This window comes from Paraburkholderia guartelaensis, from assembly GCF_004353905.1.
Lineage (GTDB): Bacteria > Pseudomonadota > Gammaproteobacteria > Burkholderiales > Burkholderiaceae > Paraburkholderia > Paraburkholderia guartelaensis.
The window spans coordinates 57124-102383 of sequence record NZ_SMOD01000030.1; the positions used below are offsets into that span (position 1 = coordinate 57124).

39 protein-coding genes and 1 pseudogene (1 of these 40 running past the window's edge) are annotated in these 45260 nt (G+C 63.1%); 30 read left to right on the forward strand and 10 right to left on the reverse strand.

The features are described 5' to 3' along the window. The 13 genes from E1N52_RS30730 to E1N52_RS30790 all read left to right on the forward strand — a co-directional run. A protein-coding gene (locus E1N52_RS30730) for a lipid-transfer protein (RefSeq protein ID WP_133186950.1) crosses the window boundary here: on the forward strand, positions 1–971 show its 3' portion. The gene continues 214 nt to the left of window position 1, outside the view; 971 of the gene's 1185 nt are visible here — the last part of the coding sequence; the start codon falls outside the window, past its left edge; the stop codon is at positions 969–971. Between the two features lie 14 nt (positions 972–985). After that, positions 986–1432, forward strand: coding sequence for a MaoC family dehydratase N-terminal domain-containing protein (locus tag E1N52_RS30735; protein WP_133186952.1), 447 nt, complete (start codon positions 986–988; stop codon positions 1430–1432). A gap of 25 nt (positions 1433–1457) precedes the next feature. Further along, positions 1458–1874 carry a MaoC family dehydratase gene (locus tag E1N52_RS30740; protein ID WP_133186954.1) on the forward strand — a complete coding sequence of 139 codons (417 nt, stop codon included), beginning with the start codon at positions 1458–1460 and terminating at the stop codon, positions 1872–1874. A gap of 32 nt (positions 1875–1906) precedes the next feature. After that, positions 1907–2737 carry an SDR family NAD(P)-dependent oxidoreductase gene (locus E1N52_RS30745; protein ID WP_133186956.1) on the forward strand — a complete coding sequence of 277 codons (831 nt, stop codon included), beginning with the start codon at positions 1907–1909 and terminating at the stop codon, positions 2735–2737. Between the two features lie 28 nt (positions 2738–2765). Beyond that, entirely contained in the window at positions 2766–3914 is a 1149-nt protein-coding gene (locus E1N52_RS30750) for an acyl-CoA dehydrogenase family protein (RefSeq protein ID WP_133186958.1), read from the forward strand. A 21-nt stretch (positions 3915–3935) separates the two neighbouring features. Then, positions 3936–5132, forward strand: coding sequence for an acyl-CoA dehydrogenase family protein (locus tag E1N52_RS30755; protein ID WP_133186960.1), 1197 nt, complete (start codon positions 3936–3938; stop codon positions 5130–5132). Between the two features lie 9 nt (positions 5133–5141). Beyond that, positions 5142–6275 carry an acyl-CoA dehydrogenase family protein gene (locus E1N52_RS30760; protein ID WP_133186962.1) on the forward strand — a complete coding sequence of 378 codons (1134 nt, stop codon included), beginning with the start codon at positions 5142–5144 and terminating at the stop codon, positions 6273–6275. Between the two features lie 63 nt (positions 6276–6338). Further along, positions 6339–7127, forward strand: coding sequence for an enoyl-CoA hydratase/isomerase family protein (locus E1N52_RS30765; protein ID WP_133186964.1), 789 nt, complete (start codon positions 6339–6341; stop codon positions 7125–7127). 183 nt (positions 7128–7310) lie between these two features. After that, positions 7311–8207: a TauD/TfdA dioxygenase family protein gene (locus E1N52_RS30770; protein ID WP_133186966.1), complete on the forward strand. Its 897-nt coding sequence runs from the start codon at positions 7311–7313 to the stop codon at positions 8205–8207. A 48-nt stretch (positions 8208–8255) separates the two neighbouring features. Continuing rightward, on the forward strand, positions 8256–9686 hold the full coding sequence (locus tag E1N52_RS30775) for an aldehyde dehydrogenase family protein (protein WP_133186968.1): 1431 nt from the start codon (positions 8256–8258) through the stop codon (positions 9684–9686). Positions 9687–9865: 179 nt separating this feature from the next. After that, entirely contained in the window at positions 9866–11149 is a 1284-nt protein-coding gene (locus tag E1N52_RS30780) for an MFS transporter (protein ID WP_133186970.1), read from the forward strand. A gap of 118 nt (positions 11150–11267) precedes the next feature. After that, positions 11268–12383, forward strand: coding sequence for a porin (locus E1N52_RS30785; protein ID WP_133187026.1), 1116 nt, complete (start codon positions 11268–11270; stop codon positions 12381–12383). A 183-nt stretch (positions 12384–12566) separates the two neighbouring features. Then, positions 12567–13184, forward strand: a complete 618-nt coding sequence (locus E1N52_RS30790; protein ID WP_133186972.1) for a histidine phosphatase family protein — start codon at positions 12567–12569, stop codon at positions 13182–13184. Between the two features lie 19 nt (positions 13185–13203). Here E1N52_RS30790 and E1N52_RS30795 read toward each other — a convergent pair whose 3' ends face one another. After that, complete coding sequence (locus E1N52_RS30795) at positions 13204–14148, reverse strand: serine hydrolase (protein WP_342777907.1); 945 nt, start codon at positions 14146–14148, stop codon at positions 13204–13206. Positions 14149–14490: 342 nt separating this feature from the next. Between E1N52_RS30795 and E1N52_RS30800 the strand changes: the two genes are divergently transcribed. The 10 genes from E1N52_RS30800 to E1N52_RS30845 all read left to right on the forward strand — a co-directional run bounded on the left by E1N52_RS30800 (position 14491) and on the right by E1N52_RS30845 (position 24753). Then, positions 14491–15171, forward strand: a complete 681-nt coding sequence (locus E1N52_RS30800; protein ID WP_133186976.1) for a MarC family protein — start codon at positions 14491–14493, stop codon at positions 15169–15171. A 127-nt stretch (positions 15172–15298) separates the two neighbouring features. Continuing rightward, positions 15299–16042 (forward strand): GntR family transcriptional regulator, encoded by a 744-nt coding sequence (locus E1N52_RS30805; RefSeq protein ID WP_246089279.1) that lies wholly within the window; start codon positions 15299–15301, stop codon positions 16040–16042. A 36-nt stretch (positions 16043–16078) separates the two neighbouring features. After that, positions 16079–17338 carry an S-methyl-5-thioribose kinase gene (gene mtnK / locus E1N52_RS30810; protein ID WP_133186978.1) on the forward strand — a complete coding sequence of 420 codons (1260 nt, stop codon included), beginning with the start codon at positions 16079–16081 and terminating at the stop codon, positions 17336–17338. A 60-nt stretch (positions 17339–17398) separates the two neighbouring features. After that, positions 17399–18475, forward strand: coding sequence for an S-methyl-5-thioribose-1-phosphate isomerase (gene mtnA, locus E1N52_RS30815; RefSeq protein ID WP_133186980.1), 1077 nt, complete (start codon positions 17399–17401; stop codon positions 18473–18475). Positions 18476–18546: 71 nt separating this feature from the next. After that, positions 18547–19182, forward strand: a complete 636-nt coding sequence (locus tag E1N52_RS30820; protein WP_133187030.1) for a class II aldolase/adducin family protein — start codon at positions 18547–18549, stop codon at positions 19180–19182. A gap of 126 nt (positions 19183–19308) precedes the next feature. Continuing rightward, on the forward strand, positions 19309–20424 hold the full coding sequence (locus E1N52_RS30825) for a sugar ABC transporter substrate-binding protein (protein WP_133186982.1): 1116 nt from the start codon (positions 19309–19311) through the stop codon (positions 20422–20424). Positions 20425–20506: 82 nt separating this feature from the next. Beyond that, positions 20507–22045: a sugar ABC transporter ATP-binding protein gene (locus E1N52_RS30830; protein ID WP_133187032.1), complete on the forward strand. Its 1539-nt coding sequence runs from the start codon at positions 20507–20509 to the stop codon at positions 22043–22045. Further along, a complete protein-coding gene (locus E1N52_RS30835; protein WP_133186984.1) occupies positions 22042–23046 on the forward strand; it encodes an ABC transporter permease in 1005 nt (334 codons plus the stop codon). Before E1N52_RS30830 ends, E1N52_RS30835 begins: the two co-directional genes overlap by 4 nt. Before the next feature lie 58 nt (positions 23047–23104). Next, positions 23105–24133 (forward strand): dihydroxyacetone kinase subunit DhaK, encoded by a 1029-nt coding sequence (locus tag E1N52_RS30840; RefSeq protein WP_133186986.1) that lies wholly within the window; start codon positions 23105–23107, stop codon positions 24131–24133. Continuing rightward, positions 24130–24753 carry a DAK2 domain-containing protein gene (locus E1N52_RS30845; protein WP_133186988.1) on the forward strand — a complete coding sequence of 208 codons (624 nt, stop codon included), beginning with the start codon at positions 24130–24132 and terminating at the stop codon, positions 24751–24753. The genes E1N52_RS30840 and E1N52_RS30845 overlap by 4 nt, the downstream gene beginning before the upstream one ends. A gap of 10 nt (positions 24754–24763) precedes the next feature. Here E1N52_RS30845 and chrA read toward each other — a convergent pair whose 3' ends face one another. Then, positions 24764–25999 (reverse strand): chromate efflux transporter, encoded by a 1236-nt coding sequence (gene chrA / locus E1N52_RS30850; RefSeq protein ID WP_133186990.1) that lies wholly within the window; start codon positions 25997–25999, stop codon positions 24764–24766. Between the two features lie 264 nt (positions 26000–26263). On the opposite strand from chrA, the gene bfr reads away from it, so the two are divergent. Beyond that, positions 26264–26740, forward strand: coding sequence for a bacterioferritin (gene bfr / locus E1N52_RS30855; protein ID WP_133186992.1), 477 nt, complete (start codon positions 26264–26266; stop codon positions 26738–26740). Positions 26741–26901: 161 nt separating this feature from the next. Here bfr and E1N52_RS30860 read toward each other — a convergent pair whose 3' ends face one another. After that, entirely contained in the window at positions 26902–28923 is a 2022-nt protein-coding gene (locus E1N52_RS30860; RefSeq protein WP_133186994.1) for a hypothetical protein, read from the reverse strand. A gap of 704 nt (positions 28924–29627) precedes the next feature. On the opposite strand from E1N52_RS30860, the gene E1N52_RS30865 reads away from it, so the two are divergent. Both E1N52_RS30865 and E1N52_RS30870 read left to right on the forward strand, forming a co-directional pair. Then, the gene (locus E1N52_RS30865) at positions 29628–31373 is read left to right on the forward strand and encodes a methyl-accepting chemotaxis protein (protein WP_133186996.1); all 1746 of its coding nucleotides are present in this window, start codon (positions 29628–29630) and stop codon (positions 31371–31373) included. 353 nt (positions 31374–31726) lie between these two features. Further along, positions 31727–33478 (forward strand): thiamine pyrophosphate-binding protein, encoded by a 1752-nt coding sequence (locus E1N52_RS30870; RefSeq protein ID WP_133186998.1) that lies wholly within the window; start codon positions 31727–31729, stop codon positions 33476–33478. A 57-nt stretch (positions 33479–33535) separates the two neighbouring features. Here the strand turns inward: E1N52_RS30870 and E1N52_RS30875 are convergent, their stop codons facing one another. Beyond that, the gene (locus E1N52_RS30875; RefSeq protein ID WP_133187000.1) at positions 33536–35242 is read right to left on the reverse strand and encodes a site-specific integrase; all 1707 of its coding nucleotides are present in this window, start codon (positions 35240–35242) and stop codon (positions 33536–33538) included. Between the two features lie 336 nt (positions 35243–35578). Between E1N52_RS30875 and E1N52_RS30880 the strand changes: the two genes are divergently transcribed. Then, complete coding sequence (locus tag E1N52_RS30880) at positions 35579–36325, forward strand: carbonic anhydrase family protein (RefSeq protein ID WP_133187002.1); 747 nt, start codon at positions 35579–35581, stop codon at positions 36323–36325. A 243-nt stretch (positions 36326–36568) separates the two neighbouring features. Here E1N52_RS30880 and E1N52_RS30885 read toward each other — a convergent pair whose 3' ends face one another. The 4 genes from E1N52_RS30885 to E1N52_RS30900 form a co-directional block, all read right to left on the reverse strand. Continuing rightward, positions 36569–36829 (reverse strand): DUF4148 domain-containing protein, encoded by a 261-nt coding sequence (locus tag E1N52_RS30885; RefSeq protein WP_133187004.1) that lies wholly within the window; start codon positions 36827–36829, stop codon positions 36569–36571. 223 nt (positions 36830–37052) lie between these two features. Continuing rightward, positions 37053–38345, reverse strand: a complete 1293-nt coding sequence (gene oxlT / locus E1N52_RS30890) for an oxalate/formate MFS antiporter (RefSeq protein ID WP_133187006.1) — start codon at positions 38343–38345, stop codon at positions 37053–37055. A gap of 147 nt (positions 38346–38492) precedes the next feature. Then, positions 38493–39485, reverse strand: a complete 993-nt coding sequence (locus E1N52_RS30895; protein WP_133187008.1) for a YncE family protein — start codon at positions 39483–39485, stop codon at positions 38493–38495. A gap of 64 nt (positions 39486–39549) precedes the next feature. Then, on the reverse strand, positions 39550–40698 hold the full coding sequence (locus E1N52_RS30900) for a porin (RefSeq protein ID WP_246089283.1): 1149 nt from the start codon (positions 40696–40698) through the stop codon (positions 39550–39552). 628 nt (positions 40699–41326) lie between these two features. On the opposite strand from E1N52_RS30900, the gene E1N52_RS30905 reads away from it, so the two are divergent. Both E1N52_RS30905 and E1N52_RS30910 read left to right on the forward strand, forming a co-directional pair. Continuing rightward, positions 41327–41989, forward strand: coding sequence for a response regulator (locus E1N52_RS30905; protein ID WP_133187012.1), 663 nt, complete (start codon positions 41327–41329; stop codon positions 41987–41989). Continuing rightward, entirely contained in the window at positions 41949–42725 is a 777-nt protein-coding gene (locus E1N52_RS30910; RefSeq protein WP_133187014.1) for a response regulator transcription factor, read from the forward strand. Before E1N52_RS30905 ends, E1N52_RS30910 begins: the two co-directional genes overlap by 41 nt. Positions 42726–42747: 22 nt before the next feature. Here E1N52_RS30910 and E1N52_RS30915 read toward each other — a convergent pair whose 3' ends face one another. Then, positions 42748–43350, reverse strand: a complete 603-nt coding sequence (locus E1N52_RS30915; protein ID WP_133187016.1) for a phosphatase PAP2 family protein — start codon at positions 43348–43350, stop codon at positions 42748–42750. A 316-nt stretch (positions 43351–43666) separates the two neighbouring features. Here E1N52_RS30915 and bktB point away from each other — a divergent pair, with 316 nt between their 5' ends. Next, a complete protein-coding gene (gene bktB, locus E1N52_RS30920) occupies positions 43667–44854 on the forward strand; it encodes a beta-ketothiolase BktB (RefSeq protein WP_133187018.1) in 1188 nt (395 codons plus the stop codon). Between the two features lie 192 nt (positions 44855–45046). Here the strand turns inward: bktB and E1N52_RS44615 are convergent. Beyond that, positions 45047–45260, reverse strand: a pseudogene (locus E1N52_RS44615) (ISNCY family transposase); the annotation flags it as partial.

A 45260-nucleotide genomic window follows, 5' to 3' on the forward strand; every position in this document is an offset into this window, starting at 1 on the left:
GCATCCCGGTCGTGAACGTCAACAACAACTGCGCGACTGGGTCTACCGCGCTCTTCCTCGCGCGCCAGGCCGTGGAAAGCGGGGCCGTGGAATGCGCTATTGCGCTAGGCTTCGAGCAGATGGTGCCCGGCGCGCTCAAGGGCGCGTACACCGACCGGCCCACGCCGATGGAGCGCTTCGTCAAGACCATGCTCGACGTGCAGGGCTTCGACGAAACCGCGCCACGCGCGGCGCAATTCTTCGGCGGCGGCGGCCGCGCCTACATGAAGGAATACGACATCAAGCCGGAGACGTTCGGGCGCATTTCCGTGAAAGCGCGCCAGCATGCCGCGCGCAACCCCTTCGCCGTGTTTCGCAACACCGTGACGCTCGAAGAGGTGATGGCTTCGCCCGTCGTCTTCGATCCGCTCACGCGCTTGCAGTGCTGCCCGCCCACCTGCGGCGCGGCGGCGGCGATCGTGTGCTCGGAAGCGTTCGCGAAGAAGCACGGACTCGACACGCGCGTGGTCATCAAGGCCCAGGCGATGACGACGGACCGCAACAGCACGTTCGACGAAGGCGACATGCGCAAGGTGGTGGGTTACGACATGACGCGCGCCGCCGCACACCAGGTGTATGAAAAGGCGGCCGTCGGCCCCGAAGATATTCAGGTCGTCGAACTGCACGACTGCTTCACGGCGAACGAATTGATCACCTACGAAGGGCTCGGCCTCACGCCCGAGGGCACGGCGGAAAAGTTCATTCTCGACGGCGACAACACCTATGGCGGCCGTGTCGTCACGAACCCCTCGGGCGGCCTGCTTTCGAAGGGCCATCCGCTTGGCGCAACAGGTCTTGCGCAATGCACCGAACTCGTGTGGCAACTGCGTGGGCAAGCGCAGGACCGCCAGGTCGCCGGCGCGCGCTTCGGCCTTCAGCACAACCTCGGACTCGGCGGCGCGTGCGTGGTCACGCTCTACGAGCGCCAGTAACGCGAGGCTCGACGATGATCGACAAAAGCCATATCGGCGCACTGATCTCGCGCCACACGGCGCTCGTCGAGGCGGGTCGCCTGCGCTTCTTCGCGAAGGCGACCGGCCAGACGGACAGCCGTTACGTCGACGACGAAGCCGCGAGAGAAGCCGGCTATCCCGCGCTGCCCGTGCCGCCCACGTTCCTGTTCTGCCTCGAAATGGAATCGCCCAATCCGCGCGCGACCGTCGAGCGCCTGAATATCGACATTGGCCGCGTGCTGCACGGCGAGCAAAGCTTCCGCTATCACCGCATGGCGTTTGCGGGCGAGCGCCTCGCGTTCGAAACCCGGATTGCGGATATCTATGACAAGAAGGGCGGCGCGCTCGAATTCGTCGTGCGCGAAACGCGCGTGACAAATGCACAGGACGACGCGCCTGTTGCAGACCTGCGCAGCGTGATCGTCGTGCGCAACGGTTGATAGAAAAGCAGGAGCAGGAGCCAACATGCAATCGATTCGTTTGAACGACATGGCCGTGGGCAGCGCGTTGCCGCCGTTCGTCGCGCCGCCGCTCACACGCCTCACGCTCGCGCTTTACGCGGGCGCTTCCGGCGACCACAACCCGATTCACGTCGATCTGGACTTCGCGCGCCGTGCCGGCATGCCCGATGTGTTCGCGCACGGCATGCTTTCCATGGCGTATCTCGCGCGGCTGCTCACGAACTGGGTGCCGCAGCAGGCCATCCGCGAGTTCTCGGTGCGCTTCGCGGCGATTACGCAGGTGGGCGACGCCATTACCTGCAGCGGCGTCGTTACCGAGCGCGACGAAGCCGCGCGCACCGTCAAAGTCGCGCTCACCACGCGCGACGCACAAGGCGAAATCAAGCTCTCAGGCGAGGCGCTCGTCGCGCTCGACGCCTGAACGATCCATCACACACACGGAGTAGACAGAAGATGAGCAAGCTGGTTGGCAAGGTCGCCATCGTATCGGGTTCGGGCCGCGGCATCGGCCGTGAAATCGCACTGAAGCTCGCGGGCGAGGGCGCGGCAGTCGTAGTGAACGACCTGGACGCCGAACCCGCGCAGAGCGTGGTGGCCGAGATCGTCGCGGCGGGCGGCAAGGCCGTGGCGTGCACGGGCAGCGTGACGGAGGCGGACTTCGGCACGCGCTTCGTCGGCACGGCCCTCAAGGAATTCGGGCGTCTCGACATCATCGTCAACAACGCGGGCTATACATGGGACAACGTGATCCAGAAGATGAGCGATGAGCAGTGGAACGCCATCATGGACGTGCACGTGAGCGCGCCGTTCCGCATCCTGCGCGCAGCCGCCGACTACTTCCGCGAAAGCGCAAAGGCCGAAGCCGATGCGGGCCAGGAAGTGTTCCGCAAAGTCGTGAACATCTCCTCTGTTTCGGGCGTGATGGGCAACGCGGGCCAGGCGAACTATTCGGCGGCGAAAGCTGCGATCAACGGCCTCACGAAGGCGCTCGCGAAAGAGTGGGGCCGCTACAAGGTCAACGTGAACAGCGTAGCGTTCGGCCTCATCAAGACGCGCCTTACCGAGGCGGTGGCGGGCGAGGGCAATAGCTCGACCATCGACATCGCGGGCCAGGAAATCAAGGTGGGCGTCAACGCACAGCTCATGAAGAACATCGAGGCGATGATTCCCATCGGCCGCGGCGGCACGCCGGAAGAAGCGGCGGGCGCGGTGTATCTCATGTGCATTCCCGAATCGAACTACGTGACGGGGCAGGTGCTGGTGGTCGGCGGCGGCCGTCCGTAATACGTCGCTCGCAAAGAAGGAGTCGAACATGGCTGATTACCGCAGTCCGTGGATCACGGACGATCTCGTGCTGTTCCAGGACTCGATCCGCAAGTTCATCGAACGCGAACTCGTGCCGCACGAGGAGCGCTGGTGGAAGCAGCAGCACGTGGACCGCGAGGTGTGGCGCAAGGCCGGCGAGTTCGGCATGCTCTGCGCGAGCATTCCCGAAGAGTACGGCGGCGGTGGCGGCACCTTCGCGCATGAGGCCATCATCGCGCTCGAACAGTCGCGTGCGATGGTGTCGAGCCTCGGTACGAACGTGCATAGCGGCATCGTCGCGCATTACATCCTGCGCTACGGCACCGAGGAGCAAAAGCACAAGTGGCTGCCGAAGATGGCGAGCGGCGAACGCGTGGCGGCGATCGCGATGTCCGAGCCGGGCGCGGGATCGGACCTCAAGAGCATCAAGACGCGTGCGGTGCGTGACGGCGATCACTATGTCATCAACGGCTCGAAGACCTTTATTTCGAACGGCCTGCTCGCCGACCTGATCTGCGTGGTCGTCAAGACGGACCCCGCGCAGGGCGCGAAAGGCGTGTCGATCGTCGTCGTGGAAACGGACGATCTGCCGGGCTTCCGGCGCGGACGCGTACTCGAAAAGATGGGGCAGAAAGGCCAGGACACGGCCGAATTGTTCTTCGACGACGTGCGCGTGCCGTGCGCCAACCTGCTCGGCACGGAAGAGGGTAAAGGCTTTTATCAGCTGATGCAGCAGTTGCCGCAGGAACGCATGATCATCGCGCTCGGTGCGCTGAGCGCGATGGAAAAGGCGCTCGATGTCACCACGGCCTACGTGCGCGAGCGCAAGGTGTTCGGCATGAGCCTTCTCGACATGCAGAACACGCGCTTCAAGCTCGCCGAATGCAAGACTCACGCGACCATTGCGCGAACCTTCATCGACGATTGCATGGCGAAAGTGCTGCGCGGCGAGCTCGACGCCGAAACGGCCGCGATGGCGAAGTGGTGGTGCACGCAGCGCAGCTGCGAAATCATCGACGAATGCCTGCAACTGCACGGTGGCTACGGCTACATGATGGAGTATCCGATCGCGCGGCTCTACGTGAATGCGCGCGTGAGCAAGATATTCGGCGGCTCCAACGAGATCATGAAGGAACTGATCGCCCGCACGCTGTAACGTCCCCCTTGGGAGCACCAGATGGATTTGCGTTATACCGGCGCGGAACAGGCGTTCCGCGAAGAAGTGCGCGCGTTCGTGCGGGAGCATCTCCCCGCCGATATCCGCGAGAAAGTGCTCGCGCACCAGCGGGTGGAGAAGGACGATTACGTGCGCTGGCATCGCATCCTCAACGCGCATGGCTGGGGCGCGCCCACGTGGCCCAAGGCATTCGGCGGCACGGGCTGGAACGCGCTGCAGCGTCTGATCTTCGAGATCGAGACACTCGGCGCGGGCGCGCCGCGCCTGTTGCCGTTCGGCCTGACGATGATCGGCCCGGTGCTCATGAAGTACGCGAGCCCACAGATGCAGGCGCGATTTTTGCCGCGCATTCCGAATGTCGACGACTTCTGGTGCCAGGGCTATTCCGAGCCCGGTTCGGGCTCCGATCTCGCCTCGCTGAAAACGCGCGCGGTACGCAAGGGCGACAAGTACATCGTGAACGGCCAGAAGACGTGGACCACGATGGCGCATTTCGCGGACTGGATTTTCTGCCTGGTGAGAACGGACTCCGAATCGAAGCCGCAGGAAGGCATTTCGATGCTGCTGATCGACATGAAGTCGCCGGGCGTCACCGTCCGGCCGATCGTCACGCTCGACGGCGGCCACGACGTGAACGAGACATGGTTCGAGGATGTGGAAGTACCTGTGGAAAATCTCGTTGGCGAGGAGAACCGCGGCTGGACGTACGCGAAGTATCTGCTCGGGCACGAGCGCACGGCGATTGCCGGCATTGGCCATTGTTACCGTGAGTTGCGGCAGCTGAAGCATTACGCGGCTCAGGCCGCGGACGGCAAAGGCGGCCGCATGCTCGATGACGTGCGCATGCGCGACAAGATCGCCCGCCTCGAAATGAACCTCATGGCGCTGGAAATGCTGCTGCTGCGCGTGGCGACGGCAGATGGCGGGCGCGGCCCCGGCCCCGAAGCATCGATCGTGAAGATTCGCGGCTCGGAACTGCAGCAGGACATCGCCATGCTTCAGCAGGAAGTGGCCGGGCCGCACGGCTGGCCCTACGCGCCGCAATGGCTCGAACCCGGCGCCCATGCCCCCGTGAGCGGGCCGCGATGGGCCGCGCCTGCTGCATCCACCTATTTCGACATGCGCAAGACCTCGATCTACGGCGGCGCGACCGAGGTGCAGAAGAACATCATCGCGAAGATGATCATCGGCTTTTAGGACACGCACATGGACTTCACGTATAGCGAAGAGCAGCAAATGCTCGCGGATAGCCTGCGTCGTTTCGTCGAAAGCGAATACACGTTCGCGCACCGGCGCCGGCGGGCGCGCGAGGGCGCGAGCTTCGATCGCGCGATATGGACCCGGCTTGCGGAAATGGGCGTGCTCGGCCTCACGGCGCCCGCCGAATACGGCGGGTTCGGCGAAGGCGCGGCGAGTCGGCTCGTGGTGCAGCGCGAGCTGGGCCGTGCGCTGGTGCTCGAACCGGTTGTTCCGTGCAGTGTCATGGCAACCGCGATACTCGCGGCATATGCCAGTGCAGCGCAGCAGGATTGCTGGCTAGGCGCGATCGCCACGGGGCAGCAGGTCGTCGTGCCGGCGTTCGCGGAAACCGCGTCGCGCTACCGATTCGATACGGTCGCCACGCTCGCGACGCCGGTTGGACGCGGCTACGTGCTCGATGGCGCGAAAGCGCTGGTCTGGCATGGCGAGGCGGCGGATGCGTTCATCGTCAGTGCACGCGTGGGTGACGCTGCCACGGGCGAAATCGCGCTCTTCCTCGTCCCGCGCGAGAGCCGGGGCGTGAGTGTGGCCGGCTATCCGACCATGGATGGACAGCGCGCCGCCGACGTAACGTTCGAGGCAGTCGCATTGGGCGCGGAAGCCCTGATCGGCGCGCCCGGCGCAGGCGTGGCCGCGCTCGGGCACGGCGTGGACTGCGGGATCGCGGCGCTGTGCGCGGAAGCGGCGGGCGCGATGGAGCGCCTGATCGAGATCACCGCCGAGTATTTGCGCACGCGCCGCCAGTTCGGCCAGCCGCTCGCCGCGTTCCAGGCGCTTCAGCATCGCATGGCGGACATGCTCGTGCACAAGGAACTGGCGCTCTCCATGGCCTACGTTGCCGCGCAGGCGCTGGACGAGCCCGATGCGCGCAAGCGCAGCCGTATGCTCGCCGCCGCGAAAGTGACCGTCGCCGAGGCGGGGCGCTTCGTTGGTCAGCAGGCGGTGCAGCTGCACGGTGGTATGGGCATGACCGACGAGCTGGAAGTGGGCGACTATTTCAAGCGCCTGACGATGTTCGATCCGCTCCTCGGCGACATCGACCATCATCTCGCGAGCTATGTCGAGGCGATGGACGACTGAGCCTCACACGCCGCCCCACATCGCGCGGGGCGGTTCTTCTTCGATTGTTGGACTCCCCCATAAATGATCAGGACTACCATTAAAAATGGCGTCGCCACGCTGACGCTCGACAACGCCGAGCGCAAGAACGCCCTGAGCGCTGCGGCGCTCGCCGCGTTCGCGGATGCCGTCGAGGCATTGCGCCGCGACACGACGGTGCGCGCGGTGATCCTGACTGGCGCAGGCAGCGACTTTTGCTCTGGCGGCGACGTGAGCGCGATGCAAGGGCCCGCCGATACGGCCGCAGTGCGCCGCCGCATGATCGAGAGCCAGCGGCCATGCGCGGCGCTGGCGACGTTCGACAAGCCGGTGATCGCGGCGGTAGATGGCGTGGCGTACGGCGCGGGCTTCAGTATTGCGTTGATGGCCGACTTCATCGTCGCGAGCGAACGGGCGCGCTTTTGTCTCGCCTTCGCGCGCATGGGCCTCGTGCCCGACCTGGCTGCGTTGCATACGCTGCCGCGCATCATCGGCGCGCAACGCACGCGCGAACTCGTCTACTCGGCCCGCGAGCTGCCGGCGCAGGAAGCGCAAGCATTGGGCATCGTGCTGGAGGTGGTGCCAGCCGATGCGCTGTGCGAGCGAGCGCACGAACTGGCGCTCGCCATGAGCGCGCAATCGCCGGATGCGTTCGCGATGACCAAGCGCTTGCTCGCGCAGACGTTCGAACGCGACTTCGGTGCGCTGCTCGACGCGGAAGCGGGCGCACAGGCCATTGCATTGACGTCGCCGTATCTGCGCGAGGCCGCGGCACGCTTCGCGCGCAAGGAAGCGCCGTTGTTCCGCTGGCTACGCAACGACCGCGAAGGCTGAGCGCACGATCGAATGGAGGAGCCTGCGGGCAAACCCTTGCTCCGTTCGAAGCACCGCGGCACACACCTGCGCTGCCTGCCACTTCCTGCTTTAGGACCACGACAGCGATTTGTGTCGGCCCTAAGTTAACACCTATCGGAAAGAGCCGGCCCCGACGCCGGCACCCAACAACGGAGACAAGACATGACGAACGCGATCGCCACGCCCGAGGCGAGCCCGACCCCTGCGCACGCCCACTTTACGCTGGACCCTGTTTCACCCGCCATCGGCGCGGAAGTCAGCGGTATCGACCTGCGCGAGACACTGGACGACGCGACCGTCGCCGCACTGCGCGCCGCGCTCGTGCAGCACAAGGTGCTGTTCTTTCGCGATCAGGACATTACGCCCGCGCAGCACGTGGCGCTTGCCCGCTGGTTTGGCCAGCTCGAAGTGCATCCCGTGTTCCCGCATCACGCCGATCATCCCGAACTTGTCCTGCTCGGCGGCACGCAGGCCGCGAAGGCGCGCGAGAACATCTATCACTCGGACGTGTCCTGGCGCGAGATTCCTTCGATGGCGTCGATGCTGCGTTGCGTGGAATGCCCGCGCAGCGGCGGCGACACGATCTGGGTGAACATGGCGAAGGCCTATGCGGATCTGCCGCAGGCCGTGAAGGAGCAAATCGCCGACCTCGAAGCCGTGCACGACATCATGCCGTCGTTCGGCTCGCGCATGTCGGCTGAAGAACGCGCGGCGAATCGCGTGAAATTTCCCGCCGTGACGCACCCCGTGGTCCGCACGCATCCCGAAAGCGGCGAAAAGATCCTGTACGTGAACGAAGGCTTCACGACCCATCTCGCGAACTTCCTGAGCAAGGGTACGTTCCGTGTGGGTTTCGACTACCGCTACGGCGAATTCGATTTGCTCCAGTATCTGTTTCGCCAGGCCGCCGTTCCCGAGTACCAGGTGCGGCTGCGCTGGGCGCCCAACACCATCGCGTTTTGGGACAACCGCTCGACCCAGCACTACGCGATTCAGGACTATTTCCCGGCCGTGCGACGCATGATGCGCGCGACGATCATCGGCGACAAGCCGTTCTGACGCCTCGCGCTTTTCACTGCGCACCCCAATCGACAGGAACCGTTAGCCGTGCACAAGATCGACCAGTACTACATTGGCGGCCAGTGGGTCGCGCCCGCGCCAGGCGCGAGTATTCATGAGATGGTTTGCCCTGTCACAGAAGCGGTGACGGGAACCGTGCTCCTCGGCACGCACGCCGATGTCGAGCGCGCCGTTGCCGCGGCGCGCGACGCGTGGCCCGCGTGGTCGGCCACGAGCGTTGCGAGCCGCGTGGCGCTGCTCACGCGCATCATCGAGCGCTATACCGCGCGTTATGACGAACTCGCGCGTGCAGTGAGCACGGAAATTGGCGCCCCGATCAAGCTGAGCCACGAACTGCAGGCGCGTGTGGGCCTCGCGCAGCTGCAGAGCGTGCGCGCCGCACTGGAATCGTTCGAATTCAGCGAGCGGCGCGGCACGACCGAGATCGTGCGCGAAGCCGTGGGCGTTGTCGCGCTCATTACGCCATGGAACTGGCCGCTCAACCAGATTGCGGCCAAGGTCGCGCCGGCGCTCGCGGCGGGCTGCACGGTCGTGCTCAAGCCTTCCGAGATTGCGCCGCTAGATGCGCGTCTCTTCGCGGAGATACTCGACGAGGCAGGTGTGCCGCCTGGCGTATTCAACCTGGTCTACGGCGACGGCGCGACGGTGGGCGCGGCACTGGCCAGCCATCCCGACATCGACATGGTGTCGATCACGGGCTCGACGCGAGCGGGGGCGCAAGTTGCTTCGAGCGCCGCGGCCACGGTCAAGCGTGTGGCGCAGGAGTTGGGTGGCAAATCGCCGAGCCTCGTCTTCGAAGATGCCGATCTGCCAACCGCGATAAAAGCGAGCGTGCTGTCCTGCATGCTGAATTCTGGGCAAACCTGTATCGCGCCTACGCGCCTGCTCGTGCAGCGCAGCCAGTACGATGCGGCCGTCGAGATTGCGTGCGCGACGGTCAACGCGTTGAAGGTCGGTGATCCCACCGCGGCGGACACGATCCTCGGCCCGATTTCCAATCGTGCCCAGTACGAAAAAGTCCAGCGGATGATCGCGATCGGCATTGAAGAGGGGGCGCGTCTCGTGGCGGGCGGCGAGGGTAGGCCTGCGCATCTGTCACGCGGTTTCTTCGCGCGCCCAACCGTGTTCGCCGACGTGCGCAATGACATGACGATCGCACGTGAAGAAATCTTCGGGCCGGTGCTCGCGATACTTCCGTTCGACACGGAAGAAGAGGCCATCGCCATCGCAAACGACACGCCGTATGGCCTCGCCGCCTACTTGTGGTCGGGCGACGCAGCGCGCGTTCGGCGCGTGGCGGCACAACTGCGCGCGGGCAGCGTGCAGATCAACGGCGCGAAGATGGACCTTTCGGCGCCGTTCGGTGGCATGAAAGCATCCGGCAATGGCCGGGAGCACGGCGCGTATGGTCTCGCGGAGTTCCTCGAATACAAGCAGATTACGGGTTGCGCGGCATGAATCGAACCGCACAGGCGCGTTTCAGACACCAACGCCGCCGCGATCATGATCGCGGAAAAGGCGGCAGACCTGATGCGCGCCGGCGTATAGATGACGCCAGTCACTATGTATTGCCGTTCTCCATTTAATCTGGATAACGAATCAAGTTACACCGCGTTAGAACTCCGAGGTCAAGAATCATGCTTCAGATCGAACAACCCGTGGCCGCCACGCATGCTGTGCGTGTGCGCAACGGCTGGGCCACGGTCGCCGCGCTGTTTCTGTTCATGGCGCTCAATTTCGCGGATAAAGCCGTGGTCGGGCTGGTCGCGGTGCCGATGATGCGGGACATGGGATTGAGCCCGGCGCAGTTCGGCATCGTCGGCAGCGCGTTCTTCGTGCTGTTCGCCGTGTCGGCCATCGGCGTGGGCTGGATCGCTGACCGCATCGATACCACGTGGCTGCTCGCCGGGCTTGCGCTCGTCTGGGTAGCCGCGCAGTTGCCGATGATCTGGCCAGCCAGCTTCGCGACGCTCGTGCTGTGCCGCATCGTGCTGGGCGCGGGCGAGGGGCCCGCGTTGCCGCTCGCGATGCACGTGACCTACGAGGCCTTCGACGACCGGCGGCGCAGCCTGCCCACGTTGATCGTTCAGCTCGGCGCGACGGCGGGGCTCGTGCTGGCCGGGCCCGCGCTGACGTTCGTCGAGCAGCGCTGGCACTGGCGCGCCACGTTCCTCGCACTCGGCGTGGCCGGTGTGGCCTGGGTAGCGCTATGGCTCGCGGTGCGTCTCGTAGGGGCGCCGCGCGGGCGCGTTCGGGCTCGGGCAGCTACGCGCGCCGTCACGCCCAGCTGGCGTGTGCTGCGCTCGCACTTCGGCAGGGCAACGGTGCTGACCGTCTTGCTCCAGTCCTTCGCGGGCTATGCGGTCGTCGCCTGCGGTATCACGTGGATGCCCGTGTATTTCCGCCTCGGGCTGGGCTTGCCGCCCGCACGCGCAGGCTGGCTGTTCGGTCTGCAAGTGCTTTTGCAGGTGCCGGTCGGGTTCGCGCTGGCCACGCTCTCGCACGCGCTGCTCAGGCGCAATGTCTCGACGCGCATCGCGCGAGGCGTGCTCGTGAGCGCGTGCTGCACGGTCGGCGGCATCTTGCTGTGCGCCTCGTTTGCACCGTGGCCGCCGCTCGCGAAGGTGGTGCTGGTGGGCGTGGCATGCGCATTCGCCACGCAGGCGTTCACGTTCGGGCCGCAACTCGTGGCCGAAGTCGTGCCGGGCGCGAACCGGGCCGCGATGTTATCGAGCGTTCATGCGCTCGCCACGACGGCCGGTTTGTTCGCGCCTGCGCTCATGGGACGTCTCGTCGATTCGACGGCGGGCCCACGCGGCTACGAAGCGGGTTTCGGCGCAATGGGCGCGCTACTCGCCGTCGCGGGCGTGGCGGGCTTTCTGTGGCTGCAGCCCACAAAGGAGGGCCACGGGGCGAGCTGACATCCGCGTACCCGATTCGACCGAAAGATTTTCTCGGCCGGGTTCTTTGGTAATTCGCAGTGCAATCCATTCCGCCAACGAGCGGATACCGACAACAGAAGAGGAGACATGCATGCGTTTGAAGCTGATTAGCCAGGGTGTGATGGGCGCAACGTTCGCAATGGCCGCGAGCGCCGCGTGCGCCCAGACGAGCGTGACGCTATACGGCGTGGCCGACACGTTCTTCCAGTACCTGAACAACGGCGGCGCCGCTTCGGTTTCCCAGCGCAGCGGCGGTTCGACGGGCTCGATGTTCGGCCTGAAGGGTTCCGAAGACCTGGGCAACGGGTACAAGGCCAATTTCGTGCTCGAAAACGGCTACAACATCAACAACGGCGCGGGTTTTGCGGACACGACCGCCTTGTTCTATCGCCAGGCGTGGGTAGGCGTGGCGCACGGCGACTACGGCGCGCTCACGTTCGGCAGGCAGTACCAGCCGAGCTTCCGCGCCGTCTACCCAACCGATCCGTTTCGCGCCAACGAAGTTCTTTCGCCGCTTTCGGCCGCAGTGCTCGCAACCGATCGCAATACGCTTTCCGCGCAGTATGCCGCGGGCCGCACGAGCAATTCGATCCTGTATGTCTCGCCGAAAATGGCCGGGTTCCAGCTCAACGCCATGTATGGTTTCGCTGCGACCGTCACGCAGCCGGTGCCGGCGACCACGGGCAATATTCTCGACATTTCCGCGACCTATACCGGGTACGGCCTCTTCGTCGGCCTCGCCTATATGAACGAACATTCGGGCACGGAAACCGTGCCGGGCCTGCCGTCCGCCCTCACGCTCGTGGGCACGCAGCACTACACGGCGGCGCTCGCCTACCGTGTCGGCATTGTCAACCTGCAGGCGAATTATTCATACGCGAGCCCGAAAACGCCGCCGGCGCATTCGCTCGCGGCCGCACTCGGCACCGCGCATGCGTACAACGTGACGGAGGTAGGCGCGACGATCCAGGCCACTTCGTTCGACGCCATCCAGATCGCCGGTATTCAGCGCAACATTCACGGCCTCGACGACGAAACGCTGGGCGTGGAGCTTGGCTACGATCACCAGATATCGAAGCGCACGAGCTTTTACGCGCGCGCCGGCTATCTGAAGAACCACGGCCAGGCGAAGATGAGCTGGCCCGGCATTTCTGTCACGGCATCGAATTCTTCGCAAACACTTGCCGTGCTCGGCATCTCGCATCTTTTCTGAAGCGAATTACTACGGAGTACAAATAGATGGCGACGCGGCGCGGCATGCCTGCGTCGCCGCTTTCGATATGCCTTCATTTTGCCATGTGCAACAAGAGGGTAGCGGCACGGCGAAAGGCCCTCAAAACAGGTATGCTGCAGGCATCCCGTGTGTCCCGCGCGGGGCACGAACGTGGAGTCCCCGATGTCTGCCAATCCTGCCAGTGTGTCCTCCGGACTGCGCGAAGTCTGGTTGATCCGTCATGGTGAAACGGAATGGAGCCTCTCCGGGCAGCACACCGGTCGCACCGATATCGCACTCACCGGGCACGGGCGCGAGCAGGCGCGCTCGCTGGCCCCTTCACTCGCCGCACAGCACTTCGATGCGGTGCTTTGCAGCCCGATGGCGCGGGCCATCGAAACCTGCCAGCTCGCGGGCCTCGGCGACCAGATGACGATTTCGGCCGACTTGCACGAATGGGACTACGGGATTTACGAAGGCCTCAAGACGGCGGATATCCGCAAGACCGAACCCGACTGGAGCGTGTGGCATTCGCCCATCGCGCATGGCGAGGATCTCGCGCGCGTTCAGGCGCGCGCCGCGTCGGTAATCGAGGGCCTGCTGGCCATGCGGGGCCGCGTGGCGCTCTTTTCGCACGCGCATTTCCTGCGCGCGTTGGGGGGCTGCTGGGCTTCCGGTTCGGCGGCGCTCGGCGAGCATCTGTATCTCGACACGGCTTCGGTGAGCATTCTCGGCTTCGATCACGAAAGCCGCGCCATCCGCCGCTGGAATGCGCTCGGCGAGCGTAGGGCGTTGATGTGAAGAAGCCCGGCGCGCGCGCTTAGCGCAAGGAGCACGACAGCCAATGCGCGATGCGCACGCCGTCCAGACGAGAGCCCTCGGGCGTTGCACTCCCCAGCAGGGTGACGATCACGGGCCGTCGGCCATGCACCATCACGCGCATCACCATATTGTGGCCGGACTCGTTGATGAAGCCGGTTTTCTGCACGCTCGCGCGCACCTGCCCGTAGCGCACCAGCCGATTGCTGTTCACATACTGCAACTGCCCCTGGCCAGTGGCCACGCGTTCCTGATGATCGATCGAATAGCGGCGAATGAGCGGGTAGCCATTGGCCGCACGTACGAGGCTCGCCAGTTCGCGCGCGGTTGAAACGTTCTGCGGCGAGAGCCCCGTCGCGTTGACGAAATGCGTGTGCGTCATGCCAAGACGCTGCGCTTTCGCGTTCATTGCCGCGATGAACGCAGGCTGCCCGCCCGGATAGTCGCGGCTGAGCGCCGAAGCCGCACGGTTTTCCGAGGACATCAGCGCCACGTGCAGCATGTTCGCGCGCGTGAGCGACGCTCCCACGCCGAGGCGCGAATGCGTGAATTTGAGCGTGTCGAGATCGGCGGTTGTGACTGAGAGCCGCTGCTGCAGGGGCGCGTGTGCACTATCGAGCCAGACGATGGCCGTCATGAGCTTCGACACCGACGCAATGGGTGCCACTGTGTCCGCATGGCGCGCGTAGAGCGGCGTGTGGGTGTTTTCGTCGACGACGTACACCGCATGCGAGAAGAGCTGCTTGCGTGACGCCGGCGTGAAGCCGCAGCGGGCGAGCAGGCGAGGGGCGTGCGCGTTTTTGGCGCTCGCGTGCACGGCGTGTTGCGGCGCCGGCGGCGGCCCATGTCTGGGCTTCGCGCGTTTGGTGCGGCGCTTCGTGCCGGAGAGCTTGGCGGAGGGCGCATCGGCGGGCATCGAGCGATGCGCGGGCTTCGTCTTGTGCACGGCTCTCTTTTTCTTTTTGGCCGTTGCATGGTGGGTTCTTTCGGCCGCGGTGTGATGAGCGGCTGCATGGGCGCTGGCTGGAACGGCGCCGGCTGCAAGGCCCACGACGATCAGAGTGAGCAGGCTGGGCAGCAATCGAAGTCGGGAAGCGAAGGGCATCGACAGATGGGCTTGAACGTTGGGTCTGCGCGGCGCGCGTCGACATTTTGGCGGCATTGTTCGAGCCGCATCGACCGATGAAGTTCCATTCCGCTTCCATAATCGTCATTCAGTGGGACCATCGTCGTATTGAATGCGCGGCGAGCAGGACCGTATACTCTGTGATGCCAAGGGGGAACAGGGATGCTCAATCAACTCTCCGACACCTTCCTGCTCGTCTTCGCGGGACTCTTTCCCGTGATTAATCCGCCCGCGGCGGGGTTCATCGTCCTGAGCATGCTGCCGCATGCGACGGCCAGCGAACGCGCATTTCTCGCGCGGATCATTGCCATCAACAGCCTGTTCATTCTGCTCGGGGCGCTGCTCATGGGCGCCTATGTGCTGTCGTTCTTTGGCATCTCGATACCCGTGTTGCGGGTGGCGGGCGGGTTGGTCATCGCGTTCGCCGGCTGGAACCTGCTTCACAAATCGACCGATGGCGCGGAGGCGGCACAATCGCAGGCGCCCCCGGATTCGGCGCGCCAGGCGACGCTGCGCGCCATGGCGTTTTATCCGCTCACGCTGCCGGTCACCGTTGGGCCGGGGTCGATTGCGATCGCGATTGCGCTTGGCACAGGCCGGCCGCGCGGTCACGTGCAACTTGTCAATGTCGTCGGCGTGTTGCTTGCCTTGGTCGTTCTTTGCGGCTGCATCTATCTGTGTGTGCGCTTCGCGGGGCATGTCGGCAAGCGGCTCGGACCAGTCGGCACGGAAGTGTTCATGCGCCTGCTCGCATTTGTGCTGCTGTGCATCGGCCTGCAGATTTTGTGGCTCGGGCTCGAAGATCTGCTCGAGACGGTGCCGTTTTCGGTGAGCATCAAATAGCGCAGCGCGTTGACGTACGGGGACGCGCGCGATTGCGCGCCGCCTCCACGCTCTCCATGTTGCGGCGCATGAAAGGGAAAACCACGAGCCCATAACATCAGACGTCTGATGTAGATTGGAGCCCAATGTGGCCAACCCACGCAATCTTGCGGAAGACATGCGCCTGAGCGTCGATCAGTCGATGTGCGAGCGAATCCAGGATTCGCTGCTGGAAATGATCCGCGAGCGCTCGCTCAAGCCGGGCGATCAAATCCCCCCGGAGCCGGAGCTTTGCGAGCTGTTGGGCGTGGGCCGCTCCAGTCTGCGGGAGGCGGTAGCGCAGATGATTTCCCATGGTCTTCTCACGCGCGTGCACGGCAAGGGGACCTTCGTCAGACAAATCACGCTCAAGCTGCAAGGCGGTCTGGATGATCTGATGTCTGTGACGGACATGATACGCAGTGTCGGCGCGGTGCCTTCCACGAGTCGTTTGCAGGTGAGGACGATCGCGGCTTCCGGCAGCCTCGCGCAAAAGCTCGGCCTCGCCGAAGGCGATCCCTGCGTGCGGTTCGAACGCGTGCGGCGCGCCGATGATGCGATCGCCGCTTACTGCATCGACATCGTGCCGAAGGCGTTGCTCGAAGGGCACGAACTGGGCGAGTCGCTATTTGGCACGCTGGAGCGCGCGGGCGTTCGACTCTCCCACACGCATAGTTCGATCCAGCCGACCGTTCTCACCCCGCGGGATTTGCCGGAATTGCAGGAGAGCATCGGCATGTTTTTGCTGATCGACGAAGTCGATTTCGACGAGACCGGCCGCGCGGTCTGCTACAGCAACGACTACTACAACGCCAGCATTTTCAAGTTCGATCTCGTGCGTAAGCGACGTTAGGCGGGCCAGCGGCCCATTTCCGGACAGGAAAAACGTATGCACTTCGAAGCTTTCAGCTCTGCGGAATTGACCGCCTATCTGCGGGGTATTCCGGCCGTTTGTGCAAGGCTTGGCGACGACAGCGAATTGCAGGTCGTCGAAGTGGGCGATGGCAATCTGAACTACGTCTACTTCGTGAGCAGCACACGCGACCCGCGCTTGAGCGTCGTCGTAAAGCAGGCGCCGCCGTACCTGAGGCTGGTTGGCGAAGCGTGGCCCTTGCCGCGCGAGCGCATGGAGCGCGAAGTGGCGGCGTTGCGCCGCTTCGGCGCGCTATGCCCCGAGCACGTGCCGAGCGTTTTTCACGCGGATAGCGAGAAGTTCCTCATGGTGATGCAGCGGCTCGATTCGCATCGCGTGCTGCGCGGAGGGCTGATAGACGGCATCGTGTACCCGCGACTCGCTGATCACATTTCCACGTTTCTCGCCCGCACGCTCTTTCATGGCTCCGATCTCTATCTGGCGCCGGATGCCAAGAAAGCGGCCGTCGGCGGCGACATCAACACGGAACTGTGCAGAATTACCGAGGAACTCGTCTTCACGTTTCCGTTCGAAGATCATCCGTCGAATGTCTATAGCCCCGCGCTCCCCGCGGCTGCGATCGAACGGCTGCGTACGCACGAGCCGCTAAGGCTCGCGGCAGGCGAGATGAAGTGGGCCTTCATGAACCATGCGGAAACGCTCGTGCACGGCGACCTGCATACGGGCTCGATCATGGCGAACGAACACGAGACGTATGTGATCGATCCCGAGTTCGCGTTCTATGGACCGATGGGCTTCGACACGGGCGCGTTCATTGCGAACCTGCTGCTCGCGTATTACGCGCGCGACTGGCACGACCGTGCGGCGGGACGCGACCCGGCAGCCTACCAGGGCTGGCTGCTCGATCAGGTCGAGGCCGTGTGGAACGCCTTCGCGCAAAAGTTCGGGCAGATCTGGCGGCTGCACGAGCGCGAGACCGGCCACGCGTATATTGGCGGTCCGGCGGGTACGCGTGCGGCGGAGGCCTTCCGCGACGACTTCATCCGGCGGCGCTTCGCCGATACGCTCGGCTTTGCGGGCTGCAAGATGATTCGCCGCATCGTCGGCATGGCAAAGGTGGCGGAGATTACGAGTATCAAGGACGACGCGGTGCGCGCGCGGGTGGAAGTGCGCTGCCTGAAGCTCGCCGAAGCGCTGCTGGTCGGGCGGCGCGAGTTGGCTTCAATCGAGGCGGTCACCGCGTTGGCCGCTCAGGTGCTCACCGAATCGGCGTAAGTGAATACAGGCTGCCGCATGAGCGGCAGAGCCCGGACAACCGGCATCGACGGAGAACGTATGACGTTGCAGGCGCAGCAATCGAGTCTTCCGCCCACCATCGAGTGGCGCGACGGCACCCTTTATCTGCTCGACCAGACGCGTTTGCCGCGCGAATGCGTGGTCGAAGCCGTGGACAGTGTCGAGGCAGTCTGGCGCGCGATACACGAACTGCGCGTTCGCGGCGCGCCTGCGATTGGCGTCGCGGCCGCCTATGGCCTGTGTGTGGCGATGCGGCATGAGCCAACGGATTCGCGCGATACGTTCCTCGCGCGCCTCGAAGCGCATGCCGCGTATCTGGACAGCGCGCGGCCCACTGCGGTGAACTTGCGCTGGGCGCTCGAGCGGATGCTCGCACACGCACGCTCGGAGTCCGGCGCGACGGGAGCCGCGCTTTACGAAGCGCTCGTTGCCGAGGCTAAGCGCATTCATCAAGAAGATATCGAATTGTGCGCGCGGATCGGCGAAGCCGGACGCGCGCTCATCGCGCCCGGCAGCGGCGTCCTCACGCACTGCAATGCCGGTGCACTGGCCACGGCGGGCATCGGCACGGCGACGGCGCCGCTCTATTGCGCGCACCGCGACGGTGTGGCGTTTCGCGTCTACGCAGACGAGACGCGGCCGCTCCTGCAAGGCGCGCGTCTCACCGCTTACGAACTGCAGCAGGCGGGGCTCGACGTCACGCTCATCACCGACAGCATGGCGCCGACCCTGATGGCCCAGGGGCTCATCGATCTCGTGATCGTCGGCACGGATCGCGTGGCCGCGAACGGCGACATCGCGAACAAGATCGGCACGCTCGGCGTAGCGATTGCGGCGAAGCATTTCGGCATTCCCTTCTATGTGGCGTGTCCGTCGTCCACGCTGGATCTGCGCACCGCCAGCGGCGCGGACATCGTGATCGAGGAGCGCGGCGCGGCGGAAGTGACGCATCTCGCGGGACAGCGCACCGCGCCTGAAGGCATTCAGGTGCGCAACCCCGCGTTCGATGTCACGCCCCATACACTGGTTACCGGCATCGTGACGGAGCGCGGCATCGTGCGCGCGCCGTTCGAGGCAAGTCTTGCAGCGCTTTTCGCTAACGGAGCGGCAGCGTGAGCGGCGCGAACGAAGGCCGCCGTGCGGGCGAGGCGGGGGAACGTGCGCGCGATGCGCGAGCAGAAACCGAAATGCGCCAGCAGATCGTCGATACCACGCGTGAAATGGAGCGCCTCGGCATCAATCAGGGCACCTCGGGAAACGTGAGCGCGCGCTGGCATGACGGACTCCTGATTACCCCGAGTGGCGTGCCGAGCGCCGCGCTCACGCGAGAGCGCGTCGTCTGGATACCGCTCGACGTGCGCGACGACGATCCGCTATTCGAAGCGAAACGTCCTTCGTCGGAGTGGCGCTTTCATCGCGACATCCTGCGCGCACGCGCCGACGTGAACGCCGTGGTCCATACGCATTCACAAGCCGCGACGGCGCTCGCAATTCACAGTCGCGGCATACCCGCGCATCACTACATGGTGGCCGCGGCGGGCGGCAATTCGATTCGCTGCGCGCCGTATGCGACCTTCGGCAGCCAGGCGCTCTCCGATCACGCGCTCGAAGCGCTGCACGAGCGGCTCGCGTGCCTGCTTGCGCATCACGGCGTCATCGCGCTCGGGCGCGACCTCGCGCGGGCATTATGGCTGGCGAATGAAGTAGAGGTGCTCGCAAAGCAGTATCTGCTGGCTTGCCAGCTCGGCGAGCCGCCGCTGCTTTCCGATGCGCAAATGGAGGAAGTCATCGAGAAGTTCAAGGGCTACGGCCCGCGCAAGTAATGCGCGTTCGCTAGCGGGTCCAGGCAGTCGTTGCAATGCAAAACACACGCAGTACAAACGATTACGCAGTCGGTTGGCGGTTCGCAGGTCAGTCAAAAACCAGCAGATCAAAGACAGGAGACGGTGATGGCGTGGAGTTCAGCAGGGTTCGACAGATGGGTGGCGCGCAGCGCGCGCATGGGAGCCACAGCGGGCGTGACGATGTTCGCCGCCGCGGCAATGCTGGCAGGCTGCTCGAAGAGCGAGTCGCCTTCGACCACCGCGGCTGCCTCCGACGCCGCCGCGGCGAGCGCGCCGGCGCAGGCCGCGGCGGCGTCGCCGGCAGTCACGAAGATCAAGGTTGGCTTCTCGATCGCCACGCTCAATAACGCGTTCTTCGTTGGCCTGAAGAACGGTGTGGAGCGCGGCGCCGAAAAGCAGGGCTTCGATCTCGTGCAAACGAACGCGAACGGCGACGCGCAGCAGCAGGTCAACGACACGCTCAATTTGCTGAGCCAGGGCGTGCAGGCGATCGTGCTCAATCCGATCGATTCGAAGGCGATCATCCCGGCCGTCGAGAAGGCCAATTCGATGAATGTGCCGGTCTTCATGCTCGACCGCGGCTCGGACGGCGGCAAGGTGACCTCGTTCGTCGCTTCGGACAACGTAGCGCTTGGCGCCACCGGCGCGAAGTGGATCGCCGACCAGTTGAGCAAGCGTTATGGCTCGCCCAAGGGCAACGTGGTCGATCTGATCGGCCTCATCGGGACCACGGCGGCGACCGATCGCGAGAAGGGTTTCTCGGAAGAGATCGCGAAGTATCCCGACATCAAGGTTGTCGCGCGCCAGGAAGGCGGCTTCGATCAGGAGAAGTCGCTCAATGCGATGACGAGCATTCTCCAGAAGTATCCGCAAATCGACGCGGTATTCGGCGCGAACGACGACAACACGGTGGGCGCGGAAAAAGCCATCGACAATGCGGGCCGCTACAAGCCGCTCGGCGACCCCGGCCACATCATGGTGATCGGCGCGGATGGCACGGCGCAGGCGCTGTCGGCGATCCGTGCGGGCAAGCAGGATGCGACGATCTCGCAAAACCCGATCGGCATGTCCGCGAAGGCGATGACGTTCATTACCGACTACGAGGCGAAGAAGGACGTGCCCTCGAATTACGCGTGGCCGACCTATCTGATCGACAAGTCGAATATCGATTCGGACGGCGTGAAGCAATACGGTCTGTGGGCCCTCGAAGTCAAGCAGTAACGGGCGGTCTTAAGCGCCGGCCGCGCGCGACGCGTGCGCCGGCGCCAGGGATGAACGGATGAAACGCGAATCAGGTTCGGCAATGGACGTATCGCAGCAGGAGAACACCAGCGCAGGCGGCGGGACAGGCGCGTCGCCGCTGTTGCGCATGAACGGCATCGTGAAGAGCTTTCCCGGCGTGAAGGCGCTGCGAGGCGTAAGCCTCGAGCTGCATGCGGGGCACGTGATGGCGATCGTCGGCGAGAACGGCGCGGGCAAGTCGTCGCTCATCAAAACGCTATCCGGGGCTTACGAGCCGGACGAAGGCACGATCGAGATCGATGGCGTACGACTCGCTCGCGGCACCCAGGCCGCGATCGACGCGGGCGTGGCCGTGATTTATCAGGAGCTTTCGCTCGTCAACGACATGACGGTGGCCGAAAACCTCTTTCTGGGCCGCATGCCGCGGCGCTATGGCCTCGTCGATCATCGCAGCGCCAACGCCATGGCGCGCGAGGCGCTGGCCCAGGTCGGGCTGGAAGGCGTGCCGCCCGCCATGCGCCTCGGTGATCTGCCGCTCAACAAGCGGCAGCTCGTGGAGGTCGCCAAGGCGCTCGCGCGCGACGCCCGCATACTCGTGATGGACGAGCCCACGGCCGCGCTCCAGCATCACGATATCGAGCATCTCTACGCCGTCGTGCGGCGACTGCGTGCGGCGGGCATGGGCATCATTTTCATTTCCCACCATCTCGAAGAAGTGTTCGAACTGGCCGATTCGGCCGTGGTGATGCGCGACGGCGCGACGGTCGGCGCGCGGCCCATGTCTGAATGGAACGAACCGGCGCTCGTGCAGGCGATGGTCGCGCGCAATCTCGACTCGTTCTATCCATGGGAAGCGCGGCCCTATGGCGACGTCGTGCTGGAAGCGCAGAACGTGGCGAGCGCGCCTGTGCTGCGCGACGCGAGCTTTAGCATTCGCGCGGGCGAGATCGTGGGCATTGGCGGCATTGCGGGCGCGGGGCGCACTGAGCTGCTGAAAACATTATGCGGTGCGCTGCCACTAACCCGAGGCGAGTTGCGGCTGCGCGGGCGCAGGCTCGCACTGCGCTCGCCCGCGCAAGGCATGCGCGCGGGCATTGTCTACACCGCCGAGGACCGTAAGCTCGAAGGGCTTGTGCTCGACGCGAGCATCGAAGAGAACGTCGCGCTTTCGAGCTTGCGGGCGCTGGTGCGCGGCGGCTTCGTGAGCGCGGCGCGAAAGCGCAGGCTCGCGCGCGAGGCGGTCGAGCGCTTCGCGGTACGCGCGCCCTCGGTCACGTCGCTCACCGGCAATCTTTCGGGCGGCAATCAGCAGAAGGTGATTCTCGGGCGCGCGAGCGCGACGTCGCCGGCCGTGATCCTGCTCGACGAGCCCACGCGCGGCATCGACGTCGGCGCCAAGACCGAGATCTATGCGCATATCGTCGCGATGGCGCGCGCGGGCGCGGCCGTCGTCCTCGTGAGTTCCGAACTGCCCGAGCTGCTCGGCATGTCGGACCGCGTGCTCGTGATGTATCGCGGCAGCATCGTCGGCGAGGTCGCACGCGAGCACGCGAGCTCGGAGACGATCATTCAATGGGCTACCACCGGAGTTGCAGCATGACGTCCACTACGGTTCGACCGCGTGAAGAAACACAAAGCCTGCAACAGCGCGTGCTGCGCCAGCTGCGCAGCGGCCTCGGGCCGCTCATTGCGGCGCTCGTGCTGATCTGCATCGCGCTCTCGCTGGCGTCGCCCGAATTTCTCACCACGAGCACGCTCACCAACATCATGGTGCAGGTGTCCGTGGTCGGCATCGCGGCCGTGGGCGGCACGTTCGTGATCATCACCTCGGGCATCGACCTTTCCGTGGGCTCGCTCGTCGCGCTGAGCGGCATGGTGGCCGCGACCGTCATGGCGGGCGCGAGCCCGGACGCGGTCGGGCTCGGCGTAGCAGGGCTCGTCATTGCGCTCGTCACCGGCGCGGCGGTGGGTGCGCTCAACGGCTTCGGGATTGCGTGGCTGCGACTCGTGCCGTTCATCGTCACGCTCGCGATGATGGCAATGGGGCGCGGCCTCACACTCGCGATTTCGGACGGGCGCACGAAATTCGACTTTCCCGCCGTGTTTACGGCGTTCGGCGCGAAGACGTTTGCGGGCCTGCCCGCGCCGATGCTCGTGATGCTGGCCGTTTTCGTCGTTGGCCACGTATTGCTGCGCAAGACGGAATTCGGCCACCAGGTGTTCGCCGTGGGCGGCAACAAGGAAGCGGCGCGGCTTGCGGGCATTCCGGTAAGCCGCGTGATCTTTCTCACCTACATGTTCGCGGGCGTGACCGCTGCCATTGCGGGCATCGTCCTCGCCGGGCGGCTCAATTCGGCGTTGCCGTCCGCGGCCAACGGGCTGGAGCTGCAGGTGATCGCAGGCGTCGTGATCGGCGGCACCTCGCTCGCAGGCGGGCGCGGCTCGATCGTCGGCACATTCATTGGCGTGGTGCTGATCGGCGTGATCAATGTCGGGCTTTCGCTGCTCGGCGTCAATCCGTTCTGGACGCAGTTTATCCAGGGCGGCGTGATTCTCGCGGCGGTATTGCTCGACGCGCTGAGCCAACGGCGCAAGCTTTGAACGGAGAAGTCAACGTGAGCGGTGGCGCGTAGGCCACCCATTACTGGAGACGCGACACGTGAAAAAGATCATTAATCATCCTGATCATTTTGTCGACGAGATGATCGACGCATTGCTGCTCGCCCATCCGGGCTGGCTCAAGCCGGTCACGGCCGACCGCCGCGCGCTCGTGCGCGCCGACGCGCCGAACGCGGGTAAGGTGGGCATCGTGACAGGCGGCGGTTCCGGACACTTGCCGGGCTTTCTCGGCTATGTGGGCAAAGGGCTCGCGAGCGGCGTGGCGGTGGGCAACGTGTTTTCGTCGCCATCGTCCGAGCAGATCTACGAGGCCACCAAGGCGGTCCACGGCGGCGCGGGCGTGCTCTACCTGTACGGCAATTACGGCGGCGACGTGTTCAACTTCGATCTCGCCGCCGACCTGGCCGACGCCGACGGCATCGAGACGCGCACCGTACTCGTTGCCGACGATGTCGCTTCCGCGCCGCCTGAGCGGGCCTCGGATCGCCGCGGCGTGGCGGGCATGGTGTTCGGCTTCAAGTGCGCGGGCGCGGCGGCCGAACGCGGCGACACGCTCGACGAAGTCGCGCGCATTGCCGCGAAGGCGAACGGCGCGACGCGCACGATGGGCGTGGGCCTTTCGCCGACGATCCTGCCGGCGGCCGGCAAGCCGACCTTCACGCTGCCCGACGGCGAAATGGAGATCGGCATCGGCATTCATGGCGAGCCGGGCACGCACCGCGGCAAACTGGAGAGCGCGGATGCCATCGCCGAACGGCTCACGGACGCGATCCTGGGCGACTTGCAGGCCAAGGCGGGGGCGAGCGTGGCGCTGCTCGTCAACGGACTCGGCGCGACGCCGCTCGAAGAACTGTATCTGCTGTACCGGCGCGCCGCGCAGGCCGTTGCTGCCGCCGGACTGCGCGTGGCGCGCGCTTATGTGGGCGAGTACGTGACGAGCCTCGAAATGGCTGGTGCCTCGATCTCCGTGATGCAACTCGACGAGGAACTCGACACGCTGCTCGACGCGCCGGTGCGCTCGCCGTTCTGGCGCGAAGGATGGCGCGTGGACGAGGGAGGCGCGCGATGAGCCTTTCGGTCAGCGAGGTCAGGGAGCGGCTCATCGGCGCATTGAACGCGATGCCCGCCAGCGCGGAGGAACTGCGCGAACTCGACGCCGCGCTCGGCGACGGCGACCTGGGCGTCACGGTGAAGGCGGGCTCGCTCGCCGCCGCCGACGCCATTGCGAAGCTGCCGCCCGACGCCGCGCTGGGCGAGGTGCTGATCGCAACGGGCAAGGCGTTTTCGACGGCGAATCCTTCGACGTTCGGGGCGCTCGTGGGCGGCGGGCTGCTCGCTGCTGCGAAGACCATGGCGGGCAGCCAGGTTGCGGGCCGGGTCGAAGCGCTCGCCATGGGGCGTGCGGTGGCCGCGCGCATTGCCGAGCGGGGCAAATCGCAGCTTGGCGACAAGACGGTGCTCGATGCACTCGTGCCGAGCCTCGACACACTTGAAGCGTTCGGATCAGACAGCGTCGACGAGCGCGCGCTTCTCGACGCGATGATCGACACGGCAGAGCGACAGGTGCGCGCCACCGCTGCGTTGCAGTCGAAGAAAGGGCGCGCGGCGTGGGTACAGGAACGCAGTATCGGTCACGCCGATCCCGGCGCGACTGCCTGGCTCAGGTTTCTTCAAGCCTGGCGAGGGTGAGCTTTACCGCTCAACGAAACAGCATCTCGGCGACGCCAGCCGCCGCCGAAAGCACGACGACAGCGAGCGGCGGCACTTTCCACCGCGTGAGCAAAAAGAAGCCGATGGTCGCGACCGCAAAGTCGATCCGTGACTGGACGGCGCTCGTCCACACCGGCGAATAGAGCGCCATGGCAAGCAGGCCGACCACGGCTGCATTCACGCCAGCCAGCATGGCCGCCATGGAGGGATGGGCGCGAAGCGCTTGCCAGTATGGCAGCGCGGCGAGCACGAGAAGCAGGCCGGGTAAAAAGATGCCTGCCAGCGCCACGAAGGCGCCCAGCGCATGACTGGATGGGCCGCTCATGATCCATCCAAGGAAGGCGGCGAACGTGAAGAGCGGGCCGGGCACGGCCTGGGCGGCTCCGTAGCCCGCAAGGAAGTCGTTCGGTGAGACCCAGCCTGTAGCCACGGTCTCACGTTGCAGCAAAGGCAGCACCACGTGACCGCCGCCGAACACGAGGGCGCCCGAGCGGTAAAAGGCGTCGAACACGCGGACGGTATGCGTCGTGTCGAATGCCACAAGCGCCGGAAGTCCGAAAAGCAGGGCGCAAAAGAGGACAAGCGCGACCATACCGGCGGCACGCGACACGCGAAACTCCTGCGTATGCTGACGCGCGCCGACAATGGTCTCCGAAGACGTGGACCGGCACAGCAGGATGCCGAGCGCCGCGCCGAGCACGATGACGAGCAACTGTGCATACGCCGTCGTCATGACAGCGAGAAGCACGACCGCAACGAGTGCAATGCCGGCGCGGCGATGGTCGGGGCATAGGCGGCGCGCCATGTCCCATACGGCTTGCGCCACGACGGCAACGGCGACGAGTTTCAGTCCGTGAATCAACCCGGTTCCCGCGGGTCCGCCGAGTTCAGGCGCGATCACGGCAAAGGCGATCAGGAGTGCGACGGATGGCAACGTAAAACCGCACCAGGCTGCCAGCCCGCCTGGCCAGCCGGCGCGCAGCAAACCGATCGAAAAACCAGTCTGGCTACTGGCGGGACCCGGGAGAAACTGGCAGAGGCCGACCAGATCCGTGAAGGTTTCGTCGTCGAGCCAGCGACGCCGCTCGACGAACTCGCGACGAAAGTAGCCGATATGGGCGATGGGACCGCCAAACGACGTCAGGCCAAGCTTCAGAAAGACTCGCAGGACTTCAAACGCGGAGCCTGCACGGTCCGGCTGTGACGTCGACATGCTTGTTTCCATGGAAATTCAATCGTAAAGAGAACGGAAGCGGATCGTGTCAATATCGCGCTGCGCTGATCCAGTTGTTCGCAAACACTATGCCAGATTGCCGGCAAATCCAGGTGAGTGAACGTGGTTAAAAGCGCCATTCCTCTGCACAAATTGGGCCGATAAAACGCGGAATTCGTCTCATTGATGCTCTCGTTCGTGCGTTGCGCGCGTCAAATGTCTATCCTCCTTGTTATTGTCCCGAAGCAGAGAAGACGAAGCACCCTGGAGGGAGTCATGCAAGCTGATCCAAAAGTTATCGAATATCTCAATGCGGAACTGAAGAACGAGCTGACGGCGATCAACCAGTATTTTCTGCACGCGCGGCTTTACGGACACTGGGGTTTCGCGGGACTCGGCAAACATGAGTATGACGAATCGATCGAGGAGATGAAGCATGCCGACAAGTTGATCGAGCGGATTCTCATGCTCGACGGCCTGCCCAATCTGCAGGACCTTAGCAAACTTCTGATCGGCGAGGATGTTCGAGAGGTGCTCGAGTGCGACCTCAAGCTAGAGCGCATTGCGCAGGCGCAGTGCAAGGAGGCCGTTGCGTACTGCGAGTCTGTTCGGGACTTTGTGTCGCGGGAAATCTTTGTCGAGATCCTGGACGACACGGAGGATCACATCGACTGGCTGGAAATTCAACTCGGCCTGATCGACAAGATCGGCCTTGAAAACTATCAGCAATCGGCGATGGGATCGGTTAGCTGATGCGCAAGCCGGCGAGGATCACTTACTGCGGTTTTCAGTGATATTGGTTCGGACTGCAATCGAATTGGTGTTCAGACTGTGAAACGCAGGGAACGTGCGTGGATGCCACTTGCGGGGCGCCCACGCACTCTTGCTTCAGTGAGCCATTTGGCCGGCAATGCTTAGTCGTTGTACTTCCAGATGTTGTAGTAGCTCACGCCTTCGGCCCCCCAATTGAGTTGCACGAGACGCGACACTCCCGTCGCGAGTGCCGGGAACGAGCACGCGGTGGTACAAGTCTGCACGCCGTTTTGCGCGACGCCGGCCGTCACCGTTTCCGAGTACTGGCCGTTCTGTGCCGTCGGCACACCCGTCCACCAGCCGTCCACCTCAGCCGGAGTACTCGCGCTCGTGTCCGTACCGGCCTGAATCTGGATGCCGGTCACAAGCGGCGAAACGTTTTGTCCGTTCACGACACCCGACCAGTCGATGGAGGCCGTCGCCTGTGCCGCTGCGAGCGAGCCGGAGGGCGTCAGGAAGTTGTTGATGACGTCGCTGCCGAGCGTCTGCCACGCCACGCCCTGCGCCGCAGCGGGAAGCAGCGGCGGGGTCGAGTTGACGACAGTGAGCGGGCTGCCGATCTGCGCGCCCGTCGTGTCGTAAAAGGTCACGGTATAGCTCGCGTACGGCGCCGGCAGCGTCTGGGCGGTCAGGGGCGTCGCCGCTATATAGCCCTCGTCGCTGCTATTCGGTGCGAAGGCGAACGTGCTGGTGTCGCTGGGCAGAGCCTGCCAGGCCCAACGGTAGAGCGACGTATTGGAGCCGGTCGTAGTGGTCGTCGTCGGCGCACTCGTCACGATCCGGGTCGTGAGTGCGAGCGAGGTATTGCCTGTGCCGCTGCGCGGCTCCAGCCACACACCACCAGACGGCAGCCCTGCACCGACCACGTTCACGGAGCCGAGGTTCGACGGGTTGACTGCGGAGGCGCTGCTCGTGGGGACGGTGATACCGAGGCCGGATTCATAGCGATTGCCTGCCGCATCGCTCGCGTCGAGGTACTGGCGCTGATCCACAAAAGAACTGATCGTGACGTTATAGGCCTGCTGGTTGCCGACAATGTCCCAGCCGCCACTGCCATTCGTCTGTACCACCGTGAGGGCGAAGTTATGTTGCCCGGCCTTGTTGGTGTAGAAGATGCGCACCAGCGCGCTCGCCCGGGTGATGTTGGGGAACGGGCTTTGACCAGCCGCCCAGTAGACCAGCGTTTTCGCGCCCGTAATGATTGAACCGCTCGCGCTGAGATCGGCGTGGTACGCCTGAAACCCGCCGTTTGTGCTGCTGTAACCGTTCTCGAGATAGTTCGTGTCGATGGCCGTGGAGCACGCCGAAGTCGTGCCTGCCAGGCACTGCGACAGCGCTTGCAGCGTAGCGGCCAGATAGCTGGCCGCCACAGGCGGAACGGCAAGCTGGGGGCTGGCCGAGGCAGATGTCGACGTGTTGAGCGTAATGGCCGTGCCCGGTGCCGAAGTGCTCGAGATCTGGAGCCCGCCCGACGCGCCCGTGATCACCGCAACGGAGTCGATTACGGCGTCTGCACCCGTCTGGTTTGGGGTGAAGGGCTGGTTGATGGGATTGAACGCGGAAGGCGATACGCCGTTGGCTGAGAGGATCGGCGTGAGGATCGTATTGAGCGTGGAGATCGCGTTGTTGACGGACGTGGTCGAAACATCGGCCGCGAGCGTGGCTGCCTTCGTAAGCTCGAGCGGATTGCCGTCACTCGTCAACTGGGCGGCGACTGCTGTCGTCAACGGCGTCACGTTGGCGACAACGGGCGCGCTCGAACCGGTGGGAACGCTAGCCGTTACCGAGTAGAGCGGCGCATTGACGCCGCCCGGATCCGTTGCGACAAGGACAAACGGTGCGGTTAATCCTGAGAGAGAGATCGAGTAGTTGCCACCGGCGTCGCTTGTTGCCGTGACGCTCTTGCCCGTCGAATCGATCAGCGTGACGTTCGCGCCTGCGAGCGCGTCGCCGACTGCGACGGTGCCGCCGATGCTCGAAGGAGTGGCCGTTGACGTGGACGTTGCCGACTGGCTGCCGCCACCGCCACCGCACGCTGCGAGAAACGACAGCGAAATGGCGCTGGCCAGAAACGTGAGTTGCGATTTGAAACGCTGCGGGTTCGCCCGCTTATTGTGTTTCATTACTTCCCCGGTTGAAGGTGTATGTGGTTCTTTTAGAGAAACGAGCGCCTGGCATCCTGGCAGCCTGACGGCGAGAAGAATGGCTTCGTCGTTTCAGGCAAAAAGATATTCATCGGGTAGGTTGGCGTCAATACTAAAACCCTGGAAAAAGTCCTAAAGAAAAATATTCCAGCGATTGGATATGCCGATAATTTTTGTAAGGAATAGAAAATGGAGATTGAAAATTGCGACTGGATTTGCGCAATCACGCTGCAGTGGCAAGCAATTTTTTAGCGTTGCCACCGCTCGTTCCACCGAACATTAGCCGCAGCACGTCACGAGATAACGAAAGATTTGTGTAATGAAATCGACGGCAAAGTGATCACAGCCATCGATTACAGGAAATGCATCCGGAATAGCCGGAGGCACCGCGACGAATAAAGGTGGGTGGTAACTACACAGTCCAGTAAGGTGAAGACTGGAACGACCGAAATACCTTACATCAATGTAAAAAAATTTCTCGCTGGCAGATGAACAATTTGTATGAAGAAATGATCCACGCCGCCGATAACCAGTTATGTACCGTGCTGTTTCCGGTGCTGGCGTGACTGGCTTGTTCGCTTGTTCGAAACAGGTTTGCCGGACTTTTCGGGGCTGATACCGCGTCGGGCTGTGCACGAACCCGCTTATCCGTTCTGGTTCTTTCATTCCCACCAAAGTGAACTATGAATATCGGCAACATGAAACTCGGCACCAAACTGATCAGCGCTTTTATCCTGGTTTCGGCCATCAGCGCTATCGTCAGCGGGATCGGTCTGCGCAATATGGCGCAAATCAGCGCAAATGCAGACAAGACGTATCGGCAGGATCTTGTTGGGCTGAACCTGATCCAGCAGGCTAATGCGGACGTACTGCGAGTCGGAACCTATCTGCGTAATGCGGTTCTGGCCACAACGGCCGAGCAGCGGGCTGGCTCGCTGGACCAGGCCGATAAAGCCCTGGCCCAGGCGCGCGATCACCTCAACCAGGCAGAGCCTCTCGTCTATACCGACAAAGGAAAGGCGACGTTTGCCGAGCTCGACCAGAACTGGCAGGACTACATCCAGGCCTTCAACGAAATGAAAGGCAAGATCAGTTCTGCCGCGTTACAGGACCGGGATGGCCTGACTGAATTCATGCTGGGTGAGTACCACCGGAAGGGTTTCAGGACGCTCGTCCTGATGGGCAATCTGGTTGCCCTGAAGCAGGGCGACGCGCAAAGCACGGCGGAATCCAACGATGCCGTGTACGACGAAGGCCGGAATCTGATGCTTGTCCTCGTGGCGATGTCCGTCTCGGTCGGCCTCGGTATCGGCATCTGGATGATGCGCAGCGTAACCCGGCAACTGGGCACCGAGCCTGCGACGGCCGCCGCCGTGGCCAGAAGCGTGGCGGCAGGTGACCTGAACGTCAGCATTGACCTGCGCGCCGGTGACACAAACAGCCTCATGGCATCGCTGAAGTCCATGTGCGAGGCCCTGATGCGCGTCGTGTCGGACGTGCGCGAAAACGCTGAAGGTGTCGCGACTGCGAGCGCGCAGATCGCACAAGGCAACCTTGATCTATCGAGCCGCACCGAGGAGCAGGCCGCGTCGCTCGAAGAAACCGCCTCGAGCATGGAGCAACTGACCGCAGCGGTCCGCCACAACACGGACAACGCAACGCAGGCTGCCACGCTCGCGGGTACCGCGTCGGGCGTGGCGCAGCGCGGCGGCGAAATCGTTGGCCGCGTCGTCGAGACGATGCGCGACATCTCCACGAGTTCGACCCGAATGTCCGAGATTATCGGCGTCATCGAGGGCATTGCCTTTCAGACCAACATCCTCGCATTGAATGCAGCCGTCGAGGCGGCTCGCGCAGGAGAGCAGGGACGCGGCTTCGCTGTCGTTGCGGGTGAGGTCCGCACGCTCGCCCAGCGTAGCGCGACTGCCGCAAAGGAAATCAAGGAGTTGATCTCCGAGTCAGTCAGCCGGGTGGAAGCAGGCTCGACGCTGGTAGAAGAAGCGGGTGGCGCAATCAAGGAAATCGTGCAATCGGTGAAGCGCGTGACCGACATCGTGGGCGAAATCTCGTCGGCCTCAAGCGAGCAGAGCACCGGTATCGAGCAGGTGAATCAGGCGGTCAACCAGATGGACCAGGTCACCCAGCAAAACGCCGCGCTCGTGGAAGAGGCTTCGGCAGCAGCGCAGACGATGGCGCAGCAGGCGGAGAGCCTGCGTAAAACGGTGTCCTTCTTCAGGTTCGATGGAAAGGAAACGATTTCATCGCGGGAAACGAGACTGGAGAAGACGTCGCAAAGCGTCGCCAGGAAGCGCCCGACGTCCTCTCGCGCAACAGCGACAAAGGCCGCGGCGATGCCAGAGCCTTCCGGGGTCGGGACTAAGGTATTAGCTGCCACCGCTACCGGGACATCAGACTGGCAGACGTTCTGAACCGGACTGCGAGGTTTGGGCGACGATCCGCGCCGCGCACAGGCAGGTCCAGGTCGAGTGGACGCAGATCCACGATGACGCTCGCCGTATGTTCATTGACGAGTCGCCGAAACGGCCGGCGACAAGGAACGCCTGGATGGAGACACTCGGGCCCGTTACGAGCGGACCCGTGGAAGTAGCGCGAGACACGACTGCAACAGAAAGTGCAGCGTGTCGAAGGCCATCTTGCTGTCTCCAGGTATCGGTTGTCGCCGGCTTCGGTGCGTTTCAAACCCGAAAGGCCGTGCGTCACCCCAGGATGGAGAGCGGCAGGATTCGATGATTGTATTCTGCCTGGATCGCAACCAAAGACCATGAGATCTTCCGCTCCGCCCAACGTTTCGAAGGTAGTTGTGAAGTCGCTGGAGTCCGCGGGAATAGACCACGTGTTTCTGGTCCCCGGAAAGCTGATTTACCCGCTTCTGGCTGCAATTGACGATTCGCCTTCCATTCGCGGCATCGTTGGCGCTCATGAAACAGGCAGCGCCTTCATGGCCGATGGCTATGCGCGCGCCAGCCGCAAATTCGGCGTTTGCGCAGGGATCTCCGGTCCCGGCACAATGAACTTCGTGCCCGGCATGGCAGCCGCTCACGCAGACCGGATTCCGATGCTCTATATAGCAGGAGGAATCTCATCGAGTGCGGAGGGTAAGGGTGCCTTCCAGGATGCGACATCCGGTGGCATTTTTGAAAGCAGTGTGGTTAACGGCCTGATGACGAATGTCGTCGAGCTGAAGAACAAGGAAAATCTTCAGGCTGAGCTGCGTCGTGCGACGGACGGCCTGAACTGGATGCGTCGGGCGCGCTCATTCTTCAGTATTCCTGTTGACATTCAAAAGCAGGATGCGCCTCCCGGTCCGCAGGTAGCACGGCGACCCTACGCCCAGCACGAATTCAATATGGGCGAAGTTCCCCCTAACCGTGCTGCACTGGATGCCCTGTGCAACCTGTATCTGCTCCAGTCGAAGAGAATCGCCTTTCTGATTGGCAGTCGCGGGAACGACGCGGAAACGGCAAGGGCGCTCCTTGAGGTTGCCGAGAAGTTTCACATTCCGGTCGCGACGACACTGGCTGGCAAGGGTGCATTTCCCGAGGGACACAAACTCGCGCTGGGCATCTACGGGTTCTCAAGCCATTCGCGCGCCGCACGTGTGATCAATTCGGACGAGCTTGACGCGCTCGTCGTATTTGGCAGCGATCTGAACCAGCGCGACAGCATGAACTGGAGCAGCAAGCTGACCGAGGGAAAGGATCTGCTTGTCTTCGATGACAGCTTTGATCACCCGCCGATGGGGCATATCGCCCAGCGCAGTATTTTCTCCGGGATTGGGGCTAGCTTCCGGTTGCTCGCCCGCATGAACACCGGCGCCAACGACGACTTCCAGAAAGTGCTCGAAAGAAGAAAGGCATGGGTCGCCGGGGTCAGCCAAACTCCCCTGTACGACGCTCAGTTTGAGGATTTTGCCGCGCGGCAGGCTTCCAGCGGCAACGAACCGCTATATCCCGGCGCCGTCATCAAGCGCCTGTGCCAACTGTTGCCTGGCGACTGCAACGTCGTGGTGGACTCCGGTGCCCATCGTATATTCATGGCCCACTACTGGCTGTCGTCGGGCGTGGGCAATTACTTTTCGTCCAACGCGCTCGCGCCGATGGGCTGGGCTATCGCAGCCGGAATCGGCGTCAAGCTTGCGGCCCCCGAGCGCCCATGCGTCGTCGTCACGGGCGACGGATGCATGATGATGCACGGAACGGAGATTCAGACGGCAGCTCGTTACGGCGTCAAAGTGATCTACGTCGTCCTGAACAACTCGGCGCACGGTGCAATCCATATCGACGCGATGAGGGGCGGTCTGATTTCGGAGCAGTTCACCAGACTGCCCCGTCATAGCTGGACCGCGTTTGCATCGTCGCTCGGTGTGGCGGCACGCGCGGTCAACGGAATCGACGAGCTGGATGAGGTTCTCGGTGAAGCAAGTCGATATGACGGCCCGTTCCTGATTGAAGTGATGACGGGCGTCTTTCCCGCGCCAAATCGGTACTATTCGGAAGCGGGGGCCTGTTCATGAATTGCTGCAGAGAAGAGGCCACGACCTGCGTGGATTTCAGCCGGAAGTCCCTTAGTGCTACCTTGGCTTGCCGAACGCGTCTGCGATTTGCCGTGCGCGCTTGACCTCGTCGCTGTGCAGATAGATCGAGGTGGTCGACACAGAAGCGTGCCGCAAGTTGTCGCGTACCGTGGTGAGTTCCGCGCCGCGCCCGAGCGCGTGCGTGGCATGCGTGTGGCGCATCCAGTGCGGACTCGCGCGGCGCAGCTTTTCCGCGAGCGGCGCATGATCGGCCTCGATGGCTTTGGCGGCCAGCAGGAAGAAGCGCCGCAGCACCCCCCACAAACGCACGCTGCTGATGGCGGCGTCGCTGTCGGCCTCGAGACTGCCGATGACCGGAGTCGCCGGATTCCAGCGCACTGAGACGACCGGCAGGCCACGCTCGGCCAGATAGCGCGCGAGCGCATCCCACGCGAGCGGCGGTAACGCGACGCGCGCGAGCTTCTTTCCCTTGCCCATTACGCGTAGCCAGTGATCGCCGCGTGCGTCCGTCTCGACGTGGCCGAGCGTGGCGCCAACCAACTCGCTTGCGCGCAACCCGGTCGCATAGCCGAAATCCAGCAGGAAACGCAGCCGCTGCGCCGCCGGCGCGGACCAGCCGTACGACCATTCCAGGCCGTCTGCGATCGTGCGCACCAGCGCCCATTCACCTTCGCTGAATGCGTGCGAGGTGTCGAGCGCCTGCGCGCCGCTCGCGCCGCGCACTTTCACGCCGGAAAACGGATTGGCGAGCACGTAGCGCTGCTCGATGAGCCAGCGGAACAGCGCGCCGAGGATCGACAGCGCATGCGCGACTGAGCGCGCCGAGAGGCTGCCGTTGAACGGACGCCAGTCCGGCGAGGTGCGCGCCCGCACGGGGCCGACCCAACGGCCGCGCGGGGAGGGATGGCGCAGGAACGCGCGGTAGGCGATGGCGTCTTCGGTCGTGAGCGACGAGAGCGCGCGGCCACGCTCGACGATCGCCCAGAGGATCAGGCGTTCGGCTTCCTTACGGTAGGTACGCTGCGTGGCGGGCGACTCGTGCAGCGCAAGCCAGGTCTGGATCGCTTCATAGTCATTCGACGCGTCAAGCGAACAGGTCGCGCGCGGCGCGCGGAACGTGCCTTCGGAGCCGTCGACTTCGTGAGGCAGCTTCAGGGACTCCCACGGTGCGATGTCGCCTCGCTGGCTCGCCACGATGAGCGCGCGCGCCTTTTCCGTGAGTGCCGGCCAGGCCGCAAAGAACGCCTCGATCGCGCGGGCGCTCGCCATGCCGAGTCCCGGCACCGCTTTCCACCACTGGCGGCGGCGCGGGATACGCACGGTAAGGTCGGCGAGCGTGGTGATGCCGTGCGCGTACAGCACCCGCACGGCACGCGGCGTGAACCACTGTGCGATGTCGTCGGCGATCTGCGGTTCGGGAGGGCGGGCGGTGCGCAGACTCTCGATTGCCTGCGCGACAGCCTTGGCGTGCCGCTCGCGTTCCTCCACCGGATGCTCGAACAGCGCCACCAGATCGTCGCGATGCGCTGCGCGCGCGAGGGCAACCAGCCTGCGCCGGATCCGCCCGAGCACGCCACGCGCCGACTTTCCGTCGCCGATCGCCGACGGTAGATAACGCTCGACGGCGGCCCGCACGGCGAGGCCCGCATACCACGCGCGCAGCATGGCGAGCTCGTCGGCATCGGGAAATCCGGGCGGTTCGCTGGCAGCGGGGGCCGGCAGGGGGATGTGGCGCGTTTTCATTCGATGAAGTTTAGCGTAAAAATGACTACCTTGTGATAAGAATGATTATCTTCATAGTTGTAGACAGTATGGATTTTCGACAAAAAAAGCGCGAGATGGTCCTGCAAGTGGAGGCCCAGGTACGCTCGTGTCGCGTAGCTGCCGCCGAAGGCGAATCCCAGGAGACGGTTCATTCCTCATGGCGGCGGCGCAGCCAAATATCACGATTTCTCGCGCCGCCTATACTCTGTCTGACCATCTTCACATTTCCTTCACGCTGATCTGAGGTTGTTAGCGAACGTCGATCAAGATCTTTCTCCGAGTCAAGGTTCGACCTCCGTCAAAAAGGAGATTCCCATGTCTGCAAACACGGCGATTGACGTTCCCGACGATCCGGCGGATGGCGGAAGGCGCAAGTGGATCAAGGCCGGTATAAGCGTGGCGACGCTCGTTGCCGGCGTGCCGTTCACGGCGGCCGATATCCAGGCGGCGGCGTTGTCCGAATCGCAGCGGAATGCGCTGACTCCCGATCAGATCATCGAAATGATGAAAGCCGGCAATGAGCGGTTTCGTACCGGCAAGATGAAAAAGCAGGACTTCCTCGCGCAGAAGAGAGCGAGCGCCAGCGGCCAGTATCCAGCAGCAATCGTCCTCAGTTGTATCGACTCGCGCGCGCCGGCCGAGATCATTCTGGATATGGGAATCGGCGACACCTTCAACGCAAGAATCGCGGGAAACATCGCAAACCAGGACATACTCGGAAGCATGGAGTTTGCGTGTGCCGTTGCGGGTGCGAAAGTGATTCTAGTAATGGGGCATACTGCATGCGGGGCGATAAAAGGTGCAATCGACAACGTTCAACTGGGGAATTTGACGGGTCTGCTTCAGAAGATCCAGCCGGCGATCACCGCAACGCAATATTCCGGAGAGCGAACCAGTAAAAACGATGAGTTTGTCGATGCTGTCGCGCGATCGAATGTTCAGGGTGCGATAGCCGCTATCCGCAGTGGGAGTTCGATTCTCGCCGATCTGGAAAACAAAGGAAACGTGAAGATGGTGGGCTCGATGTATGACATTCGAAACGGCAAGCTAACGTTCCTGTGAGAATTCGAAGCCAGGTCGCGAGCGATGCACGGCTATTGTGAGGTGCGTGTATTTTCCGATTCCTGAAGGTAATAAAGATAGCATGGGCGCAACGCCGCCGCCGGTCGTGAAGTCTCCGCCGCGCACCCATGAAACCGCTGCAGGGCAGCCGGACGATTTCCCTGATGACCTGAACGCACTCGACCAGGTTGGGGCCGATGAGCCTTAGGCCGTCAAGCGCCCTGCGAACCGTACGACATCGTATCAATCGCTTTGCCCATTCGGAGCGGGCGCGGGTGCGGATCGCTGTGCCGCGGCTTCAGTTGCAACGCGTGCCTGGGCCGCATGCAGGTCGTCAGGATATTTGTTGTCGCGTCCAGTGGGTTTGTAGCCGGCTCGTACTAGCTGGGCCAGTTCCTCCCGAACCTGCGCGCGCGTGGGCGATCCATTCGTGCGTTGGGCGAAAGAAAGGGACGGTACCAACAGGGCGGCCGCAAGCGCGGCCAGTTTGAGTGTCCGGTTCATGGTCTGTGCCTCCAGCCAGGTGTCAGCGCTACGGACCCCGGGGTGGGTCGATAGCTGGCACCGTTAGCTTGACGCCGCAGACTTAAGAAACAGTTAACGCCGGTCAGGCGACCTGTAATCTTCACATAAGCCGCCTTGCTTACAGGAGCCCGACAATTCGCTGCCGGTTACCGCCACGATCTAACCATGCGCCGAGGTCGAACCGTGGCGGCCACCAGGCGCCTCATTGTGTTTGCATGGCCGGTGCAACCTCGTTGGACGTGGCGGCGAACCGGTGCTTTCGCATGGGCGCAAGAATGAACTTGGCCGACAGCCCCGCGATGATCGACACGACGGCCGAGGCGATCAGGACATGCTCCCATGATCCGCCGGCGGCCAATAGCGAAGCAATGGGGACGAGCAACGACGCCGTGCCCTTGGCGGTATAGAGCGTGCCCGCGTTTGACGCCGCGTATTTGCTACCGAACGTATCCGCGCAGATTGCCGGAAAGATCGAAAAGATTTCGCCCCAGCACAGGAAGATCAGCGGCGCAAAGATCAGGAATGCATATGGATCGTGACCGAAGGCATTCATACCCAGCAATGCCAGCCCCTCACCAACGAAAACGATCAACATGGTGTTTTCGCGGCCGATCTTGTCGGACAGGAGGCCGCAAATCGGGCGGGTCAACCCGTTTAGCAGATTGTCGATCGATAGCGCCAGCGTCAGCAACGGCAGCGTTGCGCCAAAGAACTGCACCGGGAGCTTGGCAAAGCCAAATGACTTCGCAATCGGACCGAGTTGGGCGGTAGCGATCAGACCGCCGGCGGCGACGAGCACGAACAACAGATAAATCATCCAGAAGAGGGGCGTTTTGACCATCTGCCGTGGCGTGTAGTCGACTTTGCTCGTCACGACGCGTGCGACGGGCTTGATGCCGGGACCCGGATTCGGGCGAATCAACGCGATGCTCAGAATGAAGATGGCGACGCCCTGGATCACGCCGAACACGAAGAACGTTTGCCGATACCCGGAGTCGTGAATCATGTTGGCAATCGGTATCACCGTCAGCGCGGCCCCGGCGCCGAAGCCCGCAGCGGTCAGGCCCGCAGCAAGGCCGCGACGGTCGGGAAACCATTTGAGTGCGTTGCCGACACAGGTGCCGTAGACGCAGCCGGCTCCCAGTCCGGCGATCACCGAAGCCGTGTAGAGCATGGGTAAAGTCGTGGCGAACGAATCGAGCACCCAGCTCAGCGCGACGAAGGCCGCGCCGCACATGACGACGGGCCGCGGGCCGAAGCGGTCGACGAGCCAGCCTTCGATCGGCACGAGCCAGGTTTCGACCAGAATGAAGATGGAAAACGCTAGCTGGACCGCGGCGCCGGTCCAGAGGTTTTGCGTTTTCATCGGGATCACAAAAAGTGTCCAGGCATACTGAAGGTTGGCGACGAGTGCCATGCAGGCAATGCCGATGAAGAGTTGAGTCCACCGGTTTTTCAGGAAAGCATTGCCTGCCGGCGAGGCAGCGGATGACATGACGACTTCTCCCACGAATTGAAGTTCGGACTACGGCGCGAGGAGGTCGGGCCACGCGTGCGCCGTAGCGTGTTGCATGCAGTGCGGACGCCGGGCGGGCAGGGCAGCAGCGCAGACTGCCGCGCTACTCGCGCCCGGCCCGCGATATCACGACTTCTTCTCGTACACCCCAACCTTGTTGCTTTCGTTGAGGTAGACGTAGACGCGATGGGTGGTCGTATCGACGGTCAGCGTATGGACTTTGGGTTCGGTGCGGATGTGGTCGACGATTTGATTGGAGTCCAGATCGATCACCTCGAGATTGCCGGTCTTGTCGCCGATGAATGCGCGGCGCTTGTCGGTGTCGATCGCGGTCTGGTCGACCGCGCCGGCAACGGCGATGGTCGTGACCAGCTTGCCCGTTGCGGGGTCCACGACAAGCATCTTCTTGTCGCTGGTGCCGAAGATGAGGTGATTGGTCTTGCTGTCATAGACGCCGCCCTTGGCGTCCTTCTTCAAACCGAAGTCCCATACCGCTTCGATCTGGTGCGTGTTCGGATCGATCACGTCGATCTTGCCGCCAACCGGCTGATACAGGCGGTCGGTGGACGCCACGTACAGCGCAACGTCCGGGCCGTCCTTGTCGTCTTCGGGCTTCAACTTGAACGATGCAGTCATCTTGTACGGCGACTTCGGTTCGAAAACGGCCTCGTTGTTGCTGTCGTCGTTCGCGAGCAGAATCGTGCCCGTTTTCGTGTCGACGTTGACACCGTCCGGCGTCTTGCCGCCGCTGTCGACGGCGGCAACGCGCTCGAACGAATGTTTGTCATAGACGAACAACTTGCCGGTCGTCGCGTCCGTGACATAGGCGTGGTCCGCGTCGAAATCGATGCCGTTGCCGGAGTCGACGCCCGGGATGGTTTTCTTCACTGCCATGCTGTTTGCGTCGATCACGACGACGTTGTGATCGGGCGACTGGGAGAGCCAAACCGCGTGAGTGTCCTTGTCATAGGTAACCCAGTCGCCGTGACCGCCCTTGGTTCCCGGTAAATTAATCGTCTTGACGAGTTGATATTGCGACGTTTGCGCGTGGGCCGCGAATGAGCACAGCCCGATTGCTGCCAGACAAACCGTCAATGCTTTGTGCGTGAGAAAAGCCATGTTGCCTCCATAGGAAATGTTTGCGCTTGTGTGCCTGGTTCTAACGACTGGATTGAATGCGAGGTCAGAACTTGTGCGTGATGCCGAGGATCGTCACGACCTGCGAGCGTGTGCTGGAACTCGCCGCGAGATCGCCCACCGTGCCGCCCGCCGCGACGATCTGTGAGCCGTCTTCGCTGAACGTCGTGCCGCTGGCGTGGGAATAGGCCACGGCTGTATAGAAGCTCGTGCGCTTGCTCAACGCGTAGGTGGCGTTCACGCCGAAGTTGTTGTACGTCGCCGACGAGGCACCGCTCGAATGCGTGTACACATAGTTGAGCGCGGCGGCCAGTTCAGGACTGAACTGGTACTGAAGCGCCGCGCCGCCGACGTTGAAGGTCTGCGTGCGGTTGAAGGCGCCATAGTCCATATAGGGCTTGTACTGCGCATTGCTGTAACGGATGTTGGCGGTCAGGTTGCCGATCACGTACTGGGCGGCGACCTGGAAGATCTGTCGCGAACCGAACATCGGCGTCGCCCCGTAAAGCGGCGTCACCGAGTTGTTCTGAATGAGGTCCGCCGCGCCGTTGCCGTTCACGTCGTTCTTCATGAACAGATAGCCGGTGGCAAGCGTCAGGCCGCCGTTGTTGTACGCGGCGGCGGCGCCATACGCATGGCCGCCGGTCGTATTGCCGGCAATGCCGCCAACGCCGTATATCAACTCGTACTGGAAGCCGGCGTACGTGGGGCTCGCGTATTTGATCGAGCTATTGATCCACGCGGAGTTGTCGTTGTTGTCGGCGTCGCCTGGGGTGGTGAAAACCGGGCCCGCGAAGTTGTCGCCGGTGATCGGCTGAATCAGGTCGACCGTGGGGTCGAACTGGCGTCCCATCGTCACCGTGCCATAGGCGTCGTCAGAGAGTCCCACCGTGGCCTGATGACCGAAAAGACGGCCGCCGGAAAGCGATCCATGCGTGATGTCGAACGAACTTTCCAGGGTGAAGATCGCGTTCAGACCGCCGCCCAGTTCCTCCTTGCCCTTGAGGCCCCAGTACGTGGCTGCGTTGTCGCCGTTTTGCATGGCCACGAGAGAATGGCCGCCGGTGTTGTTGTACCAGGCGACGGCTTCGTCGAGCGAGCCGTATAGCGTGACGCTGCTCTGCGCATGCACCGCAGCGGATGAGAAAGCGGTAAGTACTCCAACGTAAATAAAGCCTGACCTGAAATGTCTCACAACCTCTCCTTTCATTAATAATAATTTGTAGTGCGAAGTGCGTAATGAAGATTTCAGTGCTTAGTGCCGATGCCTGGTGCCAGGGCGGCAGGCCTGCGGATCCACGCGGGTCGTCATGTCTGGCGCGACGGATGGTGCGCTGCGGTGCGTGCTGTCCAGCGGGGATTCGAGGCGGGCATCAGCTGTCCCGGGTCGAACTTTGACGGCGTGCCCAGCTTTCGGATAATCGAATAAATTTATATGCACGATAAAAGGTTCGTTATGTCTGAAAGCCGTTTAAATGATCGAAGGCTGTGGTCCGCCTGTCTTAACCTGTCCGTTTGCTGACAAGCCCGGCATACGTGGACGCCGGGAGCGCCGTGGGAAAAGGCTGAGGCCGGTTCGCAGTGGCTGCGTCGGCTTACGCATGGCACGAGCTTGCGCAAGAAGCGGATGAAGGAAAACGTAAAGAGAAGAGAGAGGCGCTTGCCGATCGATTTGACGCAAGGGGGCGATGGTCAGGGAATTCACTGAGCGCCTACCGTTGTTCAAACATTCGGCCAGCTAGAGCGTTAACCTTCCCTTAAGGTTGGCGGCGGTAGCCTCACCCACTTTATGTGCAGCACGGGAGTGAACAACGGGGAGCGCCATGCGCATACTGGTGGTGGGAGACGACGCTTCGATAGATGGTGGATTGAAACGCGGGTTGCGCAAGGAGGGGTTTGCTGTCGATTGGGCGAATGATGTCGAAACGGCCATGCTTGCACTTCGAACGACTACGTATGGTCTGGTGCTGCTCGATATCGGTTCGTCCGGGAATCACGGACTGACGCTGCTCGCGAGATTACGGCGGCGAAACGATGCGACACCGGTGATCGTGATGACGGCGCGCAATGCCGGTCCGGACGCAGTCGCGGGGCTCGACGGAGGCGCCGATGATTACCTCGTCAAGCCGTTTGCACTCGAAGAACTGCTGGCGCGCATGCGCGCGTTGAGCCGCCATCGAACGGGGCGTGTGCAATCGTCGCTGCAGGTTGGCGCGTTAAAGCTCGATCCCGCACAACACCGCGTGTGGTTGCGTGACAAGGAAGTATCGGTGACGACGCGAGAGTTCGCGCTGCTTCATGAACTGATGCGCGATCCGGCGATCGTCGTCACGCCGGCGCAGCTCGAGGAACGCCTGTACGGATGGAACGAGGAAATCGAGAGCAACGCCATCCAGGTGCATATCCACAATCTGCGTCGCAAGCTGGGAGGAGACGCCATCCTCAATGTACGCGGCGTGGGTTATCGCATCGGGACACTCGCGTGAGACAGGCGCGCGGTGGACTGGAACAACAGCTGTGCATAACGCAGTGACAACGCCATCTCAGTGGCTGGAGACCCATGTGAGGATGCTACTGGTCCATGACGACGATTCAATCGCGCTGCAGGTCGTGACGCAGATGCACCTCGCGGGATACGAGGTGGATTGGGCAAGCAGTGAATACGAAGCAGAACTGAGTTTGCGGTATCGATGCCACGACATCGTGCTGCTCGCGTTTGGCGATTCTGGCGTGGACGCGTTCGAACTGTTGCGCCGTTATCGCAGGCTCGGCGGAAATGCCGCTGTTGTCGCGCTGATTCCGCGCGGTCTGCTGGCGAGCCCGATGGTCGTGCTGGATGGCGGGGCCGACGACTACCTGACCACGCCGTTCGATCTCGAAGATCTGAGGTCGAGGGTTCGCGTCTTGATGCGGCGGCCGCATCGCGTGCAAGGTCCGGTGGTGTTGGGAAACTTGACAGTGAACCAGCTCGACGATCAGGTCCTGCTCGACGACATGCCGGTGACCTTGAGGCCCAGTGAATACCGGTTGTTGACTGCGCTGGTCAACGAGCCCATGCGAGTCTTCTCGCGTTCGGAGCTGGCGTTGCATCTCTTTGGACGCACGCGCGCGGCCTCGGGCAGCGCTGTCGATGTCGTCGTTCATGGGTTGCGGCGCAAGCTCGGCCCGGAGAAAATCGTGACGATACGAGGCGTGGGCTATCGGATGCGCCAGACCGCGTGACGCAGGCACGCCTCACTTCTCACTACGGCCGTAACCATCGCAAGCTAATCGGTACAGCGAGAATCTTCCTGTAAAGCGCGATCAACGCGTCGGTCACCGCCACGCCCGCGAGGCGCCAGAACGGGCTGCCAATCATGCAGGCCAGCCACGCGACGATCGCCGCGCCGATCATGTCGAATGGCCAGTGCACGCCGACAAAGATGCGAGCCCAGGCAACGGCAATATCGACGAACAAGGCAAGCAAGCCGATTCCCCGCTTCCCGCCGTACAGGAAGGTGAACGAGACCGCGGAAAGCAACGTCACATGATCGCTAGGAAACGAAGAATCGGGCGCATGGGCGAGAAACGTATAGCCCGTTGCGCAAGCGAAAGGGCGGGGGTGATACCACGCCAGACCGATCAACTGGTTGATGCCGAGAGCCAGCAAGCCGGCAAAGCAGGCGCACACGGCCAACGCGCGGCGTGCGTCCGAGCCTGTCAGCCATAGCGCCACCAGCAACGCCGGGACCAGCAGGATCGCATAGTCCGCGATCAGCGTGCCCGCGGTAATGAGCCAACGCGGTGTTGCGGGTGTGGCATTGAGTGCGAGAAAGATGGTTCGGTTCAATGTTTCGACTGCGTCCATAGGGCCCCTTTGTTTTCACGCCCGTTCTTGCGTCACCACTTGAAGGCGGTTCCGGTTGTCAGAGGCGATTCTACGCACCGGCCCCTTAACGAAACCTTAACAGGGGCGCCCGGGATCCATGGTCCGGCTGCCGTGGACGGCATGACATGGCCAGTTTTGTCAGTATGTCGGCCTGTTTGACCAGTCCGTCCGACGCCTGTTGGCGCTAGGATTGCCACGGCGTGCCTTGGGTACTTCCTGAACAGGTCGGGTCCAGGTGTAGAAACAGGCTGTGTCGGCGCTTCACGGGCGGCAGGCAGATAACTAAGGAATCCATATGAGCAGGGAAGTCGTGGTGGTGGGCGGTGTGCGGACCGCAATAGGCAAATTCGGCGGCAGCCTGAAAGATGTGCCGCCAACCGAACTCGGTTCAATCGTCGTGCGCGAACTGCTCGCGCGAAGCCACGTCGAGGCAAAGGAGGTGGGGCATGTGGTGTTCGGCAATGTGATCGCCACCGAGCCGCGGGATTTTTACCTGTCTCGCGTCGCCGCGATCAACGCCGGCATTCCCGAATCGACGCCTGCGTTCAACGTCAACCGGCTGTGCGGTTCGGGCCTGCAGGCGATCGTATCCGCCGCGCAGACCATTCTGCTCGGCGATGCTGACGTGGCGATCGGCGCCGGCGTCGAGAACATGAGCCGCGCACCGTACATCACGACCGAAGCGCGCTTCGGTGCACGGATGGGCGACGCGCGCCTCATCGATATGATGCTGGGCGCGCTCAATGATCCTTTCCACACCGTGCCTATGGGCGTGACGGCCGAGAATGTCGCGAGCCGTTACGGCATCACGCGCGAGCAACAGGACAATCTCGCGCTCGAGTCGCATCACCGTGCGGCGCGAGCGATTGCCGAGGGCCGGTTCGCGAGCCAGATCGTGCCGGTCAAGCGCACGGTGAAAGGGCGCGAGACCGTCTTCGACACAGACGAACACTTGCGCCACGATGCAACGATCGACGACTTCGCGAAGCTCAAGCCCGTATTCGCCAAAGAAAACGGTACGGTCACGGCGGGCAACGCTTCCGGCATCAACGACGCAGGCGCAGCCGTCCTGCTGATGTCGCGCGAAGCGGCCGAAGCGCGCGGCCTCGCGCCGATGGCAAAACTCGTGGCATACGCTCATGCGGGCGTCGATCCGCTTTACATGGGCATCGGCCCAGTGCCGGCTACGCGTCTTGCGTTGCAGCGTGCGGGACTGTCCGTCGCGGACCTCGATGTGATCGAGTCGAACGAGGCATTTGCCGCCCAGGCATGCGCGGTCACGCAAGAGTTGGGTCTGGACCCTGCAAAGGTGAACCCGAATGGTTCGGGTATTTCGCTCGGCCATCCGATTGGCGCGACTGGCGCACTGATTGCCGTGAAGGCGCTGCACGAACTCAAGCGCATTGGCGGCCGTTACGCGCTCGTCACGATGTGCATTGGCGGCGGCCAGGGGATCGCCGCGATTTTCGAAAACGTGCAGTAAATCTGGCGCGCGATAAAAGTCGTGGGCGCCGGGATGAATCCGGCGCTCGACCTTTACGGGATACGACATTTCTATTTAGCGGAAATCCGACATTTCTACTTAGCCACTACAAATCATGTCATGGCCAGATACAGATGTCCGCTTCCCGGCCAAGTTCAAATGTCCGGGTTTAGCAGGTTCAGGATTCGTCTTTCATGCGTCTGAAGCCTGTACGGTATCGAAGGACGGATCCTGAGCGGGAAGGGTGTCTGCGTCAGTTCCACTGCTGCCTGCAGACCGCCGGCCAGGTTTTTGGGGCGATTGCTGCACCTGTCTACGCTGGGCAAGATCCGTGATCGCCTGCTCGACATCCGCCTGCGTGAACTCGCGTTGTTTCTTCTTGCCCGGTTCGTGTTCGTTGCGCCTG

Bases quoted from the DNA above. Each gene is read 5' to 3' on its own strand.
- E1N52_RS30735 (WP_133186952.1), top strand. From the start codon at position 986: ATGATCGACAAAAGCCATATCGGCGCACTGATCTCGCGCCACACGGCG.
- E1N52_RS30740 (WP_133186954.1), top strand. From the start codon at position 1,458: ATGCAATCGATTCGTTTGAACGACATGGCCGTGGGCAGCGCGTTGCCG.
- E1N52_RS30745 (WP_133186956.1), top strand. From the start codon at position 1,907: ATGAGCAAGCTGGTTGGCAAGGTCGCCATCGTATCGGGTTCGGGCCGC.
- E1N52_RS30750 (WP_133186958.1), top strand. From the start codon at position 2,766: ATGGCTGATTACCGCAGTCCGTGGATCACGGACGATCTCGTGCTGTTC.
- E1N52_RS30755 (WP_133186960.1), top strand. From the start codon at position 3,936: ATGGATTTGCGTTATACCGGCGCGGAACAGGCGTTCCGCGAAGAAGTG.
- E1N52_RS30760 (WP_133186962.1), top strand. From the start codon at position 5,142: ATGGACTTCACGTATAGCGAAGAGCAGCAAATGCTCGCGGATAGCCTG.
- E1N52_RS30765 (WP_133186964.1), top strand. From the start codon at position 6,339: ATGATCAGGACTACCATTAAAAATGGCGTCGCCACGCTGACGCTCGAC.
- E1N52_RS30770 (WP_133186966.1), top strand. From the start codon at position 7,311: ATGACGAACGCGATCGCCACGCCCGAGGCGAGCCCGACCCCTGCGCAC.
- E1N52_RS30780 (WP_133186970.1), top strand. From the start codon at position 9,866: ATGCTTCAGATCGAACAACCCGTGGCCGCCACGCATGCTGTGCGTGTG.
- E1N52_RS30790 (WP_133186972.1), top strand. From the start codon at position 12,567: ATGTCTGCCAATCCTGCCAGTGTGTCCTCCGGACTGCGCGAAGTCTGG.
- E1N52_RS30800 (WP_133186976.1), top strand. From the start codon at position 14,491: ATGCTCAATCAACTCTCCGACACCTTCCTGCTCGTCTTCGCGGGACTC.
- mtnK (WP_133186978.1), top strand. From the start codon at position 16,079: ATGCACTTCGAAGCTTTCAGCTCTGCGGAATTGACCGCCTATCTGCGG.
- mtnA (WP_133186980.1), top strand. From the start codon at position 17,399: ATGACGTTGCAGGCGCAGCAATCGAGTCTTCCGCCCACCATCGAGTGG.
- E1N52_RS30820 (WP_133187030.1), top strand. From the start codon at position 18,547: ATGCGCCAGCAGATCGTCGATACCACGCGTGAAATGGAGCGCCTCGGC.
- E1N52_RS30825 (WP_133186982.1), top strand. From the start codon at position 19,309: ATGGCGTGGAGTTCAGCAGGGTTCGACAGATGGGTGGCGCGCAGCGCG.
- E1N52_RS30830 (WP_133187032.1), top strand. From the start codon at position 20,507: ATGGACGTATCGCAGCAGGAGAACACCAGCGCAGGCGGCGGGACAGGC.
- E1N52_RS30835 (WP_133186984.1), top strand. From the start codon at position 22,042: ATGACGTCCACTACGGTTCGACCGCGTGAAGAAACACAAAGCCTGCAA.
- E1N52_RS30845 (WP_133186988.1), top strand. From the start codon at position 24,130: ATGAGCCTTTCGGTCAGCGAGGTCAGGGAGCGGCTCATCGGCGCATTG.
- chrA (WP_133186990.1), bottom strand. From the start codon at position 25,999: ATGGAAACAAGCATGTCGACGTCACAGCCGGACCGTGCAGGCTCCGCG.
- bfr (WP_133186992.1), top strand. From the start codon at position 26,264: ATGCAAGCTGATCCAAAAGTTATCGAATATCTCAATGCGGAACTGAAG.
- E1N52_RS30860 (WP_133186994.1), bottom strand. From the start codon at position 28,923: ATGAAACACAATAAGCGGGCGAACCCGCAGCGTTTCAAATCGCAACTC.
- E1N52_RS30865 (WP_133186996.1), top strand. From the start codon at position 29,628: ATGAATATCGGCAACATGAAACTCGGCACCAAACTGATCAGCGCTTTT.
- E1N52_RS30870 (WP_133186998.1), top strand. From the start codon at position 31,727: ATGAGATCTTCCGCTCCGCCCAACGTTTCGAAGGTAGTTGTGAAGTCG.
- E1N52_RS30875 (WP_133187000.1), bottom strand. From the start codon at position 35,242: ATGAAAACGCGCCACATCCCCCTGCCGGCCCCCGCTGCCAGCGAACCG.
- E1N52_RS30880 (WP_133187002.1), top strand. From the start codon at position 35,579: ATGTCTGCAAACACGGCGATTGACGTTCCCGACGATCCGGCGGATGGC.
- E1N52_RS30885 (WP_133187004.1), bottom strand. From the start codon at position 36,829: ATGAACCGGACACTCAAACTGGCCGCGCTTGCGGCCGCCCTGTTGGTA.
- oxlT (WP_133187006.1), bottom strand. From the start codon at position 38,345: ATGTCATCCGCTGCCTCGCCGGCAGGCAATGCTTTCCTGAAAAACCGG.
- E1N52_RS30895 (WP_133187008.1), bottom strand. From the start codon at position 39,485: ATGGCTTTTCTCACGCACAAAGCATTGACGGTTTGTCTGGCAGCAATC.
- E1N52_RS30905 (WP_133187012.1), top strand. From the start codon at position 41,327: ATGCGCATACTGGTGGTGGGAGACGACGCTTCGATAGATGGTGGATTG.
- E1N52_RS30910 (WP_133187014.1), top strand. From the start codon at position 41,949: ATGTACGCGGCGTGGGTTATCGCATCGGGACACTCGCGTGAGACAGGC.
- E1N52_RS30915 (WP_133187016.1), bottom strand. From the start codon at position 43,350: ATGGACGCAGTCGAAACATTGAACCGAACCATCTTTCTCGCACTCAAT.
- bktB (WP_133187018.1), top strand. From the start codon at position 43,667: ATGAGCAGGGAAGTCGTGGTGGTGGGCGGTGTGCGGACCGCAATAGGC.